Genomic DNA, 55986 nt, shown 5'->3' on the forward strand with positions numbered 1-55986 from the left:
CCTGCGGCCCTACACCAGCAACACCGAACGCGCCGACGCCCTGGCAGACTTCCTGCGCACCTACAACCACCACCGCTGCCACACCGCACTCGGCGGCCACCCACCGATCAGCCGCGTCAACAACGCTCCGGGGCAATACAGCTAGCGCCTGGGGCGGGAGCACGGGACAACGGAAAGGGCCGGATGATGCATGAGGAAAGGACGTCGGCGGAGCAAGCTCTGGGGCGTTCGTACACCACCGTTGACGGAGTCGGGTTCAACATCACCCGATTGACCGTCGAGCACCAACCGGATCGCACCGCGACGTTGACATTTGGACTCACTGTGCAACGACCGGACCGCCCGGACGCTGGGTGGTCACCCTTCCATGGGACGACAAGTCCTTCGTGGACGTCCTCACCTCGCCCGCCCCCCACGCGGACCGGTTGCAGCAGCTGGTTCACATCGTCCACGCCCTGCTGGAAGAGTGGTGGGACACTAAAGGCCGCAATAGGCGGTCGGCGAAGATGGGCCGGCGGATCTCCTGAGGCGGCGTCACCTCCGATGCCGGTGACGCTGGACCGAACCCCGGTCCGCGGCAAGGTCGTTCGTCCTCGGCTTCGCCTGGGGGCGCCTCCACCTTGACGCGGTTCTGCGTCATTTGCCGCTTGATGTCCCAGGCCGTTTGATGCGCAACAGCTGTTGTGGGCCGATGCGGGACGCCAACGAGCGGGCGCCGAAGGCAGCCGGAATAGGTGTCTGAGGCGGGTGTGAGGTTGGACCGGAGAGCGTTGACACTCGCTGGTCGGCCAGAGCCGCTTCCCGTCTGACGGGCACTCCGGGAGGAAGGTTCGGCCGCTGCTCCCGCCTGGCGGGAGCGAACACTGATCGGGATTTCTTCTAGGTCAGGGCCGTGTGGCGTATCTGCACGACGATGGATATCGCGCTGATCACCGCCGGGCAGGTGTACCGCTACTACTTGCGCCAGGTGGTCGTTGGTGACGGCCGGCGCCCGGACGCGCGTGCCGCTCGCCAAGGCGCAGGAGGAGGCCGGTGTCCCGGCTGGTCGATGGATGGGCCGCGGGCTCGGTGCCCTCGGCTTGGCCGCCGGGGACGTCGTCACCGAGGCGCGCCTGCGGAACCTGTTGGGGGAGAGGAGGCGGCACCCGCACGCGGATCTGATCGAGGCCGACGAGCCCTCTGACCGGTCAACTCGTACCGAAGACGTCTACTAGTGAGTGGATGAGAAGGTTAAAATGTATGAGTCAGGCCAAAGAATAAGTGGACTTTGATACAATGAGGGGCAGTTGAGCACACATGGAGGATGAGTGAGCCAGGGCCAGGAGCGGCCGCCCGAGACCGCGAAAAGCGCGACCGAAGCCCGCAAAGATCTCTTCGCCTTGGTGAAGGCTACCGAGGAGGACGGGGTCACGACCCTGATCCACAAGCGAGACGATCGTGCCCTGCTGGCGCCGCTGGACCGGTTCCCGGCAGCCCGGCAGCCCGGCGCCTTCCCCTCTCATGTGCTCAGTGCGGCGCAGAAGGACTTCGGCGAGCTGATCTCGCGGGCCGCGCACGGCGAACCTCAGGTGCTGCGCCGGAGTCGTACACCGGTCGCGGTGCTGCTGCCCGTCGACACCAACTCTGCAACCCACTCGTCCGATCCAGCCGCAGCTGCCAGCGCGGAACCCGCAGGAGGCGCGGTGAACAGCCAAGGCACTCAGAGTCGCAGCAGCGCGCCGCGCAGGCTCGCCACGCTGGGCGACACGATCGGTTCTGTGCTCGCCTCCGGCCCGGCCGGCGGCCCCACCTTCGGGCTGCCTGGACTCGACGCTGCGACGGGCGGGCTGCAGCCGGGGCTGCTTACGCTCGTGGCTGCGCCCCCAGCCGGCGGCGGAAGCCTGCTGGGCTTGGCTGCCGCCAGGAAGACCGCACTCGTCGACGGCCGTAAGGTGCTGTACGCGGCGTCGGGGCCGAACCGGGCCGACATCTTCCGCAGGATCCTCGCCGCCGAGACTGGCGGTGACTACCCGCGCCTGAAGCAGGGCCGCCTGACCGAGTACGAGCAGCGGTTCGCTGAGCGGCTCCGTCAGCAGGCTGCCGTGCTTCTCATCGACGATGGCAGCGACCTGACGGCCGAAGCCATCGCGGAGACCGCCCCGCACGTCGAGGACTTGGCGCTCGTGGTGGTCGACCGGCTCCAGGCCGCCCACAACTCCCGCCTGCCGTTGTCCGGGGACCGGCTCCCGGACGCCTCCCAGGTTTTCGCGACCCTCGCGCGCACGCTGCACATCCCGGTCCTGGCCGTCGTGGACAGCGCCGACCCCACGCTCCTCGGTCTCCTGGACACTGACGTCATGCTGACGCTCGCCCCGACCGGCGACCCTGCCAAGGTTCAGGTCATTGTCGCGGAGCGGGACTTCGGCGCGATCGGCTCGGCGTATCTGGAGCCCGATCTGCTGCACGCCCGCTTCCTCGACGCCGGAGCCACACCCCTGGCCGGTAGGGCCGGTGACGGGTCCGCGCCGAGCATCGGCACCGCCGTCGAGTGGGAGTTGGCCGAAGCCGCGCTTCCCTACACCTCCGGCGCCCAGCAGGGCCTGCCGGCCGCCGTCACGCACGTACTGGCCGCGCTGCGCACCGCGATGGCAGGCGGTGACCAGAAGGCACTCGCCGAGCTCAGGCCGTCCCTGGCCGAAGTGGCCGCCGCCCCGCCGCCGGTGCCGGAGACCGCCGAGGGACGCGTCCTCGCCACCGCGCTCAACGCCTACAACACCAGCGTGTCCGGCAGTACCCCCGGGCAGCACGCCGCCGCCCCGCCCGCTGCGGACAGAGCGCATGTCCAGGACGACGAGGGTGATGACGAACGAGAGCAGGAGCTGCAGCCGGGGGATGAGGAGGACGAGCCGGACAGCGCGCCCTTCCCCGCGCTGAAGCTCCTCAAGGACGCGGTCGGCCGCTCGAAGATGCACCCGATCAAGGTCATCCGTATCGAGGACCGGGAGAGCGGTCCATGGCCGCTGATCAGTGAGCACATGGACGGCGAACCGCGCTGGGTCCACCCCGACGTCACCAGCTCCCGGGTGCCCTACGTTCGGGACAACGGCAAGCGTGTGCGCCGGGACAAGCTCGATGTCCCCGCCTCCTTCGGGGCGGGCGTGCTGTGCCTGATCGACCGCAACGGCAGCTACCCGTCCGCGTGTTCGGCCGTCCCCCTGGCCCCGAACAAGCTCCTGCACACCGGGCCCCTGGCCGCGTTCGACAAGGCCAGCGCCGGGATCTACCTCATCGACATCCCTCAATGGCCGCGCACCGACATGCCGCACCCGCTGGGCCGGATCATCGACCGGCCCGACGAGCACGGCCGTGTGTGGGTCACCACCCCGCACATCAAGCAGCTGGAGAGGCTCGTCCGCGACGGCCACCTCGCCGCGATGCCGGCCATCTACGACTCCTGGACCGGCAAGGCCAACGAGTCCCTGTTCAAGCCGTTCTACGCCGCCGCCCGCCAGGCACGTATCGAACTCGTCCAGGCCGGCGGCGAACCATACAAGGCCTACAAGACCCGGCTGTCGATCGCGCTGCGCCTGCTGTGGCCCAAGCGCCAGGAACAGAAGTCCCCGTTCTGGCGGCCCGACTGGCGCATGAGCATGGTCGCCGAGGCCTCCGTCCGCCACTGGACCACGGCCTTCAAAGCGGTCCAGGAAGGCCACACTCTCATCGCCCTGCGCAACGTCGACGCGGCCGTCTTCTGGACCCCCGACGACACCCCGCCCGACACGTACCGGATCGGCACCGGCTTCGGCGAGGTCAAAGCCAAGTTCATCCAGCACGGCGAGTTCATCCCCGAAGGTGACGACTGATGGCCGGACCCACCGGCCACGGAGGATCCCTCGGGGCCGCCCTCAACGACCTCCTGCGCACCCAGGTCACCCCCCGCCACCGGCTGTCGTCGTACAACGCCAAGCACTGGCACGCCCAGCTCAGCCAGCTCACCGGAACCCACCGCGGCTACCAGGCCCTGGAAGAGGCCGGCCTCGACGTGACCGTCAAAACGCTGCTCAACTGGTTGTCCGACCCCGAGTACAACGTCCGCCGCAGCTACCGAGACCTGATCCACACCGCCTACGAGAACGTCGCCCTGGTCCCCGCCGAGCCGATCCCCGACCGGTTCAAGGACGGCGACTTCGAGATCAGCGGCTGGGTCACCACCGGTCGCGACCGGCGCCAGCGCGGAGCACGCGCCGCCGCCCCCCTGAGGATCGACGGCCGATCGGGCGACTGGAGCGAGATCGAGGCACTCTGGATGGCCGGCGAGCTCACCGACGACGACTTCGAGGACCACTTCATCGACGACGTCATCGTGCAGGACATCGGCGAAGGCACCGACGGATGGACCTTCGACGGCGGCAACTACTCAGTCGAACTCAGGTGACACGCCTTCCTGAACAGCTGGCGCGCTCCCCACGGTGTTGCGTACCAGGGCAGAGGGGTGCCGCTGCAGTATGGCCGTCAGTCGCGGACGCACGCCGGTGCCAGCACATGTTTCCGGCAGCGCGCGGGCGACTGCGAGCGGGGTGCGGCAGCCGGCATCGCTCGCCGCGATCAGGACGGCTTCCTCGCACGCAGTGCTGGACGTCCAGGCCAGTGAACGTGTAAGGGCGGCGGCGGCCTCGGCTCTGACGTTGGAATGCGGGTCGGAAGCCAGGGCGAGGAGCATTCCCTGCGTGAGCAGCTGGGCGCTGGACTGTGAACCGAATCGTGCCAGCAGGCGTGCGGCGGACAGCCGCTGGACGGGGCTGCCTCGCAGCAACTGGCCGGCCCGAGCCATGAGGGAGGCAGTGTCAGTCACGCCGAGTGCCAGCCCGAGTCCAAACGCTGCCTCCCTCAATAGCTCCGTGGAAGCCACTGCGCTGACGCCACGGAGCTGGTCCGGCTGGACCGCCACCGACTGCCGGAGTTGGTCGGCCACCGCATCTGGCAGGTCATCAACCCGGCTGGACAGAAGCCGGAGTGCACCCGCCTTGTGGTCGATCGCCACCTTCGGATGGGTGATGAGGTCCAGCACCGTGGGCCAGTCGGCATGTTCGGGAGCCGTCAGGCCGCACCAGACCAGTAGCCATCCGTAGTCCGCACTGCCTATGCCCCATGAATTACTCTTCGCCCTTGCCAGCTGCGAGCGGCATTGATCGGCGGCGAACTCGGCGAGACATCCGCTGACCGCGTCCGTCGCGTGCTCGTAACTCTGAGCATCGAATGCTTCGATGTCGCCTTCCTGTACTCGGCGGACGAGAGCTTCCTGAGCCTCGGCGTCTCCGGACTGTGCCAGCAGCCCCAGCATGGCAGCGGACAGCCCTCGATGGCCTTGATCGAGAGCAGCCTGCCGCCACTGCGGGACGGCGTCACGCAGTGTGGAGGGCCGCAGGGCCAGCACCAAGCGGGTGACGTCTTCCTCCCTGCGACTTGCACGGCCGAGGGCAGTGAGTACGTGGGCGGCTGTTGTTGCGGCCTTCTTGGAAGTGAGCAGTGCTTCGCTACTGAACTGTGCGTTGCTCAGTTCGGGGAGTGGAAGCATCGGAGTTGACTGGTAGTCAGTGCTGGCCCTTTCGATAGATGAGCACTGTGGCCTGCGGGTTTGTGAGTGCCCTAACCGGTCTGCTCACCATGAGCGTTGACTGCTCAGTGTGGGAGAGCCGCCGGTAGTGGCGGTCAAGGCAGCGGGTTGCGCAGTGGGCGGCGATCCGTTGCCTGGTGCCGACCCGCAAAGCCGCAAGTACAGGCGTACGGCTTTGAGTTTCTCAGTGTGCCGTTCGGTCTCGGAGCCGAGGTCCGCGGCCGGCTGCTCGCCTTCACTGGTGCTGTCCTCCTCGGCGACGAGGGCTAGCGGCTCCGCTTCCGGGTGGCCGGGGGGTCATCCGTTCCGGCAAGCGGTTCTGCCAGGCGGGAGCGGTGGGCGTTGACCGTCTTCTCAACCGCCTGGCCGAGGTTGGCCCACAAGTGATATCGGTCCGCGACCTGCTGGGCCTGTGGCGCCCCGACCCGCGCGCCCTCCCCGTAACCGCTGGAGCGGTCCCGGCAGATGACCTTCACCTCGGGATGGCCTTGGAGCCAGGCGGCCAGGTCCTTGCCCTCGCGACCGTCGTAGAGATGCCGCGGCCGATGGCTGGCCATGTCGATCAGCACCGTGCCGTAGTGGCGGCCTTTGCGGAAGGCAAAGTCGTCGACACCAAGCACCTCAACCTCGCCGATCTCCGGCTCGGGCAGAGCCCGGACCATCCGCAGCAGGGTGTCCCTGCCCACGGTGATGCCGACCGCGGCCGCCAAGCGGGCCCCGGCCCGGCCGGCCAGCGCCAACCCGATCTGCATCAACAGCCCGCGGAGCAAAGGGGTATAGCGGCCGTACGGAGTCGTCAGCCTCGCGATCTGCTCGGCGAACGTCACTGCCGTGCAGGCGGGATTCTCGCAGCGGAAGCGACGTATGCATAACTCGATCACGACACCGCGACGGCCACAGCGGCATCACGCAGCGTGCGTACATACCCGCCGTGCACCCGCGATGAGCTGTGACCGCAGTGGCAGGCCCCGCTCGTCGACCGCACTCGTGCCCGCAGTACTACCTTGTCCGGCCGTCGCTCGACCTCCTCGATCAGCAGCGCGGATGCGGGCGCTGTCGCTCCTCAACCGTGCCCCTCACTGGCTTGTCACCCGGGCTTCGTGGTGGCTGACGGGATTCGTGGCGCTGTATGTGGTGGGCGGGGCAGTCCTGGGGTGGCGAGCGGCATACGAGGTGTTGGTGGGGCTTACTGCCGGCCAGACCCGCTCCGCGGTCTACGCATATGTGCTGTGCCTGGCCGGCTGGCTGGTTGTTCCCGCTTTCATCGGTGGCGCTGCCGGGTACCTCCTCAACCGGCAGATCGATGCACGCCGCCGGCTCACCGAGGCGCAACTATTGGACGACATGAGCAATCCGGCTCCGCCTGCTCCCGCCTCCTCGGGCGGGCTGCGTATCCGGTCCCTGGTTGACCTGCATGCCGAGGGCGGTGATGCCCGCCGGTTAGTGGAGGAGTACGTGAACGGCCCTCACGGCGGCGACCACGAGCGTGCCAAGGGACATTGGACGGCCTTGGTGAAGCACATAGCAGACAGACTCGACCGGCTTGAAGGCCTCGTGCCGGGGGAGGCTGCGGTGGCCGCGGAACGGCTTGCACGGACCGCCGCTTTCGGCGCGGCACGCCTTGGGCGGTGTTTCGCGTGCGACAGGGGGCTGTAGGCGCCGTGGCACTGCCGCTACGGTGAACGTATGGCGCCCAGGGAGTCGGCCGAGCGGGTCATTGAGCAGATTGCTGGGGACGTCTTTCCCCGACGCCGCCTACAGCACGATCCAGGAAGCCGCGGCTCGCCGTCTGCGATGTAGGGCTGCGCCGGACGCCCACCTTGGCCGATGCTCGTGAATTCGAACGCCGCTTCCGCCACCGGCTCCTGCCCGAGGCATCACCGCCCGGTACCGGACCACTGCGACGACTGCGACGACCGCGCCCGGGCCGGGGGAGGAGGAATCTTCTGCGGGCGTCACGCCGCGCCGCCCCTTGTGGTGGCCGCCCGCTCGGCGGCGAGATGAGCAGCGGCACCAGGCAGAGGGCCGAGAGGCGCTGCGGCACAGCGCTCTGCTCGCGGAAGGGCAGCGCGACATCGAGCTGCTGGTCAGGGCCCTGGAAGATCCCGAGCTCGCGGACACCATCTACACGGGTGAGGATGACGTCCCCCCGGGCAAGAAGCGCCAGTTCCTGTTCGTTCGAGCGATGTACAACAGCATCGTGCTCGCTTGGATGACCGGCGCGATGGTGTGGGAGGAACTGCATGGCCGTATGCGCGTGCTTATGCACCAGCCGGTCGCCGGGGAGTACTGGGCGGCAACCCAGCCCGAACGCGCGAGCATGCCGTCTGACACTGACGAAGCACGTGTGGCCAGCCTGGTCGATCTGATCGTCAGCGACCTTGAGGACACGGACACCGAGGAATGGTGGGACGTGGGTGAGCCGCCGCCGGACTGACCGCACGTGGCCGTAAGCCCGCCACCCCCACCTCGCGGCTGAGCCTCCGCAGACGCCGCGCCAACAGCAGACCTCAGGCGCGGGGGTCAGGTTCACCAAGCCCCAGCTCAACGCAGGCGGTCGCATCGCCAAGCAGAACACAAAGGTCAGAGGTCAAGTGAGGAGGGCTGCGAGGGCGCCACTCGCGGCGGCGGCGAGGGTGACGACCGCGGCGAAAGCTGTGGCCGCGCGGGTGAGGGCTGCGGGGTAGGTGGCGCCGTCCAGGCGGGCGACCTTGCCCGCACCAGCGGCAGCCAGCAGCGCGGCGACGAACACGAGCGCGGTGGTGAGAAGAACGATGGTGATGGTCACGTCGAACTCCCGTTACACGATGAGGTGTTGACGTAACCGAGGCTCGAGAAAATAGTGTTGCGCCGGGGTTCATCGTCGGCCCTTGACCTCCGCCTGGTGGCGCAGGGCCGGGGGGATCTCTGCAGGGAGCGTCACCGGCTTCGCCCGCAGATCGACCTTCCAGCGTGACGGTGCGCACCAGCAGTCGTCGGCGGCGTTGCGGAGGAGTTCAGGGCCTTCTGCCGAACGTAGTGACGCAAGCGGGCGAAATAGGTCATGCTGGTGCAGGGCTACCGGGTGCCCTGTTGGACTTAACGGGCCGTTCAGCAGGGGTAGTTGCGCGGTGGTCCGTTCGTCTTGCGAATGTCGGGGGATCCAGTGTCGGATTTTGTGTGGGTGGACGTTGAACTGGTGCCGCGACCGGTGCTGCACGGCGCTCAGGACGGTCAGTCTGAGCGCGGAGTGGTGTACTTCGGGCATCCGTTCACTACGGCCTTCGATCCGGCCTCGGCGTCGGAGACCACTCGGGCCTATGCAGTGGAACGCGAGGACGTAGCGGACTTCCGGCGGCTTGTACTGCCGCTTAACGTTGCGCCCCGGCCTGGCGAGCCGCTTATTTCTGTGGCGGTGCAGGCGGTTGCCCAGCCGGCTGATGGCCGGACGCTGTTCTGGGACCCGGTGCCATGTCGGCTGACCGACTCGGGCACGCGTGATTCCAGAGTGTCGGTCACGGCAGGCTTCGGGCTGGTGCAGTCCCAGGCCGAGACTGCGGTGCAGCGCCAGACACAGGCGTCTTTCTTGCGTGCCCGGGGTGCTGGCACGGGGATCGTGCAGTGGGAGTTCACCAGGCGTTCGGGTCAGGAACTGGACGGGATTTACGAGCTGATTGCCACTGTCGAGATGGCGCGCGGAGCAAGCGGCGCCGTCCTGCTCTCAGCGGCGGCCGGCATCAGCAAGAAGCGCTTGGGAGTCATCGGCTACACGGCCCAGCTGCCAGAGGAGTTGGCGGCTGTCCGGCTGCCCTGAGCCGCGGTCGGCGTCACCAGGCTCATGATCAGCGCCACTGCCCGATGAATACGAATGCCCCCCAGTCCCGGTACTCGGGGAAGACCTGTCGGGCTTTCTGCTGGGCGTGGCGGAACGCTTCGCGTTTGGGGCGGCCTGCTCCGAGCCGGCTGTACAGCTCCTCGAAGAACAGTGTTGTGACCGGTGCTGTCACCGGCCAGAGCGTCCCGATCACGGTTGTCACGCCGGCCAACAGGAATGCAGCGGCCAGGCCCCGATGGTTGTCGTTGGCGTCATAGCGCCCCAGGGCGGACTCGCAGGCGCTCAGCGTGACCAGTCTGACGCCGCGTAGGTCGAGTGTGAGGATCTGGTGGGCGAAGAGCCGGCCCTCGCCGTCCTCGTCCGGTTCGAGGTAAAGGCACTGGTGCCAGGATGCCTCGACGTCTTGGGAGCTGTGGGCAGCGATGTGTAGGTACTGAGTCTTTGAGGCCGCTGCCATGACGACCTTCGGGGTGGCGTCCTGCTGAAGCAATACGGTGTCGAACGCGCGCTCGGCAGTCAGATGGTCCCGTAGTTTCCGGACGTGCTCGGCGACGTCCGGCTGGTGTGCCAGGCCGTACTGGATGCCGCCTGACGGCGACCCGGCGATCAACAGCTGGCCAGGGCTGGCGACTGCGGACCTGGGGTGGGGGCTGAGCTGGGAGCTGCTAGAAACTGTAGTGACGGTCCAGTCGTCGGCGAGTGGGCGTCCGTTGGTGTGCAGCAGGTGGAAGGGAGCGAAATGCAACGAGCCGTGCGGCCAGAAGCACAGGTGCCGCTTGCCCTGGGTCCACCAACACCGCAGCATCTCCGCGGGCGGGCCGCCCAGTACGGCGTAGAGACGTGCAAGTGTCTCCTCACCGTGCAAGGAAACCGGATACCCGAGCGGGTCGGCGTTGACACCCTCCCGGGCCTCTCCCACCGGGACCGCGGCCCAGTGGATCGAGAAGGCGTTCCCCCGCTCGGGGTCCACCATCGTGACGTGGCTGGCGGGCAGATCTGCCAGCGGGACGACACGGACAGTCTGCTCGTTGTCCGTGATCTGGCAGCAGACCAGCAACGTCGCGTAGCCGTCCGGGCCGAGATGGCGCGTGCGGTCTTCGGCAAGGAACAGGGAGATGACGACGGTGTCCTCACCTGTCATGGCGCCGAAGAGGTTGTTCACCTCCGTCATTCCCGGTCTGACGCGGGCGCCCTTGACCTGGTACGTATCGGATAACAGTGACTGGGTGATCAGGTGGTCGGCAGCCCTGCGGTTGGTCCCGACGGACGGTTTGGCCTGCTGTTCGGGCCCGATCTCGGCCTCGCTGACGAAGCAGAACCCCGAGGTGCCGCCCGGCATGTCGAACAGGCCGTCTAGAGCACCGGACCGTTCCGGTACGTAGGGCCCGCATGCCCTCTCCTGCTCCGCGATCTCCTCGTGCAGTATTCCGGCGTACGGAGGCAGCTGGTGAGGGCCGGCGTTCTGGGCGAGCAGGCGGAAGTCCAAGCCTTTGAAGAGCAGGTGGTGGTGGGTAACGAGCGCTGGCAACGACCGTGGCTCATCCGCGGCGTGCCGGTCCTGCCAGCCCCAGGTGAGCAGGGCGTGCATGAGGTGATGTCCGAAGCCTCGTACGAAACCTGCGCGCTCGTCCAGCGCGCCGCCGAGTCCGGTCATCACCGGTTCGGCGATTGCAAGGAGTGCGCTGGCACGGATGCCGAGTTCACCATCGGTACCTGACTCGAGCAGCGCCTTGAGGCTGTGGTCGGCGAGTGAAGTGCAGATCGCCGGCCATTGGTGGTGTGAGGCGAACTCCGTTGCCGTTTCCACCGAAACCAGATACTGCATGATCGCCTCGTCGTATCTTCCCTCGGCGGCGCATTGCTTGGCATGCCGCTTTCGACAGGTCAGCAGTACCCAGTCGATCATCGCCGCGTAGTTGTTGGCGAAGCCTTGGTCATACTGCTTGATCCGGTGAAGCAGCCGGATCACCCGGCTGAGGTCGTCGGCGCGGACGTGCAGCGCTGCGTGGGTGAGAGTCGCGGCGCGTGAGCGGGACGACACAGCCTGCCGGTCGCATTCGGCCTCAACAGCCGGGATCAGTTCGGTGTACGGGAGCGGCCTGGACGGGCAGGGCAGGACGTTCTCGACAGGCTGGTGGGCGAGGTGCATCCAGAACCTGGGGGAGAGCGACAGCTCATCAGACTCTGAGTACACCGTGTGAATCTCATCCCATAGCTCTGGGAGATCGGCAGGGTGAACAACGGCGCACAGGTTGGCCAGAATTCTTAGGTTCGCGTCAGCGGAGTAGATCGTGCGCAGCTGGCGGGCGGGCCCGCCAATGGCGGTGCGCAGACGCAGGCTGGGGGCGAGACGATGGTGCCGCGCCACTGGGGCCAGTGCCTCCAGATGGTGTCCCAGATCCTGCGGTTCCACTGTGACGTGGCCGATGTCCTGGACCGCTGACCTGGCGACTTGCCAGTGCCTTGGCGCGTTGTCCGGTTCGGCCGCGGCGAGCAGGGCAGCTACACGAGCCCTCTTGACCTGGCACTGAGTCCGTAACGGAGCCGGCCCGATACGCAGGGCTTCGTTCAGGAAATCCATTGCCAGTAACAGCATGGACGTGGCGTCCGGCATCCCGGCGATACGGTTTCCCGGCTGAGGCATTATCCCGTCCGGGGGCCAGGAGAGGCGCTGTCCGTTGATCGCGTCACGGTAGACGATGCCGCAAAGTCTGTACGGCGACACCCATTGCGCAAACGAGTCCGCCATGTCCTCGGGGTCGAGGGAGACACAGTAGGGGCTTGCCAGGAGCCACCCCGCTGCCTGCAAGGTGTCAGCCAACTCCTTCCGTTCCCTCTCGGCTTCGGCCTGTTCCTTCCGGGCCTCGGCCCGGCGACTGGGAAAGAACCGGACGCGTCGCTGGCTCAGCTGGGCGAGAGCCTGACGCGAGATGGCGATCTGTGTAGATGCCATCTCGAGCGCGAGTAGCATCCGGTCAGCCCGCGGCGAATGCTCCAAGCTCAGCCGCGTGATCTCCGCAAAAAGGTCGGCGGCTGTCCACCACGGCGACGTCCGCGTCCGTCCCCCGCGTGCCTCGGCTAGCGCCAGCACTAGTTGCGAGAAATGGTATGCGTGTTCAGGATTGCTCCGTACCAGGCTGTAGCAGGCTAGTGCGGCCTTGGAGAGCGTCTGGTCATCGAGGTTGTCCACCGCAGTGTCGCGAGCCACCTGCAACGCGGTATCCACAGCGACGCTCCGGTCGGCCACCCGCAAAGCCAACAAGTACAGCTCGCTGAGCGGTGCATCAAGATCCATCGCGTATCCCCCGGGCCCACCAATCCCCAGCACCAGTGTGGCCCACGCCTGACACAGGTGGTGCTGGTCTCCAAAATTCAAAGGGCACAGAGAGTGAACCGCTCCGGGTCTGATGGAGGCTCGATCCCCTGAGAGGATCGAGTCATGGCACGTCCGTCCCCCTACCCGCCCGAGCTTCGTGAGCGCGCGGTGCGCATGGTCGCGGAGATCCGTCCCAACTACCCGACCGAGTGGGCCGCGATGAAGGCCGTCGCAGCGAAGCTGGGGATCGGTGCGGCTGAGACGGTGCGGACCTGGGTCCGCAAGGCCGAAGTCGACGGCGGCCGGCGGCCCGGCGTCACGTCGGAGGAGGCCGCGGAGATCAAGCGCCTGCGGGCCGAGAACGCCGAGCTGCGGCGGGCCAACGAAATCTTGAAAGCGGCGTCGGCTTTCTTCGCGGCCGAGCTCGACCGGCCGTCGAAACGCTCGTAGCGTTCATCGACGCACACCGTCAGGTGTTCGGAGTCGAGCCGATCTGCCGTGTCCTGACCGGCCACGGACTGAAGATCGCAACGAGCACCTACTACGCGGCGAGGAACCGTGCCCCCAGCGCCCGGTCTGTCCGCGACGCCGAGCTGAAGACGCAGATCAGCCGCATCCACACGGACAACTTCAGCGTCTACGGGGTGCGGAAGGTCTGGCGGCAGCTGCACCGCGAAGGCATACGGGCGGCCCGCTGCACCGTCGCCCGACTGATGCGCGACCTCGGCCTGGAGGGCGCCCGACGCGGGAAGAAGATCCGCACCACCATCCGGGATGATGGTCAGGAACGGGCCGCTGACCTGCTGCAACGCGACTTCACCGCGTCTCGTCCGAACGAGCGGTGGGTCGCCGACTTCACCTACGTTGCCACCTGGTCCGGGATCATCTACGTCGCATTCGTCGTGGACGTGTTCTCCCGGGCAATCGTGGGCTGGTCCGCCGCCACCAGCAAGCGGGCCAAGCTCGTCCTCGACGCCGTCGACATGGCGCTGTGGCGCCGGGACCGTGCAGGAACTCCCGCTGGTCCGGGCCTGGTTCATCACTCGGATGCGGGCAGTCAGTACGTCGTTCGCGTTCACCGCGCATCTCCTCGACGCCGGCATCGACGCCTCGATCGGCACCGTCGGCGACGCCCTGGACAACGCGCTCATGGAATCCCAGATCGGCCTCTATAAAACGGAGTTGATCAAACCCCGCAAGCCCTGGCACGGCCTTGCCGACGTCGAACTCGCCACCGCGGAATGGGTCGACTGGTTCAACAACCAGCGTCTCCACACAGCGATCGGAGACACCCCACCCCACGAGCACGAGACCAACTACTACGCTCAACACCAGCCTCAACCGGCGGCTGGAGTCAACGCATAGAGCCTCCACCGATCCCGGAGCGGTTCAGGCAGCCCGCCGGGCCAGCCACGGCTCCAGCAAGGGAGCCTGCTCCTGGCTGCCCCACGTGGCCCGGTGCCACATCTGGTCAAGGCTCGCTCGAACTTCCTCCCGTAGCGCCGCCAGTTCCTCCAGACTGGCCCGGGCCAGCTTGTCGACCCGCTCCAGAGACGAAGTCACCTCCCGACGGGCCATCTGCGGAACATGACAGATGGCCGCATGTTCCCAGACCGCCAGACAATCCTCTACAGCCCCACAGCCAAGGTGCAGGGCTGCCTCCAGATCCGTCATGAATGCTCTGTCACCGGCTGGCAGTTCCTCCCGTTCCAGGCCGACCAGCACACCCAGCAGCCGGGCATCCACCTGGTCACAGGAGGCACGGGCAAGGTCGGGCAGACGACGCAGGTTGATGCGCATCTGGCGTACGGCTCTGCCGTTCTCGTCGAGGACGATTCTGGCTTCAGCCTCCGCCTGCTCGTAGTCGCTGTCCAACTCGCAAGCCCACTCGGACGGAACGTCGGCCGCCACACGCGCCACGTGGCCCTCGTGCCGCAGCCGCCGGGTGAAGTAGGCGCGAGCGATGGCCGCCTTCAGGGGCGACTCCAATACATCATGGCCAGAGAAGAAGGCCAGCAGCACCAGATCGTCGTAGGAGCGGCCAGGGGCGACATGCCTGGCCAACGCGCACACCAGATCGGCGGTACCGGGCGGGTAAGCCGCCTGGGACCCACGCCGCCCCAACCGCTGGATGACCGGCTTCGGAATCAGGCCACGACTACGCCAGCGCTCAAGCTGGCTGGCCGTCACCGACAGGCCGGAAGCCGAGGCCAGAGTCATCAACGCAAGATCGGCATCACTGGGTGCAGTTCGCGGCATGGCAGGACGCTAGCGAGGCAACTGCCGTGCCTGGAGCACAGCTCCGCGGGGGTCTAGGCAACTTCACACTCCGTGCCCACTGCAGGCGCCGCCAGCCCGCTGTCGACAACACAATGCGCCGACCCGCGCCCACCGCGTCATAGGCGGTGGTGAACTGGGCGGGGTCGGCGCCGACTGTCGGCGCCAGCGCCGCCGGAGGAAGCGCATCGACGCCGCCTGGTCCTGGCTCAAGGCCCTCGCCGCTTCCGACCCCGCCGGGGCTTCCCTGGTCTCCGTCTGCGCCCCGCACCGCGCCCACTACCAGCGGGAACTCGGAGTGGACGGCCTTGTCCTGCATGATGCGGTGGCCGTCGCCGAGGCGATCTGGCCCGGCGTACTGAAGTGTCGGCGACTGGCGTTCGATGTGGTGTGCGACTCCACGCCGGCATGCGGCGCAACCCTCATCGACACCCGCTCCGGATACGACGACGCACGGGCAGGACGCGAGATCGACGCGGACATCGACGCCCTGCGCGACCTCCTCCTCGACAAGCTGAGCGGCCGTTCATGATCCCGGCCAAGCCTGCGAACCGAGCCGGTCTCCCAGGGACGGCAGCCTGACGGCGCCCCCAACCCCCGCTGCCGACCGCATCGCGGGAGAGAGAGACCGGCTCACAGTCGGCGACGAACTCTAGACAGCCCGTATATAGTCTATGTAGAGTACGAGTATGGGTAGTCCGCGTATGACCCTGCAGACCCAACTGGTCCTGCGGGCTTTGCTGGAGGACCCCGCCAAGGAGCGCTACGGCCTCGAGCTGTGCGAGCTGGCGGGGCTGCCGTCGGGCACGATCTATCCGATCCTTGCCCGTCTGGAACAAGTCGGCTGGGTGGACAGCACCTGGGAAGACCCCGCCGTACACGAGGAAGCCGGCCGACCGCGCCGCCGCTTCTACCGGATCACCAAGGACGGTGCAGAGCAGTCCCGGGATGCCCTCGCGCGCGCCTACCGCTCCCGCAAGCAGCCTCTGCCGGGGTGGGCTGCCCGCCCGGTCAGCGACGGGGGAGTGTCATGACCGCCGCGCGGCGCCGGTTAGCGACCCGGCTGAACAGGCGCCGTCCCGCCACCCCGACCCTGGCCAGCCTCTTGGCGGTTGCGAGGACGCACCACCCCGGCGCCGACACCTCGCCTATCCAGCACGCCCACGACGAGGCCGCTCTCTGGCACGCGGGCCAGACCCGCCGCAGCGGAGACCCGTTGCTCACCCACTGCCTGGCCGTCGCCGCCATCGTCGCCGATGTCGGCATGCCACCGCCGGTCATCTGTGCCGCCCTGCTGCACGACATCGTCGACACACCCTGCCCGCCCGGCCGCGTGAGTGAACGTTTCGGGCCGGAAGTAGCCGATCTGATCCGGGCCGTCCGCAGCGCAGAACTCACTGCGATCCCGCTTGAAAGCCTCACTCTTGACCACGCGAGGCTGTCTATCCAGCCGACGCGTGAGGAAGCCGTGCTGGCGATCCGGCTCGCCGACCGACTGCACAACATGCGCACCATCGCATTCCTCGCCGCAGCCAAGCAGCACGGTAAAGCGCGCGAAACCATCGACATACTGGCGCCCCTGGCCCGGGCCGCAGGCCTGACCGACGTAGGCCGTGAACTGCATGATCTCTCCGCCGCCGTCCTGCGGCCCACGACCCCCGCATCCGGCGTCAACCCACGCCTGCTGACCCTGCTCACCCTCCTGCTTCCCGCCCCGCAACGAGTGCGATGGCAGGAGGAATGGCACGCTGAACTGGCCACCCTTCCCACCTGCCGCACACGCATCCGTTTCACCTTCCGAGTCTTGCTCGGCACACCCAGCCTCTCCCTGACGCTGCGTCGCCCGGCCTGCCGGGAGCGACGATGGTGAACGCGATGGCCCGCATCGGTGGCCTGCTGGGCGCGGCAGCCGCTTTCATCATCGCCATGGCACGCGGAGGCCTGTCCGCCTGGACGACCGGAGCACTCACCGCAGGCGCCCTTGCCCTGGTCGCAGTCGTCCTGTTCATTCCCAGCGAGACACCCGCCCGCCGCCTAAGCCACCTGATCCAGGCCTGGCGCCGCTCGGCCGAAGCGCCCATGCCGCCCGAGCGGCCTCCGCCGCCGGCGATACCACCCCCGCCTGCCTCGGACAGCAGATAACAGCCGTACGGCTGCTGCCAACTGGGCCTCAAGCCGGCACTGGCTTCAACCAACTTCCATCGGTTGGGTGCCTGCAGCGCGACCCTTCCGGACGGACGCCTCAACTGCACAGCGAGGACCGCCGGGAGTACGAGCAGATCCTCGACGAGGCGCTGTGCTCCCTACCGCACCGTCCGGAACTGGCCGCTGCGGGACAGCGGGTCAACCTCGAACAGCTGCGCGCCATGGCACTGAACGCCACCGCACTCATTACGGCGACCGCGGCGATCGAGCACCAGTACTACGAGAAGGACCGGCGAACGATTCCTCGGTACAAGGCTGCCATGTGTCAGGCGGGAGGCCGGCGCCCACGCTTCTCCCAGCGGTCGGGTACTTCGTCGAGTCTGGCCTTCGCCCGCCTGAGCTCCTTGTCGTCCTGCTGGCGGGCGTGGACCGCAGCCAGATGGTCACGGGCCGCCTGCACCGGGCCGATGTCCGCCCGCCTCCCGGAGTTGGAGGACGGCTTTGCCGGATCCCGCCCCCTTGAGCCCCTGAACCGGCCAGGGGTGCGGTATCGGGCTCCTCCGCTGCGGGGCGGCCCCTCACTGATGCGGGCTGGTGCGCCTCACGGCCGCGGCGGAGGCTGCCGGTGCACCGGTCTGGTCATCGCGCACCGCCGTGAACGCGGCCCCTGTGGCGTTGACGGGGCCGCAGACGCGGTCGGTGTTGACGGCCAGCACAGCAGACGAGCGCTGGGCTCGGCGCCCGTCAGCCACGCCCACCGCCACCCCCCCGTTGACGCGTCGACGCGCTGCCAGAGCTGTCCACAGGGGCTGAACGCCCACCGAGCACCGGTGCGTTGCTTAACGTTTCAGCCCTGCCGTTCGACTTGTGTTCGTGAAACGTCATGATCTGCTGCCGATCCTTGCGTGGGCTCCTGTTGCACCAATCGCTGCCGCGTATGGATTGCCATGGGCTGCGTTACCCATGTGTGGTGCTCTAGCACTGGCCACGGCCGCAGTGTGTGAATGGCAAAGACGCCGCACCCTGCTGACCATCCTGCGGCATGCTCCACAAGGCAGCGTCGTAGAGCAGGAGTCGGGCACCGGAGGACCGGGGATGCGCGTCGAGATCGGCCAACAGGGCAGTCCGCGCAGCGGCCGAGGACGGTGAGGATGACCACCCCGCGACTGAGCCCACAGGACCAAGACCGGGTCGCTGCGTTGTACGACGAGGCCGCCGTACCGCTGCGCCGCTTCGTCTCTGGTCTCCCCACGTGGCCGGGCGGGTCTTCCGACCGGGACACCGTCCTGAGCGCCTTCAAAGAGGCGATTGAAAACTGGGAGAAGATCGGAGCGTGGAGCCGGCCGCGTCAGATGGGCTGGCTCCGGCAGGTGTGCCGTAATCAGCGCGTCGACGAACTGCGGCGCTGGATCCTCTTCGAGAAGCTGAGCCCGCAGTTACACGAGTGGTACGCACTACCGGTGGATGACCCCGAAGAGGTCGCCCTGGGCAGGATCGCCCTGGAGGCGTGCGCGGCTGCGATACGGCGCATGCCACCACGGCAGCGCATGGTGGCCGAGATGGCCTGGCTCCTGTTGACACCCAGAGACCAGATCGCCGCTGCGCTGGAGATAAGCCCGGCAGCGGTGCGGGTCCACCTTTCCCACGCGCGAAAGGCACTTGCGCAACAGGTCGGCCCGCATCTGCCCTTCCCGTTGGAAGGCGAAGCACGCGGACAGGACGGCGGGAACATACCGGAGGAGAAGGGGAGAGGCGGGGAGCATGAGTGATACGCCAGACGGCCGGAGTGTCACCCTGGCTTCGCTGTTGCGCCAGACTGCGGAACGGTGTGAGCCGGCACCACCCTCTAACGAGGTCGAAGAGGACAAACGCAGACTCCTCGACTGGATGCGAACCCCAGAACCGGAAGTGCGCACACACCGCCAGACGGCGGCGAAGGGGACCGCCTCGCCCGCACTGACCACGACGACCGACGCGGGCGGCGGAGGAACCACCATTGCGGCCTTGCCGATCCTGGAGGTAGACAGCGGACCCGCCAAGCGATCCAGCGACGCGCGGACGCGCGGGCTGACCGACGCGGAGCAGCACGCCTGGCGCACCCTTATGGAGGTCAACAGGCTGCTGACCTACCAACTCGAAAGAGCCCTGCAGCCGTTCGGCCTGACCTTGAACGACTACGAGATCCTGGTGAACCTCTACGAGTCGGAGAGCCTGCGGATGCGGATGAGCGACCTCGCGGCCGCCACCCTGCAGTCCAAGAGCCGCCTCTCCCACCAGATCACCCGGATGGAGAACGCGAACCTGGTCAGGCGCGAGGAACGTGAGTCCGACCGCCGGGGCCTGTACGCGGCCCTCACCGAGCGTGGCACGGAAACGATGCAGAGGGTTACGCCCCACCACGTGGCGTCGGTGCGCAGACACTTCATCGATCTGCTGCCTCCCCGCACTCTCGCGGATCTCGACACAGCCCTCCAGCCCATCGCAGAGCATCTCAGGAACCTTCGGAGCCGCCCGTGATCTTGCAGAGCCCGCCAGATAGACGGCGCGCCCAGCGTCACGGCCGGAGGCAGGGCAAGGGCAACGTCATCGACCTGGATCACACGGGGCCCTTCCCGCTGCGCACACCGACGGGCCCCGTCATCGGACGGACGGCCCCTTGGCACTGAACGCTCTCGCACGGGGTGTCTCGGTTGCACTGTCGCCATGTTCGCGGTGCGCGACGTCCGCGCGCTGCGGTTCAGGACCGCAAGTCCGCCACGCGCCAACCTGAGCGAGGCTAACCTCACCGGCGCCGGCCTGCGCGAAGTTAACCTCACCCGCGCCAGGCTGGCGGGGGCAGACCTCACCGACGCCTACCTGAGCGAGGCTAACCTCACCACCGCCGACCTGAGCCAGGCAGACCTCACCCGTGCCGACTTGTACGGGACGAACCTCAACGGCGCCTTCCTGCCCGGGGCGAATCTCGCCGGGGTGCACCTCAGGGCTGTCGTGGGATTGACAACAGACCAGGTCAGGTATGCGTCTATCAGTGCGGAGACTGTGCTGCCGCCCGATCTCAGGATGGATGGGGGGCCGTCCACCATCTGAGGAGCAGATCACCGTCTGCGGCTATGCCGACGATCCGAACCTGCCACTGGCAAGCACGAACAACCCTCACGCTCGTGTCTGTCTTTGATCGTGGGGACCGTCGTGGTGTGAGCGTGGGGGTTTGTATGGCGATTCCGTGTGGTCCCGGATCGCTTGGGCGACTTCGAGCAGCGTCCTCTCCGTCGCGTCGCTGAAAAGATCTTGGTCGTCGTGTCAAGAATCTGACGGCTGTACGCCTCTCAGGGTGTGTACGGCCGCTGTCTCACGGTGGGGCGCTCATGGCCGCAGACTGGAGGAGGTCCGGTGGCGGTTACGGGTGTCGGCGCCGCCGTGCTCTTGGTGTTGCTGTTCGCGCCGGGGCTGAGCAGCGTTCTGAGGAGCATTGCGTTCCGCAACCGTGCTGCGGGAGAGGCCAGGCTGATCCGCGCCAGGGGCGAGTCTGGTGACCGGGCGGGCACGGGATGTCGTACGGGGGAGCGGGGGCGGCATGGCTGAGCAGCAGCACGTCGAGGCGGTGTCGACCCTGTTCGCCGAGCGGTACGGGCAGATGGTCGTCTTCGCCCGCCGGCGGCTGCGTGACCACGGGGTCCCGCCGTCCGCGGCGGACCCTGAGGACATCGTGCAGTATTCCTTCGCCCTCGTCCTGGCCCGCACCGAGCCGATCGAGAAGTTGCGCCCGTACGTCTTCACGGTCATCAGACGCGAGGTCGGTCATGCGGCGCAGCGCTATCGCAGCGGCCGGGGATACGGGTCGCTGGATGCGGACGTGATGCTGGAGGACGTGCAGCCGGGGAGCCGGCAGCGACCCGTGTGAGGCGGCCGAGCTGCGCCTCGATGTCGAGGCCGCGCTGCAGTCGCTGCCGCTCCAGCAGCGCAGGGCTGTGTTCTGCCACAAGGCATGGGGGTTCACCCAGGCTCAGACGGCCACGGTCATGAAGACTGCGCCTGGCACGGTGGCCGTGCATGTCCATCGGGCGGTTGCCGCACTGCGGGTCACCCTCAGCGCCTTGGTCCTGGTGCTGGTTGCTTGCGGCACGGTCTGGCTGTTCGGCGGAGTGAGCGGGGTGATCCCGGCGGCAGGCTACAGAAGGTTGCTGAGCGGTCCGGATTCCGTGGCCGTGGGCGTGTGGTCGGCCGTCGTATCTGCGGTAGGCCTGTACAGCTACGTGAGTGCGCGCCCGGGCAAGGAGATCCGCACTCCGTTGCAGCGGCTGGGTGTTTGGCTGCGGGCCTTCATGCAGCGTTTCGCAAAGAGGGAGGACTACGACCTCAAGGCGCAAGCGGAGGCATCCGTGTCAGAGCCCCCCGCGTCCTACAGCTCCCCGGATCGTAGGCGGGAGGAAGGCTTGGACTGGGTCTAGAGACCTCACAGTCGGTGAGGAGCGCGCCGCCAGGTCGGAACGAGTGAGTGCGCAGTCACTGCGCACTCCCCGCCGGGCGTGGGTGTTCGCGGATACCTGTCGCCGATGGGTTCCGGATATGCGCCCCATGTCCGGAGTCCATGGGGAGCGTCAAACCAGGCGAACAGGACGGTTCATGTCAGGCAGTCAGAATGCGGTTGAAGCGGTCGTCGTTCCGGCGACGCCGGTCCGGCCCGAGGCCTACGACGCCGCGACCCGGGCCGCGCTGGAGCACATCGACGGCCAGGCCGTGCGCGCGGTCGCCGACGGCCGGCCGGAACGCACCCGCAAGGGCTACGCCCAGGACTGGACGAGCTGGAGCAAGTTCTGCACCGACAGCGGTGTGCCGGTGCTCGCCGTCACCCCCGGCACCCTGGTGATGTTCGTGGAGTGGCTGTGGACCCAGCCCGGGTGGAAGAAGGGCACCTTCACCGCGCCCTCCACCATCGACCGCCGCATCTCCGGCACCGTCGTCTCCGCCCGCGCCGAGCACGGGCTGAAGCTGGAAGAGGGCATCGCCCGCCTGGCCCGCAACCGGCTCAAGCAACTGGTCAAGGAGATGGAGGCCAACGGCGAGAGCCGCGGCCGCGGCCAGGCCCCGCCGCTGCTCGTCGATCACCTCGTGGCGATCAGCGCCGCCTGCCCGGACAACCTCCGCGGCATCCGGGACCGCGCCCTGGTCCTCATGCACTTCGCCGTCGCCGGCCGCGAGCACGAACTGGCCGCCAACCGCGTCCGCGACTACGCCGACACCCCCGGCGGCATCCAGGCCGACATGCGCGTCTCCAAGATCCGCCCCCGCGTCGTGCCCGTCCCGTACGGCTCCCGCCCTTCGATCTGCCCCGTCCGCGCATGGCAGGCCTGGAAGGAGGCCGCCGAGCTCGACGACCCCGACGGGTACGCCTGGCGCCGCCTGCACAACCGATGGCACTCCGTCATGGAGAGCGGGCTGCAGCCTGAGTCCATCGGCGACATCGTCACCCGCGCCGGCGAACGCGCCGGGATCGAGATCCGATTCACTGGACACAGTCCCCGCCGCGGACTTGCCACGTCATCCCGACTGAAGGGCCACGACCAGATCGTCATCGCCAAACAGGGCGGCTGGGCTCCACACTCCAAGGTCCTCGCCGGATACCTCGAAGTCGTCGACCAGTGGGAAGACAACGCCCTGCTCGGCGTGCTGTAGGGAACTAGTGCGTCCTATCACGTAGCGCCGTGCGGGCAGCATCGGCGAAGTCACGGAGAGAGCTCTCGAACTCGCGAGGTAGGGGGCCGTTACGGGTCACGAGCAGCAGTTCTGAGGTGTCGGCTACACGCTGAGCCGCTTGAGCAAGGACCGGAGGGAGTGTCAATTGCGACTGTGCGACCGCGGCCTGAAGACCGTTAACCATGTTCTCCGCTTCAGGGCCGTCCCAGATCACCGCTTTCGTGAGCCCCTTCAGAACTGACGCTCGGGAGATGATCTCCGCACACTGAGCCTCGATGGCTTCCCGTTCCCGTGCTCTTTCCTCACGGTTGCGCTGCTTCGCCTCAGTCACGGCTGTGAGGCAGGAACCGATCCCCACGCCCGCGAGCGACCCCACCACAGTGATGGTTGTCGACCAGGTGTCTGCACTACTTGCCACGGTGTTAATAGTGGCAGGCTCACGAAGAAGTGACGCCGAACGACCGTGCCGCGGTGCGGCACGCCGTTGACGGCCGAGCGTGACCGTCGCCTGCACTCCCGCCACCACACCGTGACACCCGGCAGCCTGCGGGGCCGGCGACGTCGGCCCCGCACTCAGCAGCCGGGCTCACCGCAGCAGGTTGTGAAGCAGGGCGACGACGGCCAGGCCCACGAGGAGCGCGACTCCAACAGCAGGGTGCAGGAAGGCGACATACGTGCCGCCAGCGCCCGCCAACAGCAGCACGGCGGCACGGGTATCGAGACCGTTCACGTTGAACTCCCAGGTACAGCGGGTTAGACGCGGGCTCTCCGCGTCGGGACCGCACCTTGCGACACCCGCCTGTTAGCCCCGCAACTCGACCGGAGCAGTGGCAGACACGCGCTCAACTAGCGATATCGGAAGTCTTTGTCGTGTTCGAGGGATGGGTCGCCGCCACCGCAGGGGCACCGGGGGTGGAAGGAACAGCCCACCCGACTACACATCGTGACCTCTGTCGCTCAGAGTATTTCTCCGAGCGGCAGCGTGGAAGGCATGGGCCCATGACCTGGGCCCTGCCAGAACCGATGCTCGCCGCGTCCACCGCCGACCCGACCTTGCCGCCGGGGCGGGCAGCCGAGGTGAAGTGGGACGGCTGGCGGGCCCTGCTCTCCGTGGACGCCGAGCAAATCGTGCTCCGCTCCCGCAAGGGCACCCAGCTCGGCCCCGCCTTCCCCGAAGTCCTGGCCGCCACCAGCCAACTGCCCGACATGACCGCGCTCGACGGGGTTATGTGACCTGTCGGCCTGTCTCAGCCCGTTGATGTCTCATGTCGGACTCGGGGCCTGCTCCGGGCGAAGGGCCGGTGCTCACGTACTTATTCACCCCTGGTGCTACTCGCATGGATGGTCCGTTGCGCTGCACTGGGCCGCCAAGGGTGCACGCCTCTCCTGATGCGGCTCATCGGTCGCGCTCCGGCTCAGTCGCTTGTGTATCTCCAGTGCGTCGTCGGACTGTATGAACCCTTGATCCGGTTGCGCCACGTGGTGTTGGAGTGTCGTTGCTGGCGGGGCGCATGCTGATCAAGCTTGCGGCGAGTAGGAGAGCGCCGCCGATGTAGAAGGGGGCGCGAAGCCCGAAGGAGTCGGCTTCAAGACCCGCGAGAACAGCGCCGAGCGTGATTCCGCCGCCGATGACCATCTGGTAGGCCATGCCGACGCGTCCCAGTAAGTGAGCAGGGACGAGTGCCTGGCGGAGGGACACCGCGGTCACATTCCATGTCAGGTTCGCCGCTCCGTACGCCGCGATGCACGCGCCGGCGATGAGGCCCGAGGAGGCCGCGCCGGCAGCCACTGAGGTGCCTGCAGTGATCGCAGCAGTCAGCCGCAGAACTCGAGGGGGTCCGTAGCGGGCGCTCAGGCGAGGGGTCGCCATCGCCCCGGCTACGCCTCCGATAGCGAAGGAGGCGACTAACAGGGCGAATCCGAGATTGGTCAGGCCCAGGGTCTGCCGGGCGTAGAGCACCAGAATGGCTATGAGACCCCCGCCTACGAAGTTGGTGATCCCAGACGTCAGGCAGAGGCGACGGAGCAACGGCTGCTGCCAGAGCCAGCACACCCCCTGAGTCGTGTCATCCAGCAACCTCCTCCAAGGGTTTGGTGTGGTTTGCGGCCGCGGCCGGAAGTCGCCGCTAAGTGTCAGGGCCAGTACGGCAGCAGCTGCGAACGACACTGCATCGACGGCGAAGGGAAGCGTGGCGCAGACGCCGAAGAGCAACGCCCCCAGCGGGGTTCCGAGGAGGGTATCGGTGATGAGGGAACCGGACTGCAGACGGGCGTTGGCGCGCGTCAGTTCCGGGGAGGCAACCAGCATCGGCACGATGCCTGACCAGGCTCCGTTGTAGAGGGTCTGTCCGAGCCCGAGAAGGAAACCGATGCCGGCCAGCAGAGGCACCGTCATCCCGTCGGCTGCCACCGCCACGGCGAGGGCCCCGACGATCACGGCTCGGACAGCGTCGACCACCCACAGGATGCGGCGGCGGTCGAAGCGGTCAGCTATGGCGCCCGAGAGGAGGCCGAACAGCAACAGGGGCAGTTGTTCGGCCACGTAGACGAAGGCGACCTGGCGAGGATCGGAGGTGAGTTGAGCCGCGAGCAGCGGCAGAGCGACGAAGCGCATCCCGTCTCCGAGGCTGGAGACAGTCACCGAGGCCCAGACGCGCTGGAAATCCGGCCCGAGCTTCGTGCGCTTGATGCCTCTGGGTAAAAACATGAACTAGACTCTGGTTCGAGTTTTGGGAACGTGTCAAGGAGTTCGATGGCCGAGATGCATGAACCGCAGCAGCAGCGCAGTCGAGAGAAGGTCGCCCGCATCCTTGAGGCGACAGCTTCTCTGCTGGAGACGACCTCCTACGACGATCTGGGCACCAAACTGATCGCGGCCGAGGCCGGAGTGTCGGTCGGCGTGCTGTACCGGTACTTCGCTGACAAGGAAGCGATCGTCGCCTCGCTGGTGCGCAGTTGGCTTCAACTGGATGTGCAGATCGCCGAACGCGTCACAACCGAGCCGCTCCCTGAACGCTCGCAGGACCTGCTGGAGAAGCTGATCACCGCGTACGCCGACCGCTTCCGCGAAGAGCCCGGCTACCGTCGGATCTGGTACCACGGACCGCGCATCGCGTCACTGCGAGCCGACACACAACAGACCGATCGGGCAATCGCTGACCGAGTGCACCGGGCCCTCGTCCGCGGGTATGCGATGCCGGACACCGACGAATCACGCCGACGGGGTCGACTCGCCGTCGAGGTCGCAAGCACCCTCCTCGACCTCGCCTTCCGCGACGACCCCACGGGGAACACGGAGACCCTTGCCGACGCAGCACTCATGATGGATCGGTACCTCTTCGCCCCACCGACCAGCTTGGAGTGAGCCAGGCACTGCAACGACGGTTTGTCACCGCAGTGATGGGAGCGAACTGTTGGCCTGGCCGAGATGCTCGCGTAGGGCGGCATTTTCCGCTTCGATCAACTCGCTGGCTCCGAGTCCCTCCACCATCCCGGAGCCCAAGCACGGCGCTCTCTACTCGCCCCTTGAACCACTCACGCCGGTGATCTGCCTGCGGATGCGGGGCTGTCGATGAGACGGACGCGGTAGCCCACATAAACGGAGAACTGGTGGTGTGGGAGTCCGGACGGCTGGCGTTCGAGTGACTCCAGGGCCGACTGCAACGGCGCGGCGCGAGCGCGGCGCGACTGGCCGAGCAGTGGCCGACGCACTACGTCGCGTTCGACCTGCTCCGCCTCCCAGGCACGGACACCACCCGGTGGACCTACCAACGCAGACGGACAGCATTGGAGGAGCTGTTCACGGAGCACCAACTCACCGCCCCATGGGCGCTGTGCCCGTCGACCACCGACCCGGCCACCGTCCGCGAATGGCTCACCCACTGGACCCCGGCAGGACTCGAAGGCGTCGTCTTCAAGCGACTGGACAGCCGCTACGAGCCCGTGCGCGGATGGCGCAAGTACAAAGTCGCGAGACCGAAGAAGCCATCATCGGCGCGGTCACCGGCTCCAGAACCCTGCCCCGCACCCTGCTGCTCGGGCGCTACGACGACGCCGGCCGCCTCCACTACACCGGCCGCAGCACCACCCTGCCGCAGGCCGCGGGCCGGACCCTCGCCGAGCAACTGACCCCCGCCCAGCCTGGCCACCCGTGGACGGGTTGGACGTTCTCCGCCGGATGGGGCAGCCGCGAGACCCTGCACGTCACCCTCGTACAGCCCGACCTCGTCGCAGAAGTCGGCGTCGATGTGGCCCGGGACAACGCCGGATGCTGGCGGCACCCCGCACGATGGCACCGAATTCGGGCCGAGATGCATCCGATGCAAGTGCCGAAATTTGGAGAACCGAACGAACCGCCAGCTTGAGGCGGTGCTCGGATCCGACTGTAGCGACCTTTGAGCTGGGTCTTCACCGAAAGCGGCACCACGATGCCTCGATGTTGTATTGAATGCAACACGTGGAACGGAGAGTCGATCTACCGGGAGCGGCGCACATGGTCCTCGCCGACAACGTGCTGCCGTTGGATCCCGAGCCCCAAATCTTCGAAGCGATGCTCGAAGGATGGGCTCGGCAGCAGCGCGTGCGTTTCTTGAAGAAGGAAACGATCAGCCGGCGGTTGGCCTTGGTGCGCCGGGCATCCCGGTTTTCCGGGCAGTACCCATGGCAGTGGACCGCTGCCGAGATCGAAGCCTTCATCGACACCTGCGTTCCGGTGGTCGACCGATCAAGGTGTCCACGGCACGGGCCCATCTGGACAACCTGCAGCTGTTCCTGGGCTTCGCCACCGATCCCCGGTACGGATGGACTTCCGTGTGCACGGAACGGTTCGGGCAGGCCCCGCAGCAAGTGCTCGGCGAGTGGAACACGATCCCCCACGCGAACGAGTACGAAGGGGCACCGGAACGGCGCCCGTTCACGTATGACGAGGTGCAGGCGCTGTTCGATACGGCCGATGGGCTGGTCGGAACCATTCGCGGGCGGCGGAGGAAGGGGGCTCTAGCGGCTCAGCGGGACGCTGCGCTGCTGAAGATGTTCTACGCCTTCGGCCTGCGCCGCCGGGAGGCGTGGGGCCTGGATCTCACGGACCTCAGCAGCAACCCGAAGATGCCGAAACTGGGGCGGGTTGGCGTGCTGCGCGTGCGGTGGGGGAAGTCATCCCGCGGCGGGCCGCCGAAGCGGCGTACCGTCTTGCTGGTGCCGGAGATGGATTGGGTCGTCCCCGTCCTGGACCAGTGGGTGGAGGACGTGCGGCCACGCTTTTCGCCAGGGGCTCACCCAGCGTGGTGGGTCACCGAACGTCGGGGGCGGATGTCGTGCCGACGCATGGACGACGTCTTCTCCTCGATCCGCGAAGCGGCGGGCCTGGACGACACGCTGGATTTGCACTGCCTGCGCCACTTTGTCTCTGCTTAGTTTCCGTGTGGCGATTGACCCCAACGGGGCTGGTGGCCTGGGTGTTTGGGCTTTGCGCTGGGGCGTGTGGTGTTTCTACTGTCAGCGCCCATGATCCTGAGCTTCTTCTCGTCCCGGGGCTGGGAGTCCTGGGATGTCGAGCATCGGCCGTTGATCCCCGAGGGGATGCCCGTGCTCGTCGACGACGACCTGTGCTTCGAGGACGGCCCGGCCGCGCCGCGTCCGACGGCGGTGGTGAACCGGTGGCTGCGCGAGTTACCGGTCAGCGGGGCGCCGGCGCCGAGTTCGTGGGAGAACTACGCGCGGGCAGTCAAGGAGTGGATGGAGTTCCTGGCCGAGCATGGGGTGGGTCTGTTCGACTCGCGTGAGCGGTTAAAGGCGGGCCTGAGCCGGTATGCCGAGCACCGGGCTGCAGGGCCGTTGAAGGCCCGCTTCGTGGCGACGACGTGGGGCCAGCACATGAGCATCCTGTCGCTGTTCTACCGGTGGGCGATCAACGAGGGGTACGCGACGGCCGAGCCGTTCACCTACCGGGCCGCGCGGGCTCTGTTCGCCGGGACCGGCCGGGCGGTGAAGGTGAACCTGGCGGTGCGTCGCACGCCGAAGCCGCACGTGACGATCAAGTACCTGGAGCCGGACTTCACGGACCTGTTCCGCAAGGGACTACGGGGGCTCGCTCCTGACGGCTCGCAGGACACTGGTTTCCACGGGCGGGAGCTTGCCCGCAACGCGGCGGTCGGGGATCACGCGCTGGCCACCGGAATGAGGCTGCAGGAGTTCACCTATCTGCTGCCTTGGGAGATCCCCGCCTTGCCGCCGGAGCCGACCGAGGTTCCCATCCCGTTCCCGGTGCCGGCCGGGATCACCAAGGGCAAGAAGTTCCGGACCACGTGGACCTCTTACGAGGCTTTGGCCGGACTTCACGACTATCTCGACCTGGACCGTGCTGCCACGACGGAAGGCTCACCCTGGCGGCCGCCACGGCGGTGGGGCGAACCGCTGATGGTCACCGAGCCGGACGCTCGGGGCGGGCTGGTCAACGGGATCCGGAGGCCGTGGGCTTCACTGACCCCGGCCGAACGCCGCCGCTTGATCGCCCCGGAAGGCGGCTCGTGCCTGCTGGCGGTCAAGAACGGCGGCGGCCCGTTCACAGCCTGGGCGACGGTCTTCGAGCGGACATCCGACCGGGTCCGGGCCCGCTTCGAGCCCCGGTTCCCGCACGTCTGGCCCCACCGATGTCGCCACACCTTCTCGATGAGGACCCTCGAATACCTGGTCACCGGGCACTACCGGCAGGCCGCGAAACTCGTGCGGGACACCGACGCAGACGCCGCCCTGGTCTTCTACCTCACCAAGGCAGACCCGCTTCTGGTCCTGCGCGACCTGCTGGGACACAGCACTGTGCTCGTGACGGAAAAGTACCTCCGCCGCCTGGACACCACCCGCATCTACCGGGACGCATACGAGGCCGCCGGGGCTGCAGTCGGCCTGACCGACGACGAGGTGGCCGCACACGAGGCCGATGCCGAGTTCACCGATGATATCGAGGACGGAAACCTCTGATGCCGACCATGCTCATCGACGAACCGCTCGGTGTCACCTGCGTGTTCAGCGACGGCAGCCGCGCGGAGTTCTCTTTGGACGGCTTGCCCAACCCGCAGCTCGCCCGGGATCTGGCCACCGGCCTGGTCGACCTGGTCCACCCGCACGGCACCGCGGACAGCGCGGGCACGGTCAACCACTATGTCCAGGCTCTGCGGCAGATGGTGCGGGTTCTCGCCGGACGAGGGTTCATCGGCGGCGCCGCCCAGCTCCGGCGGGGGCAACTCGCTGAGTTCTGGCTGGGCAGCACCGGCCCCCGAGAAGCGTGCACCCGCGCGATGGTGAAGGCATTCGCCCAGGTCGGCGGAGTCCTCTCCGACAAGGTGCTGGAGCTTGCGGAAGGACGGCCCTACAACCACCAGCCCAACCATCACCAGCTGCCGCCCTACCCGGAGGCCGAGTGGCAACGCCTCACCGAGGTCTGCCGCACGCTTGCCGACGATTCGTACGCTGCCCACCGGCAGGCCCTGACTGCTGCCGCCCAGGGGAAACACCCGGGTTCCGGCGGCTGGAAACCGGAAAACGTACGGTGGCTGCTGGCCCGGCTCGGCCCAGTGAACGCCGCCCGCTTCGGCGAAGAAGTCGGCTGCACCGAGGCAGCGATCTGGCAGCGCGGCGGATTCATGCAGGCCAGTGCTGATCTCTTTCCCACCCACCACGCGATGATCGCCTACCGGCTGCTGTTCGGTATCTACTCGGGCATCGTTCCCGACGGCATCGACGACCTGGTCACCGACGACATCGACTGGGCCGGGGACAGCACGATCCTGCTCTCCTATATCAAAGGCCGCACGGCAGCCGAGAGCCTGAACCTTCCGCGCCGGGCCGTGCGCCTGCTGGAGCAGTGGCTGGCGCACTCAGCTCTGCTGAGAAGCTTCTGCACACCAGCTGACCAGCGACGTCTGTGGCTGGCCCTCGGCCGGCCGGGGCACTTCGCGGTCACCGCCGGGACCGGTGCGCGAGTCACTGTCCAGCGGTGGGTCGTGCGCCACAAGGTGTTCGGCGAGGACGGGCGCCCCTTGAAGATCCACCGTTCCAGGATCCGCACCACGCACGAGGCGATGCGGGACAAGACCGCCTGGACCGGCAGCGGCCGGGCGACGATCGACCCGAATCACACCCCGGCGATCGAGGGCGACCACTACCTGAGCGCCGCCACCCCTGCTCAGCAAGGCGCCGTCGAGACCATCATCGAGGACGCCCAGCATGACATGCTGCGACGTTCCCACCCGCCCACCGTGATCACCGAAGAGGACGCGGCCGTACTGGCCGGGGGCTATCCGCAGCTGGTCGCGGCCATGGACCTGGACGACGCGGCGATCGCCGATCTGGTCGGCGGGCAGCGCGATGTGTTCAGCGCTGCTTGCGGCGATCAGCTCTCCGGGCTGCACGGTCCGAAGGGGAAGCCCTGCCCGGCTCGCCCCTGGGTCTGCCTGCTCTGCCCGCTGGCGGTCTTCGCCCCGCGGCACGCGGTCAACCTGCTGCGGCTGAAGGCGTTCTTCTCCCGGCAGTGGCAGCAGATGCCCGCGGCCCAGTTCATGGCCGTCTTCGGGCCCTATGCCGCCCGCATCCAGCAGGTCCTGGACCGTTTCGACCCCGCCGTCCTCGCTGCGGCCGCCGCTGATGTCGCCGACCGGGATGACGAACTACCCCTGCGTCCTGAGGAGTTCACCGCGTGACGACCCCCGCTGCCGCCTCCTCCTTCGACGGCCGTTCCGCGGTCTTCGCGGGCACCGACGTCTGCCACGAGGCTGGCCTTGCACTGCCCGAGGAGGCGAACCGTCCGCGCTTCGAGGACGACATCTGGGACTTCAGCCACGTCGTCGGTCTGCCGGCTCAGATGGCCCGATGCACGCGGCGCTTTGACTTCGCCGTCATCACCGATGCCCGTTGGCGACTGGTCGCGAAGGAACTCGTGCTGGCGATGCTCGCCCCCAGACACGTGTCGGTCATCCCCCTGCCCCGCGCCTATCGCACCGCCTTGCACCTGGCCACCTGCGCGGGCAGGCTGGGTGAACTCACCAGATTCTTCGCCTGGTTGGGAGATCAGGGAGTGCACGGCCTGGAACGGCTCGACACCCGCCTCTGCGAGGCATACCTGGCTCACCGCCGCTACGTGCTCGACGAGCACGGGGCCGTCGTCGGTGAACAGAGCCACGGAACCAGGCGCTCGGCCGCGCAGGTCGTCGTCGACCTCGTCAATTACCGCGAGCTGTTCACAGCCGACCGTGTCTCTGCGGATCTGCGTCCGTGGGGTGGTGCTACAGCTTCGGCGGTCGCCGAGATGCCCTGCGGCCGGTCTCAGAACAAGACCCCACCGGTTGAGGACGCTGTCCTGCAGCCGATGCTCGCCGCCGCGCTCTATCTGGTCTCCGCCCTCGGCCCGCATACCGTCGCACTCGCCGAGGAAGTACGGGAAGCCGACCGCACCTCGTCCTGCAAAGCGGAGGGACTCCGCCCGTCCGGTTCCGCACCGGTGGCTGCGTTCGCGAGCCTGCTGGCCGAGTACGAGCGAACGTGCACAGCGCTGCCGATGCTGGCCGAGCACCACATCGCCGACCGGCTCGCCGATGGCTGGGACCCTGATGATCTCCTGCTGCCGGTGGCCACGGGCGTTCTGGCCCGGCAGGCCGGGGCCAGCCAGTTCTGGTCACGATGGCTCCTGGCCCTGCGCGGACCACTGGAGAGAACCCTTGCAGTGGTGGGAGTGGAGAGGGTCTTCGGTCGCGATGCTGCCGAGGTCAAGGCAGCGGACGGGACATCCTCGCTGCCCTGGACACTTCCCTTGCACCGGCTGGAGGCCGTTGCCCTGGTCGGAATCGTCCGCACCGCCGCGATCATCACGCTGGCCACGGTGTCGGGAATGCGCGCGAGCGAGCTGATGGAGTTGCGGGTCGGTTGCCGCCGTCCGCCCGAGGAGCCTGTTCCCGGCCTCACCCGGTTCCGGATCGGCAGCAAGGTCGTCAAAGGCCAGCCTCTCGGCGGGACCGACGACGAATGGGTCGTCGTCGAGCCGGTCTATCGCGCTGTCGAACTCGCCGAGCAACTGCACGACAGCCCGCGGGATGGGGCCTTGCTGTTCGGCCGGTTCGCCTTCGATGTCCGTTACCGGTGGTTCAGGAACTGGGTCAATTCCCGCTCCGTGCAACGGCTTGGGCTCGCAGCCATCCCTGTCGGGCCCGTGAATCTGAGGATGCTGAGGCGGACCCTGGCTCTGGAAATGGCCTACCGGCCGGGCGGAGTCCTGGCTTCCAAGATCCACCTCAAGCACATTGCGGTGGCCACGACGGAAGGCTATGCCTCTCGCCCCGGCGGGGCCCAGGCCGAGCTTCTCGCCGAGGTCAACAAGCACGAGAGCGACCGCAATCTCGACCTCGTGCTCGCCGAGTTCCGAAACTACCAGCAGGGCATCCTCCCAGCTGGTCCCGGTGCTCGCAGCCTTACTGAGTTCTTCGCGCACATCGACGCCAAACTCGACGCGACCGCCGCGAAGGCGCCGAAGACCCAGCGCAGTGACCGCGACGTGCTCAACCTGCTGACCAAACGGGCCAAGGTCCTCCACCTCGGCCCGGCGAACTACTGCTGGTTCACCGACCCGTCCCGGGCACTCTGCCTCAAGCTGGCCGGCACCCCGACGGCAGACCGTCCACTGGTCGGGATGTGTGACTCCGCCCGCTGCCCGCAGGCCACCCACCACCCCTGCCACCGCCCCGTCTGGGCCGAGCACGCCGAACGCACCGAGACCTTCCTCGGCCAGCTCGGCACCACACGCAAAACCGAACGCAACCGGCTCCAAGCTGACTACGACCGGGCCCTCCGCGTCGTCGCCGAGATCGACGCCGCCAACATTGCCAGGGGCGAGGACTCCGCATGAGAATCTCCGCAGCCCAGCGGACCGAGAACGAGAACCGCATCCGGGCCGCCATGGACCGGCTCCTCCGAGGCGAGATCCCGCCCGGTGGAAAGTGCGACATCAAGACTCTCGCCAGCGAAGCCGCGGTCGACCGCACCGCGTTCTACGGCACCCGCCCCTACGCTCACCTCCGCGCCGAGTTCGAACGACGGGTCCAGGCGCTGCAAGGCGCCGGCGAGATCCCCGACCCTCGCGAGGCCCAGATCACCCGACTCAAGGCAGAGATCACCAAGCTCCGGGAACGACTGGCCCAGTCGGAGCAGACGGTCGACGAACTCACCGACTTTCGCGGCCAGGCCCTGGCCCGGCTCGCCGCCCAGCACGAGGAGATCGCCCGGCTCCGCGAAGCCTCCGCCGGGACGAGCCGGGTCAGCTGCCTGCCTGCACCCCGAACCACCGTCATCGGGACATGCAGCTGATGTCGCATGCCCTGCTGGGCGCTGACTCCCGCAAGTTGAGAGTCGGACCTCACCAACGATCAGATCGGGTTCTCGTCGATCAGGGAAGACATGGCGCGCGGACGGAGGACCATGAGCGCGCCTTCCAAGGTCGCCACCATGGCAAAGGGGAACCTGTCGATCTCGAGGCAGAGTGCAACGTCATCAGGGTGGACTCCCCGAAAACCGCGACGGACCCCCTCCGTCAACTCGGCGGCGGCCCGCGACTTGGCAGCGCGGCGGAGAAACTCCGCAGAGTCTGTCCCAGCTTCGCTGGATCTCTGAGCGATGTATTGAGCGCACGCCAGGTCTTCATCGGCCTGCCCATCGTCGCCAGTGATCACGAAATCGACACTGTCGGTCTTACGTGTCCGCAACAGCTGGGCCGTTGCCTCCGCCACCACGAAGCTGGCGCACAGGACGAGCGATGCCTCCTTGGCTGCAAGGGCGCCGACCGTCCCTGCCGTGGTCTTCTGCACAACGGTCCGTCCGCCCAGGTCAACGGACCGCAGCAGCCCCGGCGAGTTGACGGTGTCGAACCCGGGCTCGGGCGGTCCGTCTTTAAGTGCCACCCAGTCCGGGTGGCGAGCCTTGAGTGCCAGGGCTTCGTCCAGCGACTCAGCAAGAACGATCTTTTCCGCCCCCTGGGCAAAGGCCCAGGCAGCCACGGTGAAAGCACGCATGACGTCGACCACGACGGCCACGGACGGGGCTTCGATCAGTTCAGCGATGCCAAGGAAACGAGCGTCCATTCCGATCATGATTCCGCATGCCCCACTCGAAGCACCCAGAGGGTGATCCGCATCACATCGGCAGTCTCGGAATGCAACACCTCCGGCTGCCTGCGTCGCGAAAGTGATCGGCAACGACACACCTGCTCAATCACCACACGGAGTCACCCGCACACGGCCTCTGCGGACACAAGCCACTCATACATCACGCACCTCATCGAGTTCGGGTATCCGGAGCGTTTCGTCCAGGACCGAGTCGGCCACCGGTATGCCTCGACGACTGCGATCTACACCGGCGTGTCGTTGGAGTTCCGCAACCGCCTGCTGACGCAGTCGCTGCGTGCCCGTCACCCCGAACTGTGGGAGCCAGCTCTGTGATCAGGAAGATGGGAATCGCCTGGCAGCTGCGGCTGCGGATGGCCGAGCAGGGGCTGTTCCAGACCACTGATCTTGTGCCGCTGCTCGCCGAACGGGGCATCCACCTGTCCCGCGAGCAGGTCTATCGACTGGTGACACAGCCGCCCCAGCGGCTGTCCATGGACACGTTGGCGGCCCTATGCGACATCCTAGGCTGCACTCCCAACGATCTGATCGAAGTCCAGGTCGCCAACGCCCAGGTCCGCAAGACAGCAGAGGGCTCGCCGGCATCGCCCCCACCTGTGCGGCGCAGCACCATCCGCCGCCCCGATTCATCATGAGCCGTCCACAACCACCGGCCGTGGTCCGTGCCCGCGTCATCGCGCACCTGTGCCGGGCGCTGCCGGATCTCGAGGTGGAGGAAGCCGAGCAGGCGCTGGTCGCCGTCAATGCCCACCACCACGTGGGCCTGCACCGGTTGGATGATCACTTGCGCGGTCATCCGGACGCCGTGGTCTCGGGTGACGCAGACATACCGCCTTCCGTGCACCGGCTCCTCCGCCGCCTGCACGCAGCGGGGCATCCCTTGACGGTTCCGGGGTGCAGCACATGCGGTCAGCAGCGTCCGTTGCCGGAGCGCGGCCCGCAGGGACGCGTGTGTTCGAGCTGTGCTGCCGCAGGCCGAATGCGGGTCTGCTTCCGCTGCGGCCTGGAGCGCGTCGTGGCCGCTGTGCCGGCGCAGGGGCCGTTATGCGGCAGCTGCGTCGCTGCGGACCCGTCGCGGCATGAGCAGTGCAGCGTCTGCGATCGCCGAGCGCGGGTGAACCGACGTCTGCCGGACGGATCTGCTGTGTGCGCGGCCTGTGCGCAACGCCCTCCTGAGCCCTGCAGTTCCTGCGGACGAACGGGTCCGGTGGCGCGTCGGCCCGAGACCGGACCGTTGTGTGACAGCTGCTACCGCGCACACCGTGTGCCGCGCCGGTGCGGACTGTGCGGCAGGACGACCGCCATCCATGTCAGGGCACGCAATGGTGCTCCTGACCTGTGCCGATCGTGTGCCAAGGAGCCCATGGCCCTGTGCGTCGGATGCCACAGGCTGCGACCCTGTACGGGTCTTCGGGCGGGTACCCCGCGCTGCAGTTCCTGCAAGTCCGCGCCTGTCGTGCCGTGCGCGCGGTGCGGACAGCACAAGCGACGCCGGGCGCGATGGCCGTCAGGAGGCGTATGCCCTTCCTGCTACGCCTACGTCCGCTCGCATGCCGTGTGCGACTTGTGGCCGCACGAGGCCGTTGATCGGTCCCGGACCGGGCGATAGGGGCACATGCGGTGTGTGCTGCGGCGCCCCCAACGCCTACCTGTGCTCGACCTGCGGTTCGGGCCGGGAAACCGACCGCGGTACGCGCTGCTCCCGCTGCGTGCTGCGCGACCGCCTGACAACCGAGTTCCTGAACAGCCATGGCGAAGTCCCGTCCGAAATCGGCCCGCTGATCGAGATCCTGCTGCGTGCCCCCAGAGCCCGTTCCATCCTTGTCTGGCTGGACAAGCCCCGTGGAGGAGCCGCATGTCTGCGCCGCCTGATCCACGACGACCTCCCGCTCACCCACGAGGCACTCGACTCTGCCGTACCGGGGCAGGGGCCAGCGTTGCTGCGGGCCGCCCTCGTCCACCTCGGTGTTCTTCCTCACCGCAACGAACCCCTGGCCGGACTGAAGCCCTGGTTGGAGCGCACGCTGACTCCGCTGCCCGCACAGCACCGCCGCACCCTGCGTATCTACGCCGAATGGTCCCTCCTGCGACGAGCCCGGCGACGGGCGACGCAGGGCCGCTTCACTCCCGGTAGCGCGGCGTCGATACGCAACGCCGTCCGCTCCACTGCAGCGTTTCTCACCTGGCTCGACGAGCACGACATCCCACAGGCCAGTCTCACTCAGAGCGACATCGACATGTGGCTGTCCGAGAAGCGGGACCGCCAGCACATCCGGCTCTTCCTACGCTGGGCCCACCAGCGCCGTCTCACCGGAGACCACGAGATCCCCGCCCGGCAGCGGGACGAGCCCCACCGCTGGTGGAGCCAGAGCGAGCACTGGACACACCTCCGACGCTGCCTCCATGATGACGCGCTTCCTCTGGAAGTACGCGTCACCGGCGCCCTGATGCTGCTCTACGGGATGCCGATCACACGGATCGCCGTTCTCACCCATTCCGACATCACGACCAGTAGTACGCCCCATCTGCGCATCGGCGAGCATCCCGTGGCGCTGCCGCCGGCCGTCCATCAGCTCCTACAGCTCCAGGCCGAACATGCCGTACAGCACTCGGCAGTAGGCCGCGTCACGACGCGCCCTGGCTGGCTCCTGCCCGGCTACGCCGCCGGAACGCACCACTCAGCGGCCATCCTCGCGCGCAAGATGCGTCTTCACGGCTTGCCCGCGCGCCCGAGCCGGAACACCGCCCTACTCGCCCTGGCCGCCGACCTGCCCGCATCCGTACTCAGCGACACTCTCGGCATCAGCATCAGCGCGGCTCTCCAATGGACCCGCCGGGCTGCCCGTGATTGGAACGTCTACCTGGTGGCCCGTACGGCGAGTGGTCCGACGGGCGACTGCGGGAGCCGTGATGGACAAGGCCGCTGACAGCTGCCGCTTACGAGTCTTGGCTCGGGCGCGACCAGGCGCAGGATCCCGGAGGAAGCGCTACGACTGCACAGTGAATCTGTAGACCTTGGAATCGCGTCCCTGGAAGCCCAGACGTTCGTACAGCCGATTCGCCGCTTCCCGGGACGGACGCGAGGTGAGATCCACGGTCCGCGCCCCGGCCGCTTCGGCCAGGCGCAATGCCTCACTGGTCAGCGCTGCCCCAGCCCCGTGGCCCCGGGCCGCGTCGTCGACCACGACGTCTTCGATGCGGCACCTCAGCCCAGATGGCAATGGATACGTGATCAGTGTGAGCATCCCGACCGCCAGGCCATCGATCCGGGCCACGAGCAGTGTGTTGGCCTCGCTGCATAGCAGCCGGTCCACGTCCTCGTGGGTGGGAGGGCCGGCGTTACTCGAAAGCTGGGGCAGCAGGCGCGCGACTGCTCCGACCACCTCGTCGGTCGTCTCAGGGACGACTTCCACCTGAACGCTCATGATCGTGACCCTATCGGCAGGGAAAGTCCCAGCGAAACGACAGAGGATGCTCAGGAGGGTCGTCTCCGTGGAATACCGCGCACCACGAATACGCTCCCGGTACCAGCTCTCCGCCCCGACCTCACCGCGGACGACACCCCACGCTGGACAGGCAAGACGACCGGCTGACCTGCGCTCAGCGCTTTGCCCGCTCACTCTCCACGATCCCCAAGGACGTCCGGCAAGCGGGTTAGCTCCCATGCCGTAGCGGTGACAGTGCCCCCGACGGCGGGCGCAGTACCCCACCTGCTCGACCGCGCAGCCCAGCCGAACGGCCGCCGAGTACGCGGTCTCGGCAGCTGCCGGAGAGGGTGTGGCCATGGCCAAAGGTTACGTCGGGCCGAGGAGCGGACCGAGCGCGACGGACGCCCGGTTGCTGGACAGGGGCGATGCCTCGCGGGTTGGGCATGCCCAACCGCGAGGGCTGATGATTCGACAGAATTCGCTGTGACCTATGTCACAATCGAGGTTCCTGATGTAGCGAGGATTCATTGCCCCGCACTCCTGAGCCACAGCCAGACGCGCACATTGAGACGGGTTGCGTCAGCCGGCGCTGCTCATATGACCTGCCATAAAAGCCTGTTCAGCAGGTTGGCCAGTCTCGCCTAGCTCGCAACGGAGCAGCTTTGGGCTGATGTTGCTTCGAGTCCCATAGTGGCCCCATGTGGTCGCTAGACTCGAAAAGCAGGACACGTGTTCCTGCTTCTCAACTGGCGAGTCAAAGCGCGTCGAGGCTCGTCCCGGGCACTCTTGTCATGTCTGCATCAGGTCAAGTTGTATGCCTGGCGCGGTCAACTGCCCAGCTGGATAACGGGCCAGGACCCACGAACGCTCGTTGCGTCGCATGTCGACGACGTTTGCCGCGCCTTGAGCGTCGTCGACCTCTGCCGTCTGACTAGCGTCGTCTGGGTCTCGCTGAGGCGCCGACGGGGGCTTCATGAGGCGGGGGCAATGACCCACTCAATCGCAGGTTGACTGCCAGCGCCTTCTGCCTGACCAGCGTCGTCTGTGTCTCGCCGGCGGGCCGACGGGCGTCGTCGGCCGGTGTGCCGACAGGCGCAGGTTGACCAGTCAACCCTTGTGGGTTGACTGGTCCCACCCATCCGGCCGCGCACGTTCACCAGCGTCGTCTGCGTTGACTGACCGTTGTCCGACGCCAGGTGTAATCGGCGCTGTCGGACCCTGGCCCGTTATCCAGCTACATCCTTCACGGGACAGGTTGCATGCCGCTCCGCGCCGCCGATGCCGCCAGGGTGATCGGTTCTGATCACAGTTGATCAAATCGCAAAGTCGTTGCCAATGCCGAAAGTTGGGCCGCAAGAGAATTTAGACGCGTTCTTCGCGGAAAACTTTTCCTGCTGGCAATGTTGTGAGCAGGGAAATGGGTATGGCGAAATAGTCTCGGTAAGTCAAAGTTGATTCGAGACCCGAAACTGGGCCGCAGATTAAATACTGGGGGATTGCTGCGTCGTGGTAGTATTGCTTTACGGCGAGCATGTTTCGCCGCCTCAGTCCACATGACTGAGCCCCGCCAGGCTCTCCAAGGCGCGGGCGGGGCTCAGCTCCCAACAGCGGTGTAGGACTGATCGATGGGCTCATCCCTGGCCGGGGGTGAGCCCATCAGTGCTTCTAACCGCAGGTCACCAGATCTTCAGGGCGTACCAAACGCTCTGCAAGATGGCCCCCGTGAGCCGGGCAGCATCTGCGGCCCGGCGAAGAAGCTTCGCCCACACCGGCTCCTTGCCCCCGTCCTGGGAGCTGTTACCGGTGCTCACACCTAACCTCCTCTCGCTGGTGGTCCCAGCTGGATGCCACCACAGCACCGAAGAGGTAATGCTGAGAATACCACCACGAGCACCCCCGCTGAGGCGTCGAAGAAGCGCTCCGCAAAGGCGGGGATAAACGCAAGCCATAAGAGGCGCTAGACGCCCTTCCGGCGCGTTTCATATCCCCCCTCGGGCTTTCCCTGAGAACCTGCAGCTCAGGGCCGTTTCGCCGCCTCGTCCTACTGGCTCGTCTCCTCGGCGTTTGGGCCATCGTCGAGGAGTGGCCCGAAGGCGACCCCGCGGCCCCGCACTCCTTGCACGGTTCCGCCCCAGCCACGGAGCGCAGCACGTCGAGCGCCTCGTGCACGTCCAATTCGGGGTCGTCGACGGGTGCGTCGCCGCAGTTGGGCTGATGCAGGAGGCGGACTTGCAGGCCACTCACCCTGCTTGGGATCCTGCATCGGCCGCCGGATAGGCGCTGACGGCCCATCGCGGGAGCAAGTCGGTCAACGGCGCGTCCAGGATGGGAACATGGCGCAGGAGGCCGGACAGAGCCGGGAATTCGGCGGCAGCGCGCAGGGCGCGTTTGCGCGTGTCGATGCAATGAAGAAGCGGATGACTTGCACCCGGGCATCCGTCTTCGGCTCGAACTCGGCTCTTCCTGGACCGAATTGCTGCTGACCGGGCGGGCGGGACCGATCGAGGCTGCGTTGTGACCGTGATGCTGGCGGTGGGCTGGAGAGCTGAGCAGCTGCGGCACGTCACTGCCGCCCGGCCCTTGCCCGACCCGGTGCGGACTACGGTCGGCGCGACTATCGCCGCCCGCTTGCAGGCCTGGGTATGGGCGAGGCGGTAGGACTTGCTCCCGGTCGTGATGATGTTGCCGCAGAAGGCGAGGCGGTCCACGATGGCCGCCCAGAGGCGGGGATCGCCCCGCGCACGCACGTGAGCCAACCTGGATACCTCCGACAGACAGCCTGGCAGCGTGTCTTCGCCGCTGCCAGGCCGACGGGGAAGTGGACTGGCGGGCGCCCCCGTATCAGGGCGTTGTGCGGGGCGGCCCGGGCCTTGCCGTCCTGTCATTGAGCAAGGCAAAACGACCGTAACGCCCCACGACGATCACCGCGTCCTGTGCTGGATCGGTCGGGTGATCAGGAAAGGAGCCAACCCGAGCGCCACACTGCGGCCAAGCCCGGACTCGGTGCTGCAGTATTCGGCTGGTGACGCCTCGTCTCGGTGCGGTCAAGGTGTCACAGGCATGGGTGACGTGATCACAGGTGGGTCCAGGGGCGGGGCTCGCCGCCTGTCAGCGGTACCCACACCTTCCCCGACGGACCGTGCTGCTCGGTGTCTTCGAGGACGGCGGCTCCGAGGGGGACTTCGCGGGCGAGGGCTGCGACGAGTGGGTGTTGGGCGGTCATGGCCTGCAGGTCGCTGATCCGGTTGCTGAGCCTGGTCCGGGAGGCGCCGGTGAGTATGAAGAGGACGCGGGGGTAGATCGGGTACCAGCGCAGCCACGCCGGGCCGGCGGGAGCAGCCTGCCTGTGGCGGCCGATGGGCTGGGCTTCGTACCGGAACAGGCGGGCGTATTCGATCAGTTTCACGGCCAGGCGTTCGCTGCTCATGGTGGTGCGGTCGACCTCCATGAACGCCCGTAGTTTCAATCGGTGTTCGCCGTCGGTGAGGGTGTAGTGCATGAGTGCGTCGGCTACGAGTCGCTCTCCCTCACCGATGGGGTGGGCCACCTCCGGGGTCCAGTCCCACGGGCCGTGTTCGTGTCCGAGCCTGCGGGCGTCTGCCGCGAACGGCAGATGGGTGCGTAGGACGGTGAGTGTGTGCGGCGTTTTCAGGGACGCTGCGGTGGTTGAGGTGATGGGGTAGGGCGGGCGCCCTCGCAGTGCGGGGAGGTCGCGGGTCAGGCGTGCTCCTTCGGGGGTGAGGTACCAGGCGTGTGTACGCGGACGGTTCTTGCCCGATAGCGGGGTGAGGTCGGCGAAGCCTGCATCCCGCAGCTTGTTCAGCGCGCGGGAGATCAGCTGGCGGGAGTTGTCCGGCCGGAGCATCTGGCGCAGCTGGCTGGTTGTGGCCATGCGGTGCAGGGCGAGCGCGGTCAGGACCTGCAGGCGCAGCGGTTCGGCAGGGCTGGGGGCCAACTCTGCGGCCGGGGCACGTGATGGGGAACGGGTCATGGGAAGCAGGCAACCCGTCCGCTCTGACCCGAGCCGCGACCACGAGACCCTGACCACGGTTACGACCTGAGAACGATCTCGCGGAGGGGCCATGGTCGGGGTGGTTCCCACCCCGACCACGAGAGTGAGCGATGGACTCGTGGCCGCGGCGGATGCGCCCCAGGGAGGCGCTGAAGTTTGGTGATGGCCGGTCCGCAGCAGCGGATGCTGCTGCGGGGCGTGGTGGCGAGCCGCGCCATGCCGGCCATCGTGCGGCATCCGGCCCGCAAGGGACCAACTCCCCGAAACCGGCTGCCGCGTTCATGGGGTGTTGAGCGCAGGCGCGTTCACCGCCGGGTTCTACTTCCTGGATCGCTGGGCGGCCTGCTGGAGGATGCGCCGGCGTGTCCACCGCCGGCGTCCCTTCTGGCGGCCTGTTTCGGTGACACCGTCCGTGGTCTTCAACAGCGGCAGGTTGCCCTGGGACAGGCTGCTGGAGAAGGAGCCGATGCTCTTGAATCCCAGCAGGGCGGCCGCCTGGCTCGCTCCCAGGAGTTCGTCGGGATCGCCCTCGACGGGAACGTCTGGCAGGGGCGGCGACTCCTTGGCCCCGGCCCGTCTTCCGCGACCGGGCCGGGTGGCCATCCACTCCTTGAGGGTCTGCACCTTCCACAGTTGCCGACGGTAGGGGTTGTCGGCTGTGCCCTTTTCTTCGACGGCGTCCGGTTCGGGAAAGTAGCCGGGGTGGTCGCGCACGAAGGTGGTGACCTGGTTGGAGTTCTTGTAGCCGAGGTACCTCGAGGCGTCCGCGGCGTTCAGCAGCGTCTCCGGGTCCAGGGAGGGCGGTGTGTGTTCAGCGAGCCGTGTCGGCGCGCGGTGCGCGAACCACTCGGTGACCTCCGCGTGGTCCCACAGGCGAGCGCGGCCGCGCTTGTCGACGGGCTCGGGGAAGGTCTTGCCGGCCGCGTTCTGCTCCTGCCCGGTGTAGAGGCCGCTGATCCTCGCGGGAGTCAGGCCCTGTTCAGCCGCGATCTCGGCAGCGTCGGCCAGGCGAGGCTCATCGCTCGAGGTCATGGCCGAACCGTCCGTCCTGTGGCAGTGAGCCGACCTGCCCGGCTCGCAAAGCAAATAATGGCAGGAGTGCTGTTGGAGGTCCAGCCCGAGGCTCGACGCTTGCCCCACAGCCGTGCTCACGGCTCGTGACTTACTCCTCGGGGAGCAAGCAGATACCGCGGCGCGCGGCGTCCTTGGCCGTCTCCGCGTACGCCAGGGCGGCCGGCGTCATCTCCCACTCGACCAACGCCAGCAGCAGGATCACCTCGTCGCGGTCCTGCGATGCACCACAGGGCACGCCGGCCGCATTCGCGGCGAGCACGAGATCCGCGGTGGCCAGCCCGGCGAGACGCGCTGCCACATTCTGGTGCAGATCCTCAAGGCCGCGCTGGTACAACTCGTTGGCCTCGCTCAGGAGCCGCATGAGATCCTCGCCCTGGCTGGCCTGTGCCGCCGCAGCGAGGTCAAGGATGCGCTGGGTCATCATCAGCAGTATGCCTGTCAGGTAAGGCTCGAGGCGCCCCGAAAGCGCAGGGGAAGCGAGCATGGCCGTTGCGGTTGCCGGCAGGCAGCTCAAAAGCTACACGCGCCCTGGACTGCTCGTCCTCGGCTGCGGGTCGTCGGCTATGCGAAAGTGCTGGTCGCAGCCCTGTAATTCGGTGCTTCGGTGAGCAGCCAGGCGGCTCACGAAAGTGAGTCCGCACCTCCGTCTGCGATAGGGGAAGGGCGGGAAGGGCGGGACCTGTGACGATGCGGGATGGCGATTCAGCCGCCACCAGCCATGCCGAGATCCGCCAGTACTGCTCAGCCGCGGCTCAGGCGCTTGAAGATGCAGACATCCCGCCAGGAGAGCGGTGGGACGAGGCCGGTGGGACGGCCTTTTACTGGACGAAGGGCGACCCAGTACTCGCTCGTGGGCCCTGGGTGCACGGAATCGTAGTGTTCTGGGGGACCAGAGGTGGACGTCACGGTTGGGGTTGTGCCTCGCTCGATGCGGCGGGTGACCCTGCCCTCGACGCCGTCACCTGGCTGCCCGTTGCCTCCTCGATCGCACCTGATCTGCTGGCTGAGCATCTTCGAGGCTTGTTTGCCGCTGGTGTCACGACGCCGAGGGTTGAGCGTCAGAGCTGACGGACGTCGCGGACTGGAGTGCTCAGTCACAGCCGCTCGTTGAGGACTGCGATCAGTACGGTCGCTTCGTAGCGGACGGCGAGTTTGTCATATCTGGTGGCGACCGCGCGGTGGCGCTTGAGCCGGTTGATGCCGCATTCGACCGCGAGGTGGATCTTGCTGGTCGCTGCCGCGGGACCGTCCGAGCCCGTGGTCGGCCGGCTCGACGACGAGCCCGCCGGGCGGCTCCTTCTGGAGGTCCCCGTTTTTCGCCGCACGGCGGCATGCTGATGGGCCCGGCAGACCGTCGAGTCGACGTTCACATCCCAGGCGATCAGGCCCTTCGCATCCGCCTCGGCCCGGAGCCGGGTGACGATCCGGGCGCCCAGGTCCCGTCCCGCTGCCAGCGCCGGAACAGGCCAAGCGGTGGGCTGGGTGGTCCTTGTGGGGCAGCGGGGTGGCGAGCGGATGAGCTGTTGGTCGTCCCGGTGCTTGCTTGCGGAGCGGGTGATTCGCTCCCGTGGGGCGGCCGTGTGTGGATACGGTTTTCATCCGGGCGGTGAAAGGCTCCTCGGTTACGGATGCGGGGGCGTGGGTGGGGCTGAGTTATCGGGATGCAGTTCGCCTGCTGGGTGCGTCGGAAGAGCGTACGGTTCAGGCTTTGGACCGGTTGACGGGAGGGCTGTTGCTGGCGACTTCCGCCACGGGCGTCGGTTTGCTTTCCAGTCTGTTCGATGTGCGGGGCGAGTTGTCCCGGCTGAGCGCGGGTCTGGTGCGCGGTCTTGGTGAACAGGCGCGGGGGCTGTCCCGGTTCGATCGCAGCGAACGCCTGGCTGCGGCCCACGCGGTGGTGGTTCTCTGCGCCTATTTCGAGGTCCTGTCCGAAGCGGAGCTTCCGTGTGACCCGCGGGAGCTCGAGCTGACGGCTGCCGAGCAGGCGGTTCTGGCGGGGGGAGATGCGGTGGCCTCCCGGCGGCTGGGTTCCCTCGCCGCCGGTCTCCTGCAGGCCGAGGCTCCGATGCCCGTGCCGCAGCGGCCTTACGAGAAGACCTTGGAAGTCCTCTCGGATTTCTATCGGCGTTTGTCCGCCGAGGTGATCCGGTTCGTGTCGGGTCTGGCGGTGTGGGACAGCCTCGACGACACGCGCAAGGAGCGCTTCGCGCAGGCACTGTCGAATGATCTCCCTGGGCGGGCGGTCACCCGCTATGAGGAGCTCTTCCGGCAGTTGGCGCTGGACTGCCCGGAGCTTGCGTTTTGGGCCAACGCGGTGGATCACCAGGCCACACGGGCGCAACTGGGAACGGTGAGCAGCTCCCTGGAGGGGCTGCAGGAGGTCCTTGGGCAGATTGCCCAGCGCAGGCCCGCTGACGTCTGGATCACCGGTCTGGCGCGTGCTCACGCCGCGGTGCTTGACCGGCCGATCCTCACCGCCCGTGCTGCCCTGGACGGGACGAGCCTGCCGGCCCTGGGCGCCGCGTATGTCAATCCCGACTTCCGGGTCTGTGACGTAGGCCCCTCCGACCCACTTGCCACTGAGGGCTGGTGGCAGGAGCGGCCGGTGCGCACTGACCTGGATGCATTCTTGCTGGGGCACCTGACGTCTGTGCATGCCGTGCGTGCCCCGCTGATCGTGCTGGGCCAGCCGGGCTCGGGCAAGTCGGTACTGACGCAGGTGCTGGCGGCTCGTCTTCCACCCGCCGACTTCCTCGCCGTACGCGTCGCACTCAGGGAAGCGCCGGCCGACGCCGACCTGCAGACACAGATCGAGCACGCCGCCCGTACCTTGACCGGTGAGTCCATCACTTGGCCGGAGCTGGTCCATCGTGCCCGGCACGCACTGCCGGTGGTCATGCTGGACGGCTTCGACGAACTCCTGCAGGCGACCGGCACCAGCCAAACGGACTATCTGCTACGGGTGGCCGAATTCCAGGCGCGCGAGGCCAGTCAGGGGCGCCACGTCGCCGTCCTCGTCACCAGCCGCACGGCGGTCGCCGACCGGGCGCGCCCCGCGCAGAGCATGATCGCTGTGCGGCTGGAGCCCTTCAACGACCGCCAGGTCGCACAGTGGCTGGACGTGTGGAATGCCACCAACGCCGCTGGCTTCGCCGAGCGTGGCCTTCGCCCCCTCGCACCCGAGGCCGTACTTGCTCACCGCGAGCTGGCATCCCAGCCTCTGCTCCTGCTGATGCTGGCACTGTACGACTCCGACCGTAACGCGCTGCAACTCCACAGCGCTGCACTGAGCCAGACCGAACTCTACGAACGCCTCCTGATGAGCTTCGCCGAACGCGAGGCCCTCAAAACGGCGCCCGCGCTGACCGAGGAACAACTCGTCGAAGCGGCAAAGGAAGAACTGACCCAGTTGTCGATCGTGGCGTTCGCGATGTTCAACCGCGGCCAGCAGTGGATCGGCGCGGCCGACCTGGACACCGACCTCGCCGCTCTCACACCGGATACCGACACCCGCTCCACCCCGACTGGCCTGCGCGCCCACCTCACCGCCGCACAACTGCTCCTGGGCCGGTTCTTCTTCGTCCACGAGGCGCGGGCGAGCCGCGAAGGCCGAACCTTGAGCACGTATGAGTTCCTCCACGCCACTTTCGGTGAGTATCTGGTCGCCCGGCTCGCCGCCCAGGAACTGCACGACCTGGCTGAGTCGGTGCGCTACGCCTTACGACGCAGCAGGCCGTCCGCTCTCGACGATGCTTTCCTCTACGCGCTGCTCTCCTTCATGCCCCTGACCACACGCGGAACGATCACCTCTTTCCTCGTGGAACGGCTACGCAGCTGGCCTCAGTCCCTGCGGACGCAGACACTCACGCTTCTGCTCAGCCTCTTCCACCGTGCGCTGTTCCCACGCCACGACACCCGCTACCACGACTACACGCCGCAGCGCGTGACATTGCCGGCCCGGCCGGCGACCTACTCGCTCAACCTGTTGCTCCTCGCGGCAGCCACAGCGACTGCTGAGGGACTCAGCGGCGACGACCTCTTCCCGGACTCCGGCGAAACCGTTGCCGCCTGGCGCCGTATGGCGCTGCTGTGGCGTTCCCAGTGCCCAGCGGAGGGATGGAGTGGGCTGATCGCCAGCGTGGCGGTCGACAGGTTCTGGGACGACGGCCGACGGCAGATCCGGGTGCGCCTGCAAGATGATCCTGAAGCTGAGCCGTGGAGCACTGACCCGTTCTGGACCTACGACTTCGGGCCCGACCACGAATACCGCCCCCGGACGGACGATCACTGGTTCGCTTGGAACTGGGACGACAACCGTCAGTTGCAGCAGCAGGCGAAATTCCTTTGCGACGTTGGGGATGACATCCTCGCGCATGGGATGCAGCCGTGGGCCGGGGCGTGGGACATGGCCGTCGTCAGTTTCCACGCGACCAGGGACCACCCCGTGGTCTCCGCTGCGAACGCCCTAGTCCGCCTGTGGCTGAAGAGTGATCAGGACAGCGCACCTGCAGAACTCACCGCCACCTTCGACCTCTGCCTTCAGATCGCTCTCAACGGCTTCGCTCCCTTCGACACGGACACCAGGCGGCGCTTCCGCCTGGTGTTCCTGCGCCGACTCGCTGCGGACTGGGAAAGGCTGGAGCACGACTGGGTGGAGCGGGCCATGCGGGCCATTCACGAGGGCGGGAAAGACTCCAGAGACGAAGGCCCCCAGTTCCTGGAAGCGGCCCGAGAGATCCTGCCCGCTCCACTTGCCGTCCTGTGGCCCGATGGGCAGTAGCTGAGGGACGGGCGTAGGACCGCATGCCCGATCGTGAGCGGATGGTCTTCGGCTACTCGTCAGGTCACGCTGCTACAGACTCCAGGTCGCGACGCCCCCGGCAAGGCCGCAGCACGTCGAGGCCAAACTCCTCGTCGGGCGGGTCCGTGAGCACGGGCATCGCACAGGCCATAGCGCCAGCCTCTCCCACGCCACCGGCAGGCGAACCGGTGCTGCGCCGGAGGGTGCGAAGGGGGAATGGCACGGCCGGCGGGAAGGGGAGTGGCGTCGGCGGCTGCGGTGGGGAGTGCCGGACTAGGTCCAGCGGGCGACCCACTTCTGCTCCCACCACTGGGGTGGGCTGCCCGGTCGCCCGCGGGCCGGAGCGGCAGTGGCGGGCTGCGGCGCCGGGGTTGTGGTGTACGGGCGGGCGGCTGTCGGGCTGGGCAGGCTGGTTTCGGTGTAGGCGATGCGCCTGCGCAGGCTGATGCCGAGGTCGTCGACGCTCAGGTAGATGGAGTCGTCCTTGAGACCGGCGATGCGTCCCTTGACCAGGACGTTGACCCCGTCGACGAGCGATTCGGTGGCGTTGGTGGCCAGGTCGCGCCAGGCGGTGCAGATGTAGGGAATGGGGTCCAGGTCACGCCACTTCTGCGCGGCGGTGTCCCACTGTGTGGGGGTCTCGGTGAGACGGAACCGGCAGACGGCGATGCCGTCTTGCGTGAAGCGGACTTCCACGTCACCGGTGACGCTGCCGGACACGTGCGTGACGGACGGGGCCATACGAACATCTCCTATTTTGAATAATAGTGTATCTTGGAGGGTCAACCCCCCCTTTTTTTTGGCGCTTCCCGCCCGAGAGCCCGGTACGGCGGGCGATCCGCCGGATGAGTGCCTTCCACCCGGTCGGTTCCGCCGGGGCCGGCGGCGGGGTGAGGTTGTCGAACACCGTGGCCGTCTCGATCTCCACCTGCATCGGGACGGTGCCGTCGGCTCGGATCAGCTGCTCGTCGGTGGTGTCCAGATGAACGGAGACCCGTACGCCCCGGCGGTCGGCGTCGAGGTAGGCGAACACGAGGATGCCCGCGAGTTCGATGCAGGGAAGGCCTTCGTCGTCGGGGCTCTCCTGAGGGTGGAAGACCGCCGAGCTGTTCACCACTGCGCAGGCCTCGGCGTCCGAGAGCTCTTCTTCTCCTTGCCTGTACGGCGAATTGGGGCGGTCGGGGGCGATGCGCCAGCACGGACCGGTCCGTGAGCCCCGCATTCCTCGCCTGCTCAAACAGGGCGCCATCCCACTCTGCGCTGACCGGGAAGGCGGGCACCGCCCGGTACGTGTTGGGCCCGAGTTCCTCGTTGTGCTCGACATCGCCGACCGTGAACAACTCCACGCGCGCGTCGGCTGGGTCCCGTTGGCAGAGCGGTGGGCCTGGGTGTCCGGTGTCCTGTCGAGCCCTCCCCGGGACCGGGTCTTATCGGGTGATGTGAACCAGCCCCTGACCTGCGATTTTACGGCCGGTCGTGCTCTCGGCGCGGTGGTAGCGGAAACATGCGTCCGGGGTCGATGCGCACTCAGCGCTCGCAGTAGGCCGTGATGCGGTTGGCGGTGCACTCGCCCCACTGGCACTCGAAGCGCTCGCGCGGCCCGCAGATCAGGCACCGCCACAGCGAGATCCCGTGCAGTTCGCACGGTGCGTAGCGCTTGCGGGAAGCGAGCAACTCCAGGGCGGGGCGGGGGCGTTCGAGGCGGGCGAGATCGGCTGCCGGGAACGACTCGTCGCCGTCGCGGATCCAGCGGACCGGCAGCTGCTCGTACCGCTCGGGCGTGGTGTAGTACGGCTGACCGGCGGGGCTGAACACCATGGCCAGATGGCCGCCGGAGAGTAGGGTCTCCAGCCGGTCGTGGCTGAACTCCTTGCGCAGGGAGAGCGTTTCGTCCTGGCGCAGGCTCCAGGCGTATCCGTACCGGCGCAGGATCCGGCGCTCGGTGGCGGCCGGGCCCGCTGGGCGGCGTCGAGTACCTCGACGGCTTCGGCCGCGGCCGTCGGGCTGGCGGTCAGCTCGCGTACTGCCTCCTCGGCGGCCGTGGCGGTCGCGTGGCTGCCGAGCGCGTACCCGTGGAGCTGGTCCACGGCCTGGTGGTGTCCCTCGTGCTCGGCGGCGGCGTACCGGACGGGCTGCTGCGGCTGGGTGCGGCGTCGGGGCATGGCGGAACTCCATCTGCGCACGGGGTGGGAGGCGGCGGAGGCCAGCTCCTGCTGGGCAGCGGCCGGTGGGCGGAGAAGACGTAGTGGCCCAGTTCGCGCAGCATGCCGGCGGTGTCGTCCACGGCCGCGGGGCCGTGGACGGCCTGGCGGGTGTACGCCTCGATCTCGCTGTTCCAGGCGAACCCCTGGGCGGCAAGGGAGCTTTCGGTGGCGGGGGTGAGGTCGTCGGAGGACTGCGGGGCGGCGACGAGTCCGTGGGCGGGGTCGGGTACGACGAGAAACACCGGGTCTCCTTCCGGGCGGGCCGCCCTGGTCGGGTCGGCCCACGGGCGGGGCGGGTGGTCAGCGGGCGACGGTGACGGTGTAGTCGGCGTCCAGGACGGCGAGCGCGGCGCGGATGGACGCGTGGGTCTCCGGGCTCGGGACCGAGTAGGGGAAGTCCAGAGCGCGCACGGCGTCGTCCAGGTTGTCGTCGCGCATCGGGAGTGTGTATTCGCTGCGGTAGAGGGCGACAGCGGTCGCGGTGGCGACACGGACGCGGCTGTAGGCGATGGCTTCCGCGGCCGTCGCGTTGATGCCGAGTGCTTCGCGCGCGGTGGGCGGCAGTGCCGCGATCCCGGCGGTGAACCGGCGGGCGGGGATGCGCAGATGTGCCGGTCGCAGGGCGCGGCGCAGCGTTCGAAGCATGGCAGCTCCTGGGGCTGGAAGGGGGGCCGTCATCTGGATATTGGGTGGGGGCGGTGCGACTCGGACTATCTGAACATAATAGTGTGAAATGGTATGTGTGAACCCAATTGGACCTGCTGATCTACGGTGTGCCTCGGGCCTATTGGTGCCCGTGGGGCGAGGGATTGGCGTCCGGCCCGAGGTCCGGGGGCACGCAGTAGTCGACTCCCGATTCCGGGGAGATCGGTTCGCCGGAGTCGATGTCGGTGCAGTAGGCGTCGAAGACCTCTGCGGCGGTGAGGGGTTCCGGGTCTCCTGTTCGTAGTCGCCAGCCGTAGACCTGGTCCGGGGTGCTCGGGGCGGTGGTCCGTATGACGAGTCCGCCGGGGCTCCGGGTTGCTAGACCGAGGGCGAGGACTGTGGTGAATTCGAGGGCCTCGGTTTCGTCGAGCTGGCTCGCCCCGTCCGGGTCCGTATCTGCGTGCAGGACGGCGGCGAGGGTTTCGGGTGCTGCCGAGACGCTGCAGACGAGGTGTCGGTGGCCTGGCCGGGCTGTGTCGATGATGCGGGCCAGCAGGTCCGAGGCCCGGGCGAAGGCCGTTCGGCCGATGTCCTGGCCGCAGCAGGCGCAGGCGCCGAGTCGGGCCAGGAGTGTGGAGGCGTACTCCCACGTGGCCTGGCGGACGGCTTCGTCGACCAGAGCGGGGATGAGGTCGGTCAGGGGCTGGCCGTCGTACGGGAGGGTCGGGCCCGTGGTGGCGAGTTCGGTGGTGAAGCGGGCGCGGCTGGACGGGCTGTCGGCGGCGAGGCCGCTCTCGGCGCAGAAGTCGGCGTACTCCTCGGGGTCGAAGAGGGTGACCCTGGTGTGGGCGCCCTGGGACGCGCGGCTCTGGAGGAGGTCTTCGACCGCTGTCAGGTAGGTCGCGTAGTCGGCGAAGGTGAAGGTGCGGTAGTGCCGCATGGCGTGGAAATCGTGCTCGTCGGTGATCAGGCCGATGGTGCCGGCGACTTCGCGGCGCAGGGCGCGGCGCGGAGTCTGATGGTCGGTTCGAGCCGTGTCTCCTGCGCACGATCGAGCGGTTGGAGGCTCGCCCTGGTCGGCGAGTTCGGCGGCCTTCTGCGCGGCCTCGGCGTGCAGCGGATACAGCCGTCGGGTGATCTCGCGTGCCACGTGGCGGGCGCTGCGGGCGGTGACCCGGATCGACGGCGCGATCATCTTGGTCTCGTCCGGCAATGCAGCGTGGATCTTCAGGCGGTGGGGGTGGCGGTCGTCGGGCTGGCGCAGGCGCAGGGCGCGGCCTTCGCCGTCGATGACGAGCCGACCCAAACCGCCGTCGACGTCGGTGAGTTCGGCTGTCCGGCAGTGCGTACCCAGCTCCCGCGCCACTTCGTCGGCGAACGCGTCGAACTGCTCCTGCGTAGTCAACTCGCGTGTCATGGCGATCTGTTCACTCCTTCGGAAGGCGGTGGGGTGTGCTCGGAGCGGGGCGCTCTTGTGTCGTGCCGACGGTGATCGCTGCGGGAGGGGCGTCGCCAACTGCTCGTTCAGGGTGTGTATTCGGCTGAACAGGTGCACACGCTCCCCTTGCTTAACTGTCAATAATAGTATCTTTCTGGCCGATGTGAACCCGCCCTTGACCTACGGTTTCCTCGGACTGTCATGGGGTGCCGACCAGGGCCGGGCGGCGGCCGCGCGGGCGCCTGCGCTGCTGGGCATGCAGTCAGTCGGCTTCCGCCTGGGCGCGGCTGGCGCGCTCGCGCTCTTCGGCGGCCGCTTCGACGCAGTAGGGGGCCCGCCACTGCAACCCCCGGATCTCCTGTGTCAGCGAGTCGGGGTGGTCGGCCAGCATCAGCAGCAGGACCGGATGCGGGCAGAGTGCGAGCCACCGTGCGGCGGTCCGCCATGCGGCCTCGGCGGCCTTCAGCGCGGGGAGGGCGGTACGGGCCTCGCGCTCCAGGCGGGCGGCCTCGGCCTGGTGGTTGGAGGCGGACCAGGTGAGAAAGCGCAGCAGGCTGGGGGTGTCGCGCTGGCGGGAGGCCTCCAGGATCGCGGGCAGGTCGGCGCGCTGTTCGACGTGCTCGGCGCACCCGCGCAGGACGGCGGTGAGTACTGCGGCCGTCTTTTCCGATGGCGGGTGATCGGCGGCGGAACTCATCGGATACACCGACTCCGCGGGGCGGTCGGCGTAGCGGTAGAGGGTGAGGCTTCCCCAGTAGCCGGTGCGGCTGCGGGCGAGCCTGGGGAGGTCCTCGGCGGGGGCGGTGGTCTTGAAGGCGTTCACGGGTCCGAGGCAGGCGCGTACGGCGGTGAACTGGTCCCAGTGGTGGGGGTCGGTGGTGCCGGTGACGTGCACGCTGCCGCGCATCGCCCCGCCCAGCTCGAACACGACGGCGTCGGCCTCGCGGGGGCCGGCGGTGGCGCGCACGGGGCCGGCGGGTGTGTCGATGGTCAGGATCGGGCTGGGCATGGGCTGCGACTCCTCGGGCTCGACGGGATGGGCTGGGGGCTGCCGCCCTGGCGCTCGCCGAAGGGGGAGGGTGCGGGCGTCGGGGCGGCTGTCGGCCAGTGGTGTGCTGGCCGGGGCGGGCCGTCCACGCCCCCGTACCGGGGAGGGGCGCGGACGGCGTCTGCGGGGTTACTCCTTTGGCGGCTTGTGTCGGCGGAGCTTGTCCCGGTCGGTCAGGCTGGGGCGGCGGCCACAGGGGCAGTCGGCGTAGCGGCGGCCGTGCATCTTGAAGAACTTCCCGCCGAGTGCGTGGCCGTTGACCTGCTCGGTCGTGCCGGGAACCGGCTGGGTGTTGGTGCAGTAGCCGTCCGGCGTGACGGCGGTCTTCTCGCTCATGAGCGCTCCTCGGCGGTTCCGTGGGGGCGGCGCAGTACGGGGGCGTGACAGACCACGTACGGCGCGGCGTCGTCTGCGGGGAAGGACCGGGCGGCCCTGTGGAGTTCGGCTGTGTCCATGGGGTGCAGCCATCCGGCCCGTATCTCCCACCCGCACGCGCGTACGCCAGCGTCGGTGGTCGTGGCGACCAGGACGGCGTCACGCACGGTGCTGTTCTCCAGAGCGAACGTCAGCAGTACGAAGAACCGCACGTAATCCTCGGGGGAGTGATCCACACGGGCCGAACCCGGCTCGACGGACACGTACAGTTCGGCGCTCACCTCCGTTCCGTCCGTACGCTCGGCGTTGATGCTGAGCTCGTGGCTTCCCTCTCCGAGGGCCGGGAACAACGCGGTCAGCGCGTGCAGGGCGCGGCCCATGGCGGACGCCGTAGCGGCGTTGTCGGGCCGTGGAAGCTCGGTCTCAGGCACGCGGGTCCTCCGACTCGGAGTCGGGGAGCTGGGCGAGAACGGGGGCGGGGTAGACCTCCCAGGTGATGGCGGAGTCGTGGGGGCACGGAATGACGGCGTCCTGGAGTTCGGCCGTGTCCATGGGGTGGAGCCACCCGCCGCGTATGGTCCAGCCGCACGCGCGGGGGTTGGGCTCGGTGGCCGCGGTCGCGATCAGGACGGCGCTGCGCATGGTGCTGCCCTCCAGCGCGAACACCAGCAGGGTGCGCAGGGCGCAGAACTCGTCCTCGTCCAGCACGGCCAGGCGGATGGGCTCGGTGCCGATGGAGAGATCGGTTCGGCCTGTGACGAACGCGTCGTCGGTCCGCTGGGCCACGAGGTTCAGCGTGTGTTCACCGTCTCCGAGTGCTTGGAAGACGGCGGTGAGGGCGGTGAGGGTGCGACTCATGGCGGCCTTGATGGCGGCGTCGCCGGGGTGGGTGAGCTCCGGGCGTGAAGGCATGAGGGCTCCTTGCGGGACGGGGCGGTGGGCGGTGGGCGCCGAAAGGCCAGCGCCACTGCGCCCCTGGGCGGGGCGGGTGTCTTGTGGGCGCGCGGGCTGCTCCGCAGGCGGGCCGCGCTGCCGCTACGCGGCAGCGGGCGGGGCGGGCGCGCTTCGTGCTCCCTGCGGGGCTCGGGCGCGCGCTCCGCGCTTCTGGGGCGGCTGGGCCCGTGCGGGTCGGGCTAGGGGAGTTCTCCCGGCCCGCACGGGGGTCTGTCAGCCGTGCGCGGCGGCGGCTGTGAGGGCGGGCACCGCGAGTGCTTCCAGGGCGGCGGCCTGGTCAGCGTCGGTGAGCGTCTGGGCGGTCGACGTGACTGCCTGCATCACGCCCCCGGCCGTCATCTGACCGCCCCGGACAAAGTGGGCAAGGATCCTGTCCTTGGCCTCGTTGCCGATGCTGAGCGACTTGGTGACGTGTTCGATCGTCTTCGTCGGCTCGGACAGTTCCTTACCGGCGGCGGCTTCCATCTCGTACACCTTGGCCTCGACGTACTCCTGCGACAGGAACGTGCGCACGGCGTCGGCGGTCTTGGAGGTGATCAGCTCCAGCGTCTTGCGCTGGGTCTGCCCGGACCAGTTCACAACGCCCTCGTCCTGCTTGCCCCCCAGGTGCACGGCGCGCATGACGTCCTTCGACTGAGTCAGGCCGTTGCGGCACACCTGGATGACCGCACGCGGGGTGATCGTGTACGCCCCGGCTCCGACTTCGCTGTTGCTGATGACGAATCCGGCCGAGATCATCGGCAGTTCGTCACCGCTCCGGCCGTCGAACGGGGAGCGGTAGCCGCACAGCAGGCTGCGGGCCTGGATCGCGACTGCTTCGGACTCGACGCGCACATACATGCGCCGATCGGTCAGATCGCACCCCGTGATGCGGGTGGGGTGCCCGGACTGCTCCACCCCCTCCAGCGCGGCCAGCAGCATGTCGAAGTTGTCCATCAGCTTGTAGCTGTCGGACAGCAGCGCGCGGGCCACGCCCTCGCCCGGCATGCCGGGGCCGTTCTCGCCCCGGA

General features: G+C 67.9%; 56 protein-coding genes and 5 pseudogenes (1 of these 61 only partly in view). 35 read left to right on the top strand and 26 right to left on the bottom strand.

Features of this window, described 5'->3' with window-relative positions:
• The 5 genes and pseudogenes from ACZ7M7_RS43045 to ACZ7M7_RS43065 form a co-directional block, all read left to right on the top strand.
• Nucleotides 1-145, top strand: a pseudogene (locus ACZ7M7_RS43045) (IS481 family transposase); the annotation flags it as partial.
• A gap of 208 nt (nucleotides 146-353) precedes the next feature.
• Nucleotides 354-527, top strand: coding sequence for a hypothetical protein (locus tag ACZ7M7_RS43050; protein ID WP_472127120.1), 174 nt, complete (start codon nucleotides 354-356; stop codon nucleotides 525-527).
• Between the two features lie 450 nt (nucleotides 528-977).
• Nucleotides 978-1214: a hypothetical protein gene (locus ACZ7M7_RS43055; protein WP_472127122.1), complete on the top strand. Its 237-nt coding sequence runs from the start codon at nucleotides 978-980 to the stop codon at nucleotides 1212-1214.
• 93 nt (nucleotides 1215-1307) lie between these two features.
• Nucleotides 1308-3842 (top strand): DnaB-like helicase C-terminal domain-containing protein, encoded by a 2535-nt coding sequence (locus ACZ7M7_RS43060; protein ID WP_472127123.1) that lies wholly within the window; start codon nucleotides 1308-1310, stop codon nucleotides 3840-3842.
• Nucleotides 3842-4414 carry a hypothetical protein gene (locus tag ACZ7M7_RS43065; protein WP_472127125.1) on the top strand — a complete coding sequence of 191 codons (573 nt, stop codon included), beginning with the start codon at nucleotides 3842-3844 and terminating at the stop codon, nucleotides 4412-4414. Before ACZ7M7_RS43060 ends, ACZ7M7_RS43065 begins: the two co-directional genes overlap by 1 nt.
• Here the strand turns inward: ACZ7M7_RS43065 and ACZ7M7_RS43070 are convergent.
• Nucleotides 4397-5416, bottom strand: a complete 1020-nt coding sequence (locus ACZ7M7_RS43070) for a hypothetical protein (RefSeq protein WP_472127127.1) — start codon at nucleotides 5414-5416, stop codon at nucleotides 4397-4399. The two genes, ACZ7M7_RS43065 and ACZ7M7_RS43070, sit on opposite strands and share 18 nt — an antisense overlap.
• 443 nt (nucleotides 5417-5859) lie before the next feature.
• Nucleotides 5860-6420 carry an ISL3 family transposase gene (locus tag ACZ7M7_RS43075; RefSeq protein WP_472127128.1) on the bottom strand — a complete coding sequence of 187 codons (561 nt, stop codon included), beginning with the start codon at nucleotides 6418-6420 and terminating at the stop codon, nucleotides 5860-5862.
• 217 nt (nucleotides 6421-6637) lie between these two features.
• On the opposite strand from ACZ7M7_RS43075, the gene ACZ7M7_RS43080 reads away from it, so the two are divergent.
• Together ACZ7M7_RS43080 and ACZ7M7_RS43085 are read left to right on the top strand one after the other, a co-directional pair.
• Complete coding sequence (locus ACZ7M7_RS43080; RefSeq protein WP_472127129.1) at nucleotides 6638-7249, top strand: DUF6313 family protein; 612 nt, start codon at nucleotides 6638-6640, stop codon at nucleotides 7247-7249.
• Nucleotides 7250-7565: 316 nt separating this feature from the next.
• A complete protein-coding gene (locus ACZ7M7_RS43085) occupies nucleotides 7566-8030 on the top strand; it encodes a DUF6082 family protein (RefSeq protein WP_472127131.1) in 465 nt (154 codons plus the stop codon).
• Between the two features lie 153 nt (nucleotides 8031-8183).
• Here the strand turns inward: ACZ7M7_RS43085 and ACZ7M7_RS43090 are convergent, their stop codons facing one another.
• Complete coding sequence (locus tag ACZ7M7_RS43090) at nucleotides 8184-8381, bottom strand: hypothetical protein (RefSeq protein WP_472127133.1); 198 nt, start codon at nucleotides 8379-8381, stop codon at nucleotides 8184-8186.
• Between the two features lie 375 nt (nucleotides 8382-8756).
• On the opposite strand from ACZ7M7_RS43090, the gene ACZ7M7_RS43095 reads away from it, so the two are divergent.
• Nucleotides 8757-9386, top strand: a complete 630-nt coding sequence (locus tag ACZ7M7_RS43095; RefSeq protein ID WP_472127135.1) for a hypothetical protein — start codon at nucleotides 8757-8759, stop codon at nucleotides 9384-9386.
• Between the two features lie 28 nt (nucleotides 9387-9414).
• On the opposite strand, the gene ACZ7M7_RS43100 is transcribed toward ACZ7M7_RS43095, so the two are convergent.
• Nucleotides 9415-12702: a CHAT domain-containing protein gene (locus ACZ7M7_RS43100; RefSeq protein WP_472127137.1), complete on the bottom strand. Its 3288-nt coding sequence runs from the start codon at nucleotides 12700-12702 to the stop codon at nucleotides 9415-9417.
• Nucleotides 12703-12846: 144 nt separating this feature from the next.
• On the opposite strand from ACZ7M7_RS43100, the gene ACZ7M7_RS43105 reads away from it, so the two are divergent.
• Genes ACZ7M7_RS43105 through ACZ7M7_RS43115 form a run of 3 tightly spaced genes read left to right on the top strand, consistent with a single transcriptional unit; the run spans nucleotide 12847 to nucleotide 14088 of the window.
• Nucleotides 12847-13173, top strand: a complete 327-nt coding sequence (locus ACZ7M7_RS43105) for a transposase (RefSeq protein ID WP_472127139.1) — start codon at nucleotides 12847-12849, stop codon at nucleotides 13171-13173.
• 23 nt (nucleotides 13174-13196) lie between these two features.
• Nucleotides 13197-13898, top strand: a complete 702-nt coding sequence (locus ACZ7M7_RS43110; protein ID WP_472127141.1) for an IS3 family transposase — start codon at nucleotides 13197-13199, stop codon at nucleotides 13896-13898.
• On the top strand, nucleotides 13825-14088 hold the full coding sequence (locus ACZ7M7_RS43115) for an integrase core domain-containing protein (protein WP_472127213.1): 264 nt from the start codon (nucleotides 13825-13827) through the stop codon (nucleotides 14086-14088). The genes ACZ7M7_RS43110 and ACZ7M7_RS43115 overlap by 74 nt, the downstream gene beginning before the upstream one ends.
• A 24-nt stretch (nucleotides 14089-14112) precedes the next feature.
• Here ACZ7M7_RS43115 and ACZ7M7_RS43120 read toward each other — a convergent pair whose 3' ends face one another.
• Nucleotides 14113-14982 carry a hypothetical protein gene (locus tag ACZ7M7_RS43120; RefSeq protein WP_472127143.1) on the bottom strand — a complete coding sequence of 290 codons (870 nt, stop codon included), beginning with the start codon at nucleotides 14980-14982 and terminating at the stop codon, nucleotides 14113-14115.
• 205 nt (nucleotides 14983-15187) lie between these two features.
• Here ACZ7M7_RS43120 and ACZ7M7_RS43125 point away from each other — a divergent pair, with 205 nt between their 5' ends.
• The 12 genes and pseudogenes from ACZ7M7_RS43125 (at nucleotide 15188) to ACZ7M7_RS43180 (ending at nucleotide 22818) form a co-directional block, all read left to right on the top strand.
• Entirely contained in the window at nucleotides 15188-15532 is a 345-nt protein-coding gene (locus tag ACZ7M7_RS43125; protein ID WP_472127215.1) for a nucleoside hydrolase, read from the top strand.
• Between the two features lie 157 nt (nucleotides 15533-15689).
• On the top strand, nucleotides 15690-16034 hold the full coding sequence (locus ACZ7M7_RS43130) for a PadR family transcriptional regulator (protein ID WP_472127145.1): 345 nt from the start codon (nucleotides 15690-15692) through the stop codon (nucleotides 16032-16034).
• Nucleotides 16031-16870 carry an HD domain-containing protein gene (locus tag ACZ7M7_RS43135; RefSeq protein ID WP_472127147.1) on the top strand — a complete coding sequence of 280 codons (840 nt, stop codon included), beginning with the start codon at nucleotides 16031-16033 and terminating at the stop codon, nucleotides 16868-16870. The genes ACZ7M7_RS43130 and ACZ7M7_RS43135 overlap by 4 nt, the downstream gene beginning before the upstream one ends.
• A complete protein-coding gene (locus ACZ7M7_RS43140) occupies nucleotides 16864-17142 on the top strand; it encodes a hypothetical protein (protein ID WP_472127148.1) in 279 nt (92 codons plus the stop codon). The genes ACZ7M7_RS43135 and ACZ7M7_RS43140 overlap by 7 nt, the downstream gene beginning before the upstream one ends.
• A 104-nt stretch (nucleotides 17143-17246) precedes the next feature.
• Nucleotides 17247-17438, top strand: a pseudogene (locus ACZ7M7_RS43145) (hypothetical protein); the annotation flags it as partial.
• Between the two features lie 858 nt (nucleotides 17439-18296).
• Nucleotides 18297-18914, top strand: a complete 618-nt coding sequence (locus ACZ7M7_RS43150) for an RNA polymerase sigma factor (protein ID WP_472127150.1) — start codon at nucleotides 18297-18299, stop codon at nucleotides 18912-18914.
• 244 nt (nucleotides 18915-19158) lie between these two features.
• Nucleotides 19159-19662 carry a MarR family winged helix-turn-helix transcriptional regulator gene (locus ACZ7M7_RS43155; RefSeq protein ID WP_472127217.1) on the top strand — a complete coding sequence of 168 codons (504 nt, stop codon included), beginning with the start codon at nucleotides 19159-19161 and terminating at the stop codon, nucleotides 19660-19662.
• Between the two features lie 186 nt (nucleotides 19663-19848).
• Nucleotides 19849-20232 carry a pentapeptide repeat-containing protein gene (locus ACZ7M7_RS43160; RefSeq protein ID WP_472127151.1) on the top strand — a complete coding sequence of 128 codons (384 nt, stop codon included), beginning with the start codon at nucleotides 19849-19851 and terminating at the stop codon, nucleotides 20230-20232.
• Between the two features lie 487 nt (nucleotides 20233-20719).
• A complete protein-coding gene (locus tag ACZ7M7_RS43165) occupies nucleotides 20720-21046 on the top strand; it encodes a sigma-70 RNA polymerase sigma factor region 4 domain-containing protein (RefSeq protein WP_472127153.1) in 327 nt (108 codons plus the stop codon).
• A gap of 67 nt (nucleotides 21047-21113) precedes the next feature.
• Nucleotides 21114-21161: pseudogene (locus ACZ7M7_RS43170) on the top strand (hypothetical protein); the annotation flags it as partial.
• A 3-nt stretch (nucleotides 21162-21164) separates the two neighbouring features.
• A complete protein-coding gene (locus tag ACZ7M7_RS43175; protein ID WP_472127220.1) occupies nucleotides 21165-21593 on the top strand; it encodes a hypothetical protein in 429 nt (142 codons plus the stop codon).
• Nucleotides 21594-21768: 175 nt separating this feature from the next.
• The gene (locus tag ACZ7M7_RS43180; protein ID WP_472127154.1) at nucleotides 21769-22818 is read left to right on the top strand and encodes a site-specific integrase; all 1050 of its coding nucleotides are present in this window, start codon (nucleotides 21769-21771) and stop codon (nucleotides 22816-22818) included.
• 607 nt (nucleotides 22819-23425) lie between these two features.
• On the opposite strand, the gene ACZ7M7_RS43185 is transcribed toward ACZ7M7_RS43180, so the two are convergent.
• On the bottom strand, nucleotides 23426-23569 hold the full coding sequence (locus tag ACZ7M7_RS43185) for a hypothetical protein (protein ID WP_472127155.1): 144 nt from the start codon (nucleotides 23567-23569) through the stop codon (nucleotides 23426-23428).
• Nucleotides 23570-23838: 269 nt separating this feature from the next.
• Between ACZ7M7_RS43185 and ACZ7M7_RS43190 the strand changes: the two genes are divergently transcribed.
• Nucleotides 23839-24072, top strand: coding sequence for an ATP-dependent DNA ligase (locus ACZ7M7_RS43190; protein ID WP_472127157.1), 234 nt, complete (start codon nucleotides 23839-23841; stop codon nucleotides 24070-24072).
• 163 nt (nucleotides 24073-24235) lie between these two features.
• Here the strand turns inward: ACZ7M7_RS43190 and ACZ7M7_RS43195 are convergent, their stop codons facing one another.
• Nucleotides 24236-25546, bottom strand: a complete 1311-nt coding sequence (locus ACZ7M7_RS43195) for an MFS transporter (RefSeq protein WP_472127159.1) — start codon at nucleotides 25544-25546, stop codon at nucleotides 24236-24238.
• Nucleotides 25547-25591: 45 nt separating this feature from the next.
• Between ACZ7M7_RS43195 and ACZ7M7_RS43200 the strand changes: the two genes are divergently transcribed.
• From ACZ7M7_RS43200 to ACZ7M7_RS43235, 8 genes and pseudogenes are all read left to right on the top strand, one after another.
• Complete coding sequence (locus tag ACZ7M7_RS43200) at nucleotides 25592-26203, top strand: TetR/AcrR family transcriptional regulator (RefSeq protein WP_472127161.1); 612 nt, start codon at nucleotides 25592-25594, stop codon at nucleotides 26201-26203.
• A 362-nt stretch (nucleotides 26204-26565) separates the two neighbouring features.
• Nucleotides 26566-26745, top strand: a pseudogene (locus tag ACZ7M7_RS43205) (ATP-dependent DNA ligase); the annotation flags it as partial.
• Between the two features lie 44 nt (nucleotides 26746-26789).
• Nucleotides 26790-27203, top strand: coding sequence for an ATP dependent DNA ligase (locus tag ACZ7M7_RS43210; RefSeq protein WP_472127163.1), 414 nt, complete (start codon nucleotides 26790-26792; stop codon nucleotides 27201-27203).
• Nucleotides 27204-27399: 196 nt separating this feature from the next.
• Complete coding sequence (locus ACZ7M7_RS43215) at nucleotides 27400-28251, top strand: tyrosine-type recombinase/integrase (protein ID WP_472127165.1); 852 nt, start codon at nucleotides 27400-27402, stop codon at nucleotides 28249-28251.
• Nucleotides 28252-28341: 90 nt separating this feature from the next.
• Nucleotides 28342-29814: a site-specific integrase gene (locus ACZ7M7_RS43220; RefSeq protein ID WP_472127167.1), complete on the top strand. Its 1473-nt coding sequence runs from the start codon at nucleotides 28342-28344 to the stop codon at nucleotides 29812-29814.
• Nucleotides 29814-31532, top strand: coding sequence for a hypothetical protein (locus tag ACZ7M7_RS43225; protein ID WP_472127168.1), 1719 nt, complete (start codon nucleotides 29814-29816; stop codon nucleotides 31530-31532). The genes ACZ7M7_RS43220 and ACZ7M7_RS43225 overlap by 1 nt, the downstream gene beginning before the upstream one ends.
• Entirely contained in the window at nucleotides 31529-33727 is a 2199-nt protein-coding gene (locus ACZ7M7_RS43230; RefSeq protein ID WP_472127170.1) for a site-specific integrase, read from the top strand. The genes ACZ7M7_RS43225 and ACZ7M7_RS43230 overlap by 4 nt, the downstream gene beginning before the upstream one ends.
• Nucleotides 33724-34185: a hypothetical protein gene (locus tag ACZ7M7_RS43235; protein ID WP_472127172.1), complete on the top strand. Its 462-nt coding sequence runs from the start codon at nucleotides 33724-33726 to the stop codon at nucleotides 34183-34185. Before ACZ7M7_RS43230 ends, ACZ7M7_RS43235 begins: the two co-directional genes overlap by 4 nt.
• Before the next feature lie 59 nt (nucleotides 34186-34244).
• Here the strand turns inward: ACZ7M7_RS43235 and ACZ7M7_RS43240 are convergent, their stop codons facing one another.
• Nucleotides 34245-34955 (bottom strand): 2-phosphosulfolactate phosphatase, encoded by a 711-nt coding sequence (locus ACZ7M7_RS43240; RefSeq protein WP_472127174.1) that lies wholly within the window; start codon nucleotides 34953-34955, stop codon nucleotides 34245-34247.
• 353 nt (nucleotides 34956-35308) lie between these two features.
• On the opposite strand from ACZ7M7_RS43240, the gene ACZ7M7_RS43245 reads away from it, so the two are divergent.
• Together ACZ7M7_RS43245 and ACZ7M7_RS43250 are read left to right on the top strand one after the other, a co-directional pair.
• Complete coding sequence (locus ACZ7M7_RS43245) at nucleotides 35309-35632, top strand: helix-turn-helix domain-containing protein (protein ID WP_472127176.1); 324 nt, start codon at nucleotides 35309-35311, stop codon at nucleotides 35630-35632.
• Between the two features lie 1074 nt (nucleotides 35633-36706).
• Entirely contained in the window at nucleotides 36707-37924 is a 1218-nt protein-coding gene (locus tag ACZ7M7_RS43250) for a hypothetical protein (RefSeq protein ID WP_472127178.1), read from the top strand.
• 60 nt (nucleotides 37925-37984) lie between these two features.
• Here the strand turns inward: ACZ7M7_RS43250 and ACZ7M7_RS43255 are convergent, their stop codons facing one another.
• The 7 genes and pseudogenes from ACZ7M7_RS43255 to ACZ7M7_RS43285 all read right to left on the bottom strand — a co-directional run bounded on the left by ACZ7M7_RS43255 (nucleotide 37985) and on the right by ACZ7M7_RS43285 (nucleotide 44836).
• The gene (locus tag ACZ7M7_RS43255; protein WP_472127180.1) at nucleotides 37985-38422 is read right to left on the bottom strand and encodes a GNAT family N-acetyltransferase; all 438 of its coding nucleotides are present in this window, start codon (nucleotides 38420-38422) and stop codon (nucleotides 37985-37987) included.
• A gap of 1679 nt (nucleotides 38423-40101) precedes the next feature.
• The gene (locus ACZ7M7_RS43260; RefSeq protein WP_472127182.1) at nucleotides 40102-40236 is read right to left on the bottom strand and encodes a hypothetical protein; all 135 of its coding nucleotides are present in this window, start codon (nucleotides 40234-40236) and stop codon (nucleotides 40102-40104) included.
• An 816-nt stretch (nucleotides 40237-41052) separates the two neighbouring features.
• Nucleotides 41053-41157, bottom strand: a pseudogene (locus ACZ7M7_RS43265) (IS21-like element helper ATPase IstB); the annotation flags it as partial.
• A gap of 341 nt (nucleotides 41158-41498) precedes the next feature.
• A complete protein-coding gene (locus ACZ7M7_RS43270) occupies nucleotides 41499-42416 on the bottom strand; it encodes a replication-relaxation family protein (protein WP_472127184.1) in 918 nt (305 codons plus the stop codon).
• A gap of 339 nt (nucleotides 42417-42755) precedes the next feature.
• Nucleotides 42756-43469, bottom strand: a complete 714-nt coding sequence (locus ACZ7M7_RS43275; protein WP_472127186.1) for a hypothetical protein — start codon at nucleotides 43467-43469, stop codon at nucleotides 42756-42758.
• 130 nt (nucleotides 43470-43599) lie between these two features.
• Nucleotides 43600-43932: a hypothetical protein gene (locus tag ACZ7M7_RS43280; RefSeq protein WP_472127188.1), complete on the bottom strand. Its 333-nt coding sequence runs from the start codon at nucleotides 43930-43932 to the stop codon at nucleotides 43600-43602.
• A gap of 673 nt (nucleotides 43933-44605) precedes the next feature.
• On the bottom strand, nucleotides 44606-44836 hold the full coding sequence (locus ACZ7M7_RS43285; RefSeq protein WP_472127189.1) for a hypothetical protein: 231 nt from the start codon (nucleotides 44834-44836) through the stop codon (nucleotides 44606-44608).
• A 257-nt stretch (nucleotides 44837-45093) separates the two neighbouring features.
• Between ACZ7M7_RS43285 and ACZ7M7_RS43290 the strand changes: the two genes are divergently transcribed.
• Nucleotides 45094-48291, top strand: coding sequence for an NACHT domain-containing protein (locus ACZ7M7_RS43290; RefSeq protein WP_472127191.1), 3198 nt, complete (start codon nucleotides 45094-45096; stop codon nucleotides 48289-48291).
• A gap of 294 nt (nucleotides 48292-48585) precedes the next feature.
• On the opposite strand, the gene ACZ7M7_RS43295 is transcribed toward ACZ7M7_RS43290, so the two are convergent.
• From ACZ7M7_RS43295 to ACZ7M7_RS43345, 11 genes are all read right to left on the bottom strand, one after another.
• Nucleotides 48586-49053, bottom strand: a complete 468-nt coding sequence (locus ACZ7M7_RS43295) for a single-stranded DNA-binding protein (protein ID WP_472127193.1) — start codon at nucleotides 49051-49053, stop codon at nucleotides 48586-48588.
• Nucleotides 49010-49429, bottom strand: coding sequence for a hypothetical protein (locus ACZ7M7_RS43300; RefSeq protein WP_472127194.1), 420 nt, complete (start codon nucleotides 49427-49429; stop codon nucleotides 49010-49012). Before ACZ7M7_RS43300 ends, ACZ7M7_RS43295 begins: the two co-directional genes overlap by 44 nt.
• Before the next feature lie 410 nt (nucleotides 49430-49839).
• Complete coding sequence (locus ACZ7M7_RS43305; protein WP_472127196.1) at nucleotides 49840-50130, bottom strand: hypothetical protein; 291 nt, start codon at nucleotides 50128-50130, stop codon at nucleotides 49840-49842.
• Nucleotides 50131-50323: 193 nt separating this feature from the next.
• Nucleotides 50324-50758, bottom strand: coding sequence for a hypothetical protein (locus ACZ7M7_RS43310; protein ID WP_472127197.1), 435 nt, complete (start codon nucleotides 50756-50758; stop codon nucleotides 50324-50326).
• Between the two features lie 58 nt (nucleotides 50759-50816).
• A complete protein-coding gene (locus ACZ7M7_RS43315; protein WP_472127199.1) occupies nucleotides 50817-51161 on the bottom strand; it encodes a hypothetical protein in 345 nt (114 codons plus the stop codon).
• Nucleotides 51162-51300: 139 nt separating this feature from the next.
• The gene (locus tag ACZ7M7_RS43320; protein ID WP_472127219.1) at nucleotides 51301-52161 is read right to left on the bottom strand and encodes a hypothetical protein; all 861 of its coding nucleotides are present in this window, start codon (nucleotides 52159-52161) and stop codon (nucleotides 51301-51303) included.
• Nucleotides 52162-52861: 700 nt separating this feature from the next.
• Nucleotides 52862-53608 carry a hypothetical protein gene (locus tag ACZ7M7_RS43325; RefSeq protein ID WP_472127201.1) on the bottom strand — a complete coding sequence of 249 codons (747 nt, stop codon included), beginning with the start codon at nucleotides 53606-53608 and terminating at the stop codon, nucleotides 52862-52864.
• Between the two features lie 168 nt (nucleotides 53609-53776).
• The gene (locus ACZ7M7_RS43330; RefSeq protein WP_472127203.1) at nucleotides 53777-53983 is read right to left on the bottom strand and encodes a hypothetical protein; all 207 of its coding nucleotides are present in this window, start codon (nucleotides 53981-53983) and stop codon (nucleotides 53777-53779) included.
• Nucleotides 53980-54453 carry a hypothetical protein gene (locus ACZ7M7_RS43335; protein ID WP_472127204.1) on the bottom strand — a complete coding sequence of 158 codons (474 nt, stop codon included), beginning with the start codon at nucleotides 54451-54453 and terminating at the stop codon, nucleotides 53980-53982. The genes ACZ7M7_RS43330 and ACZ7M7_RS43335 overlap by 4 nt, the downstream gene beginning before the upstream one ends.
• On the bottom strand, nucleotides 54446-54934 hold the full coding sequence (locus ACZ7M7_RS43340) for a hypothetical protein (protein ID WP_472127206.1): 489 nt from the start codon (nucleotides 54932-54934) through the stop codon (nucleotides 54446-54448). Before ACZ7M7_RS43340 ends, ACZ7M7_RS43335 begins: the two co-directional genes overlap by 8 nt.
• A 255-nt stretch (nucleotides 54935-55189) precedes the next feature.
• On the bottom strand, nucleotides 55190-55986 hold the 3' portion of the coding sequence (locus ACZ7M7_RS43345) for a DUF932 domain-containing protein (RefSeq protein WP_472127208.1). It continues 379 nt past the right edge of the window; the window shows 797 of its 1176 coding nt (coding positions 380-1176); the start codon falls outside the window, past its right edge; the stop codon is at nucleotides 55190-55192.

The sequence above is a fragment of the Streptomyces sp. NPDC111606 genome (genome assembly GCF_055656945.1).

Excerpts from the sequence above, each read along its gene's own strand:
- ACZ7M7_RS43065 (WP_472127125.1), top strand. The coding sequence starts at position 3,842 with ATGGCCGGACCCACCGGCCACGGAGGATCCCTCGGGGCCGCCCTCAAC.
- ACZ7M7_RS43080 (WP_472127129.1), top strand. The coding sequence starts at position 6,638 with ATGCGGGCGCTGTCGCTCCTCAACCGTGCCCCTCACTGGCTTGTCACC.
- ACZ7M7_RS43100 (WP_472127137.1), bottom strand. The coding sequence starts at position 12,702 with ATGGATCTTGATGCACCGCTCAGCGAGCTGTACTTGTTGGCTTTGCGG.
- ACZ7M7_RS43105 (WP_472127139.1), top strand. The coding sequence starts at position 12,847 with ATGGCACGTCCGTCCCCCTACCCGCCCGAGCTTCGTGAGCGCGCGGTG.
- ACZ7M7_RS43120 (WP_472127143.1), bottom strand. The coding sequence starts at position 14,982 with ATGCCGCGAACTGCACCCAGTGATGCCGATCTTGCGTTGATGACTCTG.
- ACZ7M7_RS43130 (WP_472127145.1), top strand. The coding sequence starts at position 15,690 with ATGGGTAGTCCGCGTATGACCCTGCAGACCCAACTGGTCCTGCGGGCT.
- ACZ7M7_RS43135 (WP_472127147.1), top strand. The coding sequence starts at position 16,031 with ATGACCGCCGCGCGGCGCCGGTTAGCGACCCGGCTGAACAGGCGCCGT.
- ACZ7M7_RS43140 (WP_472127148.1), top strand. The coding sequence starts at position 16,864 with ATGGTGAACGCGATGGCCCGCATCGGTGGCCTGCTGGGCGCGGCAGCC.
- ACZ7M7_RS43150 (WP_472127150.1), top strand. The coding sequence starts at position 18,297 with ATGACCACCCCGCGACTGAGCCCACAGGACCAAGACCGGGTCGCTGCG.
- ACZ7M7_RS43160 (WP_472127151.1), top strand. The coding sequence starts at position 19,849 with ATGTTCGCGGTGCGCGACGTCCGCGCGCTGCGGTTCAGGACCGCAAGT.
- ACZ7M7_RS43165 (WP_472127153.1), top strand. The coding sequence starts at position 20,720 with ATGGCTGAGCAGCAGCACGTCGAGGCGGTGTCGACCCTGTTCGCCGAG.
- ACZ7M7_RS43175 (WP_472127220.1), top strand. The coding sequence starts at position 21,165 with ATGAAGACTGCGCCTGGCACGGTGGCCGTGCATGTCCATCGGGCGGTT.
- ACZ7M7_RS43180 (WP_472127154.1), top strand. The coding sequence starts at position 21,769 with ATGTCAGGCAGTCAGAATGCGGTTGAAGCGGTCGTCGTTCCGGCGACG.
- ACZ7M7_RS43190 (WP_472127157.1), top strand. The coding sequence starts at position 23,839 with ATGACCTGGGCCCTGCCAGAACCGATGCTCGCCGCGTCCACCGCCGAC.
- ACZ7M7_RS43195 (WP_472127159.1), bottom strand. The coding sequence starts at position 25,546 with ATGTTTTTACCCAGAGGCATCAAGCGCACGAAGCTCGGGCCGGATTTC.
- ACZ7M7_RS43200 (WP_472127161.1), top strand. The coding sequence starts at position 25,592 with ATGGCCGAGATGCATGAACCGCAGCAGCAGCGCAGTCGAGAGAAGGTC.
- ACZ7M7_RS43210 (WP_472127163.1), top strand. The coding sequence starts at position 26,790 with ATGGCGCAAGTACAAAGTCGCGAGACCGAAGAAGCCATCATCGGCGCG.
- ACZ7M7_RS43215 (WP_472127165.1), top strand. The coding sequence starts at position 27,400 with ATGGGCTCGGCAGCAGCGCGTGCGTTTCTTGAAGAAGGAAACGATCAG.
- ACZ7M7_RS43220 (WP_472127167.1), top strand. The coding sequence starts at position 28,342 with ATGATCCTGAGCTTCTTCTCGTCCCGGGGCTGGGAGTCCTGGGATGTC.
- ACZ7M7_RS43225 (WP_472127168.1), top strand. The coding sequence starts at position 29,814 with ATGCCGACCATGCTCATCGACGAACCGCTCGGTGTCACCTGCGTGTTC.
- ACZ7M7_RS43235 (WP_472127172.1), top strand. The coding sequence starts at position 33,724 with ATGAGAATCTCCGCAGCCCAGCGGACCGAGAACGAGAACCGCATCCGG.
- ACZ7M7_RS43240 (WP_472127174.1), bottom strand. The coding sequence starts at position 34,955 with ATGGACGCTCGTTTCCTTGGCATCGCTGAACTGATCGAAGCCCCGTCC.
- ACZ7M7_RS43255 (WP_472127180.1), bottom strand. The coding sequence starts at position 38,422 with ATGAGCGTTCAGGTGGAAGTCGTCCCTGAGACGACCGACGAGGTGGTC.
- ACZ7M7_RS43270 (WP_472127184.1), bottom strand. The coding sequence starts at position 42,416 with ATGACCCGTTCCCCATCACGTGCCCCGGCCGCAGAGTTGGCCCCCAGC.
- ACZ7M7_RS43275 (WP_472127186.1), bottom strand. The coding sequence starts at position 43,469 with ATGACCTCGAGCGATGAGCCTCGCCTGGCCGACGCTGCCGAGATCGCG.
- ACZ7M7_RS43280 (WP_472127188.1), bottom strand. The coding sequence starts at position 43,932 with ATGACCCAGCGCATCCTTGACCTCGCTGCGGCGGCACAGGCCAGCCAG.
- ACZ7M7_RS43295 (WP_472127193.1), bottom strand. The coding sequence starts at position 49,053 with ATGGCCCCGTCCGTCACGCACGTGTCCGGCAGCGTCACCGGTGACGTG.
- ACZ7M7_RS43305 (WP_472127196.1), bottom strand. The coding sequence starts at position 50,130 with ATGGTGTTCAGCCCCGCCGGTCAGCCGTACTACACCACGCCCGAGCGG.
- ACZ7M7_RS43315 (WP_472127199.1), bottom strand. The coding sequence starts at position 51,161 with ATGCTTCGAACGCTGCGCCGCGCCCTGCGACCGGCACATCTGCGCATC.
- ACZ7M7_RS43325 (WP_472127201.1), bottom strand. The coding sequence starts at position 53,608 with ATGCCCAGCCCGATCCTGACCATCGACACACCCGCCGGCCCCGTGCGC.
- ACZ7M7_RS43330 (WP_472127203.1), bottom strand. The coding sequence starts at position 53,983 with ATGAGCGAGAAGACCGCCGTCACGCCGGACGGCTACTGCACCAACACC.
- ACZ7M7_RS43340 (WP_472127206.1), bottom strand. The coding sequence starts at position 54,934 with ATGCCTTCACGCCCGGAGCTCACCCACCCCGGCGACGCCGCCATCAAG.